Annotated in this window: 59 protein-coding genes, 1 tRNA gene, 2 pseudogenes and 1 other annotated feature (1 of these 63 running past the window's edge); of the genes and pseudogenes, 4 read left to right on the top strand and 58 right to left on the bottom strand. The window is 31.4% G+C overall.

Going from position 1 to position 57,671, the window contains the following annotated elements:
* The 18 genes and pseudogenes from RIN63_RS14515 to RIN63_RS14600 all read right to left on the bottom strand — a co-directional run.
* Positions 1-368, bottom strand: a 368-nt coding sequence (locus RIN63_RS14515) for a GTP-binding protein (RefSeq protein WP_310445469.1), incomplete at its 3' end; no start/stop codon positions are given.
* A gap of 110 nt (positions 369-478) precedes the next feature.
* A tRNA-Thr gene (locus RIN63_RS14520) sits at positions 479-554 on the bottom strand.
* 54 nt (positions 555-608) lie between these two features.
* Entirely contained in the window at positions 609-1,256 is a 648-nt protein-coding gene (gene sigH / locus RIN63_RS14525; RefSeq protein WP_310445470.1) for an RNA polymerase sporulation sigma factor SigH, read from the bottom strand.
* 70 nt (positions 1,257-1,326) lie between these two features.
* Positions 1,327-1,860, bottom strand: a complete 534-nt coding sequence (locus RIN63_RS14530) for an NYN domain-containing protein (protein WP_310445471.1) — start codon at positions 1,858-1,860, stop codon at positions 1,327-1,329.
* On the bottom strand, positions 1,850-2,590 hold the full coding sequence (gene rlmB, locus RIN63_RS14535) for a 23S rRNA (guanosine(2251)-2'-O)-methyltransferase RlmB (protein WP_310445472.1): 741 nt from the start codon (positions 2,588-2,590) through the stop codon (positions 1,850-1,852). Before rlmB ends, RIN63_RS14530 begins: the two co-directional genes overlap by 11 nt.
* Positions 2,591-2,643: 53 nt before the next feature.
* Positions 2,644-3,171 (bottom strand): annotated as a pseudogene (gene thyX, locus RIN63_RS14540) (FAD-dependent thymidylate synthase); the annotation flags it as partial.
* 25 nt (positions 3,172-3,196) lie between these two features.
* Positions 3,197-5,677, bottom strand: coding sequence for a phosphomethylpyrimidine synthase ThiC (locus tag RIN63_RS14545; RefSeq protein WP_310445473.1), 2,481 nt, complete (start codon positions 5,675-5,677; stop codon positions 3,197-3,199).
* Positions 5,678-5,699: 22 nt separating this feature from the next.
* A complete protein-coding gene (locus tag RIN63_RS14550) occupies positions 5,700-6,188 on the bottom strand; it encodes a dihydrofolate reductase (RefSeq protein ID WP_310445474.1) in 489 nt (162 codons plus the stop codon).
* 10 nt (positions 6,189-6,198) lie between these two features.
* Positions 6,199-7,029 carry a thymidylate synthase gene (gene thyA, locus RIN63_RS14555; protein ID WP_310445475.1) on the bottom strand — a complete coding sequence of 277 codons (831 nt, stop codon included), beginning with the start codon at positions 7,027-7,029 and terminating at the stop codon, positions 6,199-6,201.
* A 457-nt stretch (positions 7,030-7,486) separates the two neighbouring features.
* Positions 7,487-7,909: a ribonuclease III domain-containing protein gene (locus RIN63_RS14560; protein WP_310445476.1), complete on the bottom strand. Its 423-nt coding sequence runs from the start codon at positions 7,907-7,909 to the stop codon at positions 7,487-7,489.
* A gap of 3 nt (positions 7,910-7,912) precedes the next feature.
* On the bottom strand, positions 7,913-9,310 hold the full coding sequence (cysS, locus tag RIN63_RS14565; protein ID WP_310445477.1) for a cysteine--tRNA ligase: 1,398 nt from the start codon (positions 9,308-9,310) through the stop codon (positions 7,913-7,915).
* Positions 9,311-9,409: 99 nt separating this feature from the next.
* A complete protein-coding gene (gene gltX / locus RIN63_RS14570) occupies positions 9,410-10,900 on the bottom strand; it encodes a glutamate--tRNA ligase (protein WP_310445478.1) in 1,491 nt (496 codons plus the stop codon).
* A 139-nt stretch (positions 10,901-11,039) separates the two neighbouring features.
* Positions 11,040-11,201 (bottom strand): hypothetical protein, encoded by a 162-nt coding sequence (locus RIN63_RS14575; protein ID WP_310445479.1) that lies wholly within the window; start codon positions 11,199-11,201, stop codon positions 11,040-11,042.
* A gap of 381 nt (positions 11,202-11,582) precedes the next feature.
* Positions 11,583-13,307 carry a proline--tRNA ligase gene (locus RIN63_RS14580; RefSeq protein WP_310445480.1) on the bottom strand — a complete coding sequence of 575 codons (1,725 nt, stop codon included), beginning with the start codon at positions 13,305-13,307 and terminating at the stop codon, positions 11,583-11,585.
* Between the two features lie 51 nt (positions 13,308-13,358).
* Positions 13,359-13,572 (bottom strand) — a binding site (T-box leader).
* Between the two features lie 39 nt (positions 13,573-13,611).
* Entirely contained in the window at positions 13,612-14,088 is a 477-nt protein-coding gene (ispF, locus tag RIN63_RS14585) for a 2-C-methyl-D-erythritol 2,4-cyclodiphosphate synthase (RefSeq protein ID WP_310445481.1), read from the bottom strand.
* Positions 14,089-14,108: 20 nt separating this feature from the next.
* Complete coding sequence (gene ispD / locus RIN63_RS14590) at positions 14,109-14,849, bottom strand: 2-C-methyl-D-erythritol 4-phosphate cytidylyltransferase (protein WP_310445482.1); 741 nt, start codon at positions 14,847-14,849, stop codon at positions 14,109-14,111.
* A 94-nt stretch (positions 14,850-14,943) separates the two neighbouring features.
* Complete coding sequence (locus tag RIN63_RS14595; RefSeq protein ID WP_310445483.1) at positions 14,944-16,038, bottom strand: PIN/TRAM domain-containing protein; 1,095 nt, start codon at positions 16,036-16,038, stop codon at positions 14,944-14,946.
* A gap of 71 nt (positions 16,039-16,109) precedes the next feature.
* Positions 16,110-16,640: a CarD family transcriptional regulator gene (locus RIN63_RS14600; protein WP_310445484.1), complete on the bottom strand. Its 531-nt coding sequence runs from the start codon at positions 16,638-16,640 to the stop codon at positions 16,110-16,112.
* A 241-nt stretch (positions 16,641-16,881) separates the two neighbouring features.
* Between RIN63_RS14600 and RIN63_RS14605 the strand changes: the two genes are divergently transcribed.
* Entirely contained in the window at positions 16,882-17,298 is a 417-nt protein-coding gene (locus tag RIN63_RS14605) for a DUF1573 domain-containing protein (protein ID WP_310445485.1), read from the top strand.
* 84 nt (positions 17,299-17,382) lie between these two features.
* Here RIN63_RS14605 and radA read toward each other — a convergent pair whose 3' ends face one another.
* The 6 genes from radA to fusA all read right to left on the bottom strand — a co-directional run bounded on the left by radA (position 17,383) and on the right by fusA (position 25,449).
* On the bottom strand, positions 17,383-18,756 hold the full coding sequence (gene radA, locus RIN63_RS14610) for a DNA repair protein RadA (protein ID WP_310445486.1): 1,374 nt from the start codon (positions 18,754-18,756) through the stop codon (positions 17,383-17,385).
* A 41-nt stretch (positions 18,757-18,797) separates the two neighbouring features.
* Positions 18,798-21,227 carry an ATP-dependent Clp protease ATP-binding subunit gene (locus RIN63_RS14615; protein WP_310445487.1) on the bottom strand — a complete coding sequence of 810 codons (2,430 nt, stop codon included), beginning with the start codon at positions 21,225-21,227 and terminating at the stop codon, positions 18,798-18,800.
* 5 nt (positions 21,228-21,232) lie between these two features.
* Entirely contained in the window at positions 21,233-22,258 is a 1,026-nt protein-coding gene (locus tag RIN63_RS14620; RefSeq protein WP_310445488.1) for a protein arginine kinase, read from the bottom strand.
* Entirely contained in the window at positions 22,251-22,760 is a 510-nt protein-coding gene (locus RIN63_RS14625) for a UvrB/UvrC motif-containing protein (protein WP_310445489.1), read from the bottom strand. Before RIN63_RS14625 ends, RIN63_RS14620 begins: the two co-directional genes overlap by 8 nt.
* A gap of 11 nt (positions 22,761-22,771) precedes the next feature.
* Positions 22,772-23,233: a CtsR family transcriptional regulator gene (locus RIN63_RS14630; RefSeq protein ID WP_310445490.1), complete on the bottom strand. Its 462-nt coding sequence runs from the start codon at positions 23,231-23,233 to the stop codon at positions 22,772-22,774.
* Positions 23,234-23,385: 152 nt separating this feature from the next.
* Entirely contained in the window at positions 23,386-25,449 is a 2,064-nt protein-coding gene (gene fusA / locus RIN63_RS14635) for an elongation factor G (RefSeq protein ID WP_310445491.1), read from the bottom strand.
* 233 nt (positions 25,450-25,682) lie between these two features.
* On the opposite strand from fusA, the gene hisC reads away from it, so the two are divergent.
* On the top strand, positions 25,683-26,765 hold the full coding sequence (gene hisC / locus RIN63_RS14640) for a histidinol-phosphate transaminase (RefSeq protein WP_310445492.1): 1,083 nt from the start codon (positions 25,683-25,685) through the stop codon (positions 26,763-26,765).
* A gap of 36 nt (positions 26,766-26,801) precedes the next feature.
* Here the strand turns inward: hisC and dapG are convergent, their stop codons facing one another.
* The 20 genes from dapG to RIN63_RS14740 form a co-directional block, all read right to left on the bottom strand.
* A complete protein-coding gene (gene dapG, locus RIN63_RS14645) occupies positions 26,802-28,016 on the bottom strand; it encodes an aspartate kinase (RefSeq protein WP_310445493.1) in 1,215 nt (404 codons plus the stop codon).
* Positions 28,017-28,173: 157 nt separating this feature from the next.
* Positions 28,174-28,572 carry a nucleoside-diphosphate kinase gene (gene ndk, locus RIN63_RS14650; RefSeq protein ID WP_310445494.1) on the bottom strand — a complete coding sequence of 133 codons (399 nt, stop codon included), beginning with the start codon at positions 28,570-28,572 and terminating at the stop codon, positions 28,174-28,176.
* Positions 28,573-28,663: 91 nt separating this feature from the next.
* Entirely contained in the window at positions 28,664-29,290 is a 627-nt protein-coding gene (locus RIN63_RS14655) for a DNA-3-methyladenine glycosylase (RefSeq protein WP_310445495.1), read from the bottom strand.
* A gap of 18 nt (positions 29,291-29,308) precedes the next feature.
* Complete coding sequence (locus RIN63_RS14660; protein WP_310445496.1) at positions 29,309-29,686, bottom strand: DUF2500 domain-containing protein; 378 nt, start codon at positions 29,684-29,686, stop codon at positions 29,309-29,311.
* A 21-nt stretch (positions 29,687-29,707) separates the two neighbouring features.
* Positions 29,708-30,883, bottom strand: coding sequence for an SAM-dependent methyltransferase (locus RIN63_RS14665; protein WP_310445497.1), 1,176 nt, complete (start codon positions 30,881-30,883; stop codon positions 29,708-29,710).
* A gap of 26 nt (positions 30,884-30,909) precedes the next feature.
* Positions 30,910-31,980: an FAD-binding protein gene (locus tag RIN63_RS14670; protein WP_310445498.1), complete on the bottom strand. Its 1,071-nt coding sequence runs from the start codon at positions 31,978-31,980 to the stop codon at positions 30,910-30,912.
* 49 nt (positions 31,981-32,029) lie between these two features.
* Positions 32,030-32,839, bottom strand: coding sequence for an ABC transporter permease (locus RIN63_RS14675; RefSeq protein WP_310445499.1), 810 nt, complete (start codon positions 32,837-32,839; stop codon positions 32,030-32,032).
* A complete protein-coding gene (locus RIN63_RS14680; protein ID WP_310445500.1) occupies positions 32,836-33,729 on the bottom strand; it encodes an ABC transporter ATP-binding protein in 894 nt (297 codons plus the stop codon). Before RIN63_RS14680 ends, RIN63_RS14675 begins: the two co-directional genes overlap by 4 nt.
* A gap of 40 nt (positions 33,730-33,769) precedes the next feature.
* The gene (locus tag RIN63_RS14685) at positions 33,770-34,492 is read right to left on the bottom strand and encodes an NAD-dependent protein deacylase (RefSeq protein WP_310445501.1); all 723 of its coding nucleotides are present in this window, start codon (positions 34,490-34,492) and stop codon (positions 33,770-33,772) included.
* Positions 34,493-34,577: 85 nt separating this feature from the next.
* Entirely contained in the window at positions 34,578-35,402 is an 825-nt protein-coding gene (locus RIN63_RS14690; protein WP_310445502.1) for an ABC-2 family transporter protein, read from the bottom strand.
* 4 nt (positions 35,403-35,406) lie between these two features.
* Positions 35,407-36,195, bottom strand: coding sequence for an ABC-2 family transporter protein (locus tag RIN63_RS14695; RefSeq protein WP_310445503.1), 789 nt, complete (start codon positions 36,193-36,195; stop codon positions 35,407-35,409).
* A complete protein-coding gene (locus RIN63_RS14700; RefSeq protein ID WP_310445504.1) occupies positions 36,192-37,181 on the bottom strand; it encodes an ATP-binding cassette domain-containing protein in 990 nt (329 codons plus the stop codon). Before RIN63_RS14700 ends, RIN63_RS14695 begins: the two co-directional genes overlap by 4 nt.
* A gap of 77 nt (positions 37,182-37,258) precedes the next feature.
* Positions 37,259-37,873 carry a hypothetical protein gene (locus RIN63_RS14705; protein WP_310445505.1) on the bottom strand — a complete coding sequence of 205 codons (615 nt, stop codon included), beginning with the start codon at positions 37,871-37,873 and terminating at the stop codon, positions 37,259-37,261.
* 56 nt (positions 37,874-37,929) lie between these two features.
* Positions 37,930-38,526 carry an AAA family ATPase gene (locus tag RIN63_RS14710; RefSeq protein WP_310445506.1) on the bottom strand — a complete coding sequence of 199 codons (597 nt, stop codon included), beginning with the start codon at positions 38,524-38,526 and terminating at the stop codon, positions 37,930-37,932.
* Between the two features lie 35 nt (positions 38,527-38,561).
* Complete coding sequence (locus RIN63_RS14715) at positions 38,562-39,341, bottom strand: GNAT family N-acetyltransferase (RefSeq protein WP_310445507.1); 780 nt, start codon at positions 39,339-39,341, stop codon at positions 38,562-38,564.
* Positions 39,342-39,362: 21 nt separating this feature from the next.
* Positions 39,363-39,968 (bottom strand): histidine phosphatase family protein, encoded by a 606-nt coding sequence (locus RIN63_RS14720; protein WP_310445508.1) that lies wholly within the window; start codon positions 39,966-39,968, stop codon positions 39,363-39,365.
* Between the two features lie 14 nt (positions 39,969-39,982).
* Positions 39,983-40,669: a 5'-methylthioadenosine/adenosylhomocysteine nucleosidase gene (locus RIN63_RS14725; RefSeq protein ID WP_310445509.1), complete on the bottom strand. Its 687-nt coding sequence runs from the start codon at positions 40,667-40,669 to the stop codon at positions 39,983-39,985.
* Positions 40,670-40,707: 38 nt separating this feature from the next.
* Positions 40,708-42,255 carry a hypothetical protein gene (locus RIN63_RS14730; protein WP_310445510.1) on the bottom strand — a complete coding sequence of 516 codons (1,548 nt, stop codon included), beginning with the start codon at positions 42,253-42,255 and terminating at the stop codon, positions 40,708-40,710.
* Positions 42,256-42,344: 89 nt separating this feature from the next.
* A complete protein-coding gene (locus RIN63_RS14735) occupies positions 42,345-43,085 on the bottom strand; it encodes a SagB/ThcOx family dehydrogenase (RefSeq protein ID WP_310445511.1) in 741 nt (246 codons plus the stop codon).
* Positions 43,086-43,118: 33 nt separating this feature from the next.
* Positions 43,119-44,627, bottom strand: a complete 1,509-nt coding sequence (locus RIN63_RS14740) for a hypothetical protein (protein WP_310445512.1) — start codon at positions 44,625-44,627, stop codon at positions 43,119-43,121.
* Positions 44,628-44,831: 204 nt separating this feature from the next.
* On the opposite strand from RIN63_RS14740, the gene sfsA reads away from it, so the two are divergent.
* Positions 44,832-45,530: a DNA/RNA nuclease SfsA gene (gene sfsA / locus RIN63_RS14745; protein WP_310445513.1), complete on the top strand. Its 699-nt coding sequence runs from the start codon at positions 44,832-44,834 to the stop codon at positions 45,528-45,530.
* A 13-nt stretch (positions 45,531-45,543) separates the two neighbouring features.
* Here the strand turns inward: sfsA and RIN63_RS14750 are convergent, their stop codons facing one another.
* Positions 45,544-45,717: a hypothetical protein gene (locus RIN63_RS14750; RefSeq protein ID WP_310445514.1), complete on the bottom strand. Its 174-nt coding sequence runs from the start codon at positions 45,715-45,717 to the stop codon at positions 45,544-45,546.
* Positions 45,718-45,894: 177 nt separating this feature from the next.
* Between RIN63_RS14750 and RIN63_RS14755 the strand changes: the two genes are divergently transcribed.
* Positions 45,895-46,335, top strand: coding sequence for a DUF188 domain-containing protein (locus RIN63_RS14755; RefSeq protein WP_310445515.1), 441 nt, complete (start codon positions 45,895-45,897; stop codon positions 46,333-46,335).
* A 98-nt stretch (positions 46,336-46,433) separates the two neighbouring features.
* Here the strand turns inward: RIN63_RS14755 and ytvI are convergent, their stop codons facing one another.
* The 13 genes and pseudogenes from ytvI to RIN63_RS14820 form a co-directional block, all read right to left on the bottom strand.
* A complete protein-coding gene (ytvI, locus tag RIN63_RS14760) occupies positions 46,434-47,477 on the bottom strand; it encodes a sporulation integral membrane protein YtvI (RefSeq protein WP_310445516.1) in 1,044 nt (347 codons plus the stop codon).
* A gap of 247 nt (positions 47,478-47,724) precedes the next feature.
* The gene (locus tag RIN63_RS14765) at positions 47,725-49,194 is read right to left on the bottom strand and encodes a sodium:alanine symporter family protein (protein WP_310445517.1); all 1,470 of its coding nucleotides are present in this window, start codon (positions 49,192-49,194) and stop codon (positions 47,725-47,727) included.
* Positions 49,195-49,393: 199 nt separating this feature from the next.
* Entirely contained in the window at positions 49,394-50,236 is an 843-nt protein-coding gene (locus RIN63_RS14770; protein WP_310445518.1) for a response regulator, read from the bottom strand.
* A gap of 1 nt (position 50,237) precedes the next feature.
* Complete coding sequence (locus RIN63_RS14775; protein WP_310445519.1) at positions 50,238-51,509, bottom strand: ATP-binding protein; 1,272 nt, start codon at positions 51,507-51,509, stop codon at positions 50,238-50,240.
* An 89-nt stretch (positions 51,510-51,598) separates the two neighbouring features.
* A complete protein-coding gene (locus tag RIN63_RS14780) occupies positions 51,599-51,898 on the bottom strand; it encodes a hypothetical protein (protein WP_310445520.1) in 300 nt (99 codons plus the stop codon).
* Between the two features lie 87 nt (positions 51,899-51,985).
* Complete coding sequence (locus tag RIN63_RS14785; protein WP_310445521.1) at positions 51,986-53,461, bottom strand: GNAT family N-acetyltransferase; 1,476 nt, start codon at positions 53,459-53,461, stop codon at positions 51,986-51,988.
* 79 nt (positions 53,462-53,540) lie between these two features.
* Positions 53,541-54,416: pseudogene (locus RIN63_RS14790) on the bottom strand (damage-control phosphatase ARMT1 family protein).
* Between the two features lie 26 nt (positions 54,417-54,442).
* A complete protein-coding gene (locus RIN63_RS14795; protein ID WP_310445523.1) occupies positions 54,443-54,958 on the bottom strand; it encodes a CHAP domain-containing protein in 516 nt (171 codons plus the stop codon).
* Positions 54,959-55,131: 173 nt separating this feature from the next.
* Entirely contained in the window at positions 55,132-55,950 is an 819-nt protein-coding gene (locus tag RIN63_RS14800; RefSeq protein ID WP_310445524.1) for a GNAT family N-acetyltransferase, read from the bottom strand.
* A 46-nt stretch (positions 55,951-55,996) separates the two neighbouring features.
* Positions 55,997-56,290: a hypothetical protein gene (locus RIN63_RS14805; protein ID WP_310445525.1), complete on the bottom strand. Its 294-nt coding sequence runs from the start codon at positions 56,288-56,290 to the stop codon at positions 55,997-55,999.
* 38 nt (positions 56,291-56,328) lie between these two features.
* Positions 56,329-56,595: a hypothetical protein gene (locus tag RIN63_RS14810; protein WP_310445527.1), complete on the bottom strand. Its 267-nt coding sequence runs from the start codon at positions 56,593-56,595 to the stop codon at positions 56,329-56,331.
* Positions 56,596-56,774: 179 nt separating this feature from the next.
* Entirely contained in the window at positions 56,775-57,296 is a 522-nt protein-coding gene (locus tag RIN63_RS14815) for a GNAT family N-acetyltransferase (protein WP_310445528.1), read from the bottom strand.
* Between the two features lie 45 nt (positions 57,297-57,341).
* A protein-coding gene (locus RIN63_RS14820; RefSeq protein WP_310445529.1) for a hypothetical protein crosses the window boundary here: on the bottom strand, positions 57,342-57,671 show its 3' portion. It continues 42 nt past the right edge of the window; the window shows 330 of its 372 coding nt (coding positions 43-372); its start codon lies off the right edge, out of view; its stop codon occupies positions 57,342-57,344.

A 57,671-nucleotide genomic window follows, 5' to 3' on the forward strand; every position in this document is an offset into this window, starting at 1 on the left:
AATAGGATATGTTCTCTTGTTTGTGGCATTGGACCATCAGCTGCTGATACTACTAAGATTGCTCCGTCCATTTGTGCTGCTCCTGTGATCATGTTCTTTACATAGTCAGCATGGCCTGGGCAGTCCACGTGTGCATAGTGACGGTTTGCTGTTTCGTATTCTACGTGAGATGTGGATATTGTGATTCCTCTTTCTCTTTCTTCAGGTGCTTTGTCTATATGTGCATAGTCTATGAATTCACCTGTTCCAAATCTTTTGTTTAATACCATTGTTATAGCTGCTGTTAATGTTGTTTTACCATGGTCTACGTGGCCTATTGTCCCTATGTTTACGTGTGGTTTGGTTCTTTCAAATTTTGCTTTTCCCATTTCTTATTCCTCCTTAATTATAGATTATATAAATTAATTTGCTCTTATAGAGTCTCCCCTAGGAAGATTAACAAGGAAACTCATCCAAGTGTTCCTTGATTTTTGAATTATGGAGCCCACGACCGGACTCGAACCGGAGACCTCTTGCTTACCAAGCAAGTACTCTACCACCTGAGCTACGTGGGCATTTACTCACTGCTAGATATTTTACTATTTACTATATAAAATGTCAAGCATAGTTTATTCTTTGATTTCAAAACTTTTTTCCAGCTTCTTTTTCACTCTCTGCAAAGCATTGTCAATGGATTTAACATGCCTGTCCAATTCCTTTGCGATTTCTTGGTAAGACATTCCATCTACATATGACATCAATACTTCTAACTCCAATTCTGACAAAATTTCTGCGATTTTCCTCTCCATAAGACCTAAATTTTCCCTACCAATCATCAATTCTTCTGGATCACAAATAGCTATACCTGAAACAATATCTAATAATGTTCTATCTGATTCACCGTCATATATAGGCTTGTTTAGAGATATGTAAGAGTTTAGAGGAATATGTTTTTGCCTGGTAGCTGTCTTTATTGCGGTAATAATTTGTCTAGTAATACAAATCTCTGCAAAGGCTCGGAATGATGCAAGTTTTTCCTTATCATAATCTCGAATAGCCTTGTACAGCCCAATCATACCCTCTTGGATAATATCTTCTTTATCTGCCCCAATTAGGTAGTAAGAGCGCGCCTTGCATTTTACATAACTCTTGTATTTGTAAATCAAGTATTCCAATGCAAAATAATCATCCGTCTTTGCAATTTCCACTATTTCTTCATCTCGCATCATTTCTAATGCTGTTAATTCATTCTCCTTTTGCAATAACTGTAGTTGCATTAATCATCCCCCCAGTTTGGATATAATCCAATCAATTAAATTATAATTAATACAATAATATTAGTCAAGGTTATTCATCTTTGCTAATTAATTCGTTTAGTTTCTTTATTGTATTTTCATCTAATCTCCCTAATAATAAATCATTTCTTTTATTTTCTGTAATTCTCTTGCGTCTAATAACCTTTTTTTCATTAAATATCTCAATCTCCAATTCTCTGGCAGAAATTCTGGTTCCACCTCTTCCAAGAATTATTTGTTGTTCCATCCAATCTGATGTAGCTACCCTTACCCTTTTAAATTTCCCTATTTCGTCTAAGACCCTTTCTATAAAATGATCCGCCGTCTCATTTTCTTTAGTATAAATAACCCTTATTCCCTTATGATTTTGCTCAGTACCACTATTGCCTTTTACTAAATGGGCATCAAAAACAATTATTATTTCTATTCCTGAATAATGTTTGTATTCTAGCATTATATCTATTAATGCATCCCTAGCTTCTTCTAGGTTATCTTCCCTTGACTTTTTGAAGCGATCCCAAGAATTGATAATATTATACCCATCAACAAAAAGGTATTCTTTCATTCTTTTGTTCTTAGTGGCCATGGTTTTGCCTAAACACTTCATAAATCAATATAGCTGCAGCATTTGAAGCATTAAGAGATGATATTTTCCCTTCCATTGGAATCTTAACTAATACATCACATTTCTCCTTTATAAGCCTAGATATTCCCTTTCCTTCATTACCTATGACTAAAGCAATAGGTCCCTTTAAGGATGTATTAAAATGGTAATCTGTTCCATCTATATCAGCACCATAAACCCATAGCCCTTTATCTTTTAATTCTCCAATTGTATTTACAATATTATTTATCTTTGCTACAAGCATATGCTCAACAGCTCCAGCAGAACTCTTATATACAGTTTGATTTACTTGTGCAGCTCTTCTCTTAGGAATAATTACACCATGTGCGCCTGCGCATTCAGCAGTTCTAATTATTGCTCCTAAGTTATGAGGGTCTTCTATTTCGTCTAAAATTATTACAAAGGGAGGTTGGTTTCTTTCCTTTGCTCTTTCTAAGATATCATCTACTGTGGCATAATTATATGATGTGATCAAAGCTACTACTCCTTGATGTGCATTGCCCTCAGACATAGAATCTAATTTAGCTCTATCTACCTGCTGTATAATAATCTTTCTATCCTTAGCTATCCCAATTATTTTATTTATTGAACCTTGTAACTCGCCCTTTAATATATATAGTTTTTCTACTTCCTTATCTGTCTTCAATATTTCCAAGACAGGATTTCTTCCAACAACATATTGCTCGCTCACTTACTCACACCTTTCTATAATACAGTGAATAGCAAAAAACTATTCACTTTTCACTATTTTTTAAATTGCTCTCTTACTTCTTTAATTTTTCCACAGGTCATTTTTCCCTCGGGACATGGACCTTCTATACAGCCTGGTCCTGCATTTTTAAACAATGTTGGATAAACCGCCTTTACTTCTTTTAACATCATAATTGCAAGTTCTCTTATTTCCCATTGAGCCCTATTACAAGTTCTAAGTCTAAAGAAATTAATTAAAGTTCTGGCATTCATTGTAAATACTATTTTTGTCTCACAGGCATTTGGAAAAATATATCTTGCGTCTTCTATAGATTCCTTTTCAGACTTGGCTCTGGCGTCCTTATCATCAAGTCCATTTTCTATATGTTTTTTATAATGGTCTTTGAATAAAAGACTTACTAGTTCATCATAGTACTTTTGATCTTCTTCCATAGCTTTTACAAACAATTCCTTTGCTTTCTTATTGTTTTCAATAGCAGGCGGAATTATATATTCAAATTGATCTAGTTTTACATATCTTTGTGATTGTTGAGAGTAACTGGCTATTCTATGCCTTACTAGCTAATATATAATTACAAAATAAACACTATGTTATAGATAAAGGACATAAATCATTGCATCTAGTACAATATTTACTCATTTTACCATATACACAAGTATAATTTTGGGCTCTGTTTAGAGCTATTTTTTTATCTTCTTCTAAATCACCTGTTTTATCTATATCTATTATATGGGCTGCAATTCTGGCACTTTCTATAGCTTCTATTACAGATTCAATCGACGGAATATTTCCAGTATGTTCTTCTCTTGTTACAGTAGAAATAATATTAGTACATCCTTCTAATCCCATAATAGTGGCTCCAATGGTAGCAGAAACATGATCCATTCCTATTGACATTTCTGTAGGAATAGGCCCCAATGGCATAATAGGATATCCAGTTTTTTTTAAAATACATGATAGTTCTTTTATATGTTTTGGTTTTGCGTGCCCAGGAGACTCCAAAATGACACCAACTCCGTTACTATGAATTTCATCTGCTATTTTTATTTGCTCTTCAATCTCAAGCAATTGAGCCCTATCACATGAATCAAGTATATTGCTCGATCTAAAGGTTGCACCAATACTTAAAACAACGCTATTCTTTTTGGAATGTTTTATTATCTCAGGCAATAACTTAATATAAATATTCTCTTCTTTAAAGTTTCTTGATATAAGGTCTTTTAAAACCATTCCTCCGCCTCTAGATGTAATTGGAACTATCCTATTTTTTGATAAATCATAAATTTTTTTGTTTGCTGTTGGATGTATAGTTATCATTCCAACACCATTTTCAATTTGCTCAATTATAATATCAAGAAGTTCCTTCTCATCTAATTTATCATTTTTTTTACTCACAATATATATTGGCAGAGTTGCAGATATAAACGGAGTTTCATTAGCAATTTTATACCATAGGCTATCTTTAAAAGATCTTTTGACAATACTCAAATCTGTTAATATATCAGGTCCATTACTCATAGATTTAATTCTATCTATTTTTTCTAACTCTAATTCATAAGATTTTAAATCATTAGCTCCTATTAATGCATTTACTAATGTCTTAGTGCTTCTTCCAACTTCTACGAATCCTGTCTTTTTCTTTAATTTAACATCTTTCTTATTGTTATTAATTTCTATATTAAATCTTTCATCATCTAAAGTTATTTTGTTGCTAAATAAGTCTTTTATACATTTATCTACATCTATCATATTAGTAATATAGTTCTCATCCATTAACTTTTTATAATAATTATTTGCTTTTATTTCTAAGATCTCCATATTATCTTTATTATACAATATTTTTTTTATTGCATTATTTTCTCTATCTTCTTTCTTTAAAATTACCGGAATTAGATAGCAATTTTGATTAATAGCTAAATCAATTTCTGCCTCAGTTCCAATTCCACCTTTAAATACTACTACAATCTGAGCAGAATTTAGTAATTTTATCCTACATCTTTTTAAATCAGGAATAAGTGCAGGATCATTTGAATATTTTTCATTTGCTGAATATGGATTAGGAAAAATTCTAATTTTACTCATAATATCATTTTTACTATTTATATATTCTTCAGTAAAAGCTGCAATTACATTAGACCCTACCCCAGAAGATTGTCCACTTAATAATATAACTTCAGAATTTTTAGCTAGCAATTGTCCAAGTTCTCTATAATTTTCATCATTTGACTCGTGAGATCCTGTTACAAATACTGTTTTCCCTCTGGATTTTCCACTTATCTCCATAAGTATTTTTTCAAGTTCATTATAATCTCTTATTAATAAAGTAGAAATTCCAAATCTTTTTAAATCATTACACCATAACTCTTGCCTTTTTCTTTCTTCTTTATTTTTATAATTCTCCATTGTTATAAGAAAATGTTCTCTTGTGTGTTTTTTTATTAATCTTCTAGCACTTATTAATATATTATTTATATCTGGGTCTCTGAAGCTATAGCCAATAAATAAAAAAGACTTATTGGTTAAGTCCTCACTTAATCGTTGTGCCATGGCTGGTCGATTTAACAAAAAATCATCATAATCTTCTTGTGTTATTACTATTTCATCATATTTTGAACTTTGGATACATCCATGCATCTTTATTATTTCAATATCAGACTCTGCGATATTTCTACTAATAGAATCATCATTTGATTTTACAGATACATTAAAATCAGAAAATGCAGTCTCTAACAAAGTATCGTAATTGGTAGTCCATATTGTAGACACATTAGTCGTAGATAAATATTTATGATAATTGTTTATTTGAAATTTTTTATTAAAGGTTTTATAAATATCATGTAACAATGGACCTCTATTACCAGAATAACTATTAACTATAAATTGAGCAATCAAAGGAAAATCATCAGCACTTTCTAAATCAATTCCTAGTTGACTTGTCAATGGCAATAAAAGGTCAAACCAATTAGCCTTTGTAGAACTAGCAGATATTCCACTCCCTACAAATATTGCACCTTCACCTTTCTCTAATCTCTTAGACATTCTATCTATAAGTATTCCTCTATTCATTTTTTCCCCCTATAAACTAAATTTATAATTTAATGTAAGTGTTAAAATTATAATTAATATGTTTGTATTTTTTGATCTCACTCTTTTCTTTTAATATCCAATTTTTATCTTTATCTATATTAGGTAAAAACTTATTTGCTTTATACTCTTTATAAATCTTCGTTATAAAGATTTCATCACAATATGGCAAAAATTGATTATATATAGACTCACCTCCTATTATAAAAATATTATTACTATCATATTTTTTTAATTTCATTAATGTGTCTTCTACAGAATTGCAGACAGTTAATTCTGTATTATCAATAAATTTTTCTCTAGTTAAAATAAGATTTACTCTATTTTTTAAAGGTTTCTTTTCTGGTAAGGATTCAAAAGTTTCTCTTCCCATAACTACTACATTACCAATAGTTTTTTGCCTAAAAAATTTCATATCATCTGGTATTACTTCAAGTAGTTTTCCATCAAAACCGATTCCCCAATTTAAATCTACTGCAACTATAGCCTTCATATAACTCCTCCTAAATTGCTACGGGTATTTTTTTTACGCTCTCTCCATATCTATAATTTTCTAATTTAAAGTCTTCTATCTTAAATTCATAAAAATTCTTTACATCTTTATTTATAGTTAACTTTGGTGCTTCAAAAGCTTCTCTTTCTAGCAGTTCTTCTATAATAGGAATATGTCTATCATAAATATGAGCATCAGCTATTACATGGATTAGTTCTCCAACTTCTAAATTTGACACTTGAGCAAACATATGCATTAATATTGAATATTGAACTACATTCCAATTGTTTGCAACTAAAACATCTTGTGATCTTTGATTTAGTATCGCATTTAATTTATTCTCTATGACATTAAATGTCATACTATATGCACAAGGATATAGATTCATCTCAGATAAATCATTATGATTGTAAATATTAGTAATAATCCTTCTACTATATGGATTGTTTTTTAAATCAAATAAAACTCTATCTACTTGATCAAATTTGCCTTCTCTGTATTTATGTTTTATCCCTAATTGATATCCATATGCTTTACCAATAGTATCATTTTCATCAGCCCAACTATCCCAAATTCGACTATTTAAATCTTTTGTATTATTAGATTTTTTTTGCCAAATCCAAAGAATTTCATCTATTGCTGCTTTAAAATTTGTAGATCTTAAAGTTAAAATAGGAAATTCTTTAGATAAATCGTATCTATTAATAACTCCAAACCTTTTTATTGTATGTGCTTCTTTCCCATCTTCCCATTTAGCTCGTATAGTTTGTCCATACGAAGAAACTCCCTCACTAAGTATACTTTTACAGGTTTCTTTAAACACTTGATCTGCGTAACTCATTTGAACCCTCCAAATCTTTTAATAAATTTAGTTGTATTTAATAGATTATCTTTAAAATCCCTAACCAAAATATAATACAATAGGTCAATTTAGCTTTCATAATTTGGTTATTATATAAAATAATATATCCATTGAATATCTATATAATATATAATTATATTATATTTACCATAACATGATTACATGTAAATATCCCTAAGCATGTTCATTATATTGGTATATACAAATATAAAATTAATTATTATACATAGTATAATAATTTTGACTGTACCATATAATTTTTTACTCTATTTAGTAAAAAGCTTTCTATTATATATCTATTAAATTTGAGTAATGTTCATTAATTACTTTACTTATAAAATAAAATATTAATATTCAATTGCTGCTGCAATGATCTTTTCTCCATCAGGAGTATATCTTAGAAGTTCTACCTTTGCCATTTATATTCCCCTTTTCTTTAGTTAATTTTTATCTTTGATACTTCTTCAAATAATTCTGATATCCTCTTGTCTTGATTTGTCAAATAAAGGTATCCGAATAAAGCTTCTAGACCTGTAGCATATTTGTAGTCAATCATATCAGCGTTTTTAGGCATAGTATTAGTCTTAGCATTTCTACCCTTTTTTACAACAGTTTGCTCTTCTTCAGTTAGTATATCTTCTAATTCATGAATAATATATGCTTGAGACTTTGCTTTCACATACTTAATGGTTGCTCTATGCAAGTCTTTTACGGATAAACCCTTTTTAAGCAAATAGGTTCTGATTAGTAATTCATATACTGCATCTCCTATATATGCTAGTTGCAGAGGAGATAGCATAACTATGTCCTCTGCACTTAGTATTGTGTTCATATCTCTAAATAAATTATTATTTTCCATAGGCTATATATGTTTCCATTTCACTCCTTCTTGGGTATCTTCCAAGACTATGCCCTTTGCCTTTAGAGTATCTCTTATCTCGTCAGATAGCTTGAAGTCCTTATTTTTTCTTGCCTCAGTTCTTTTTTTAATAAGCTCTAATATTTCGTCCTCAAGAATTTCATCTTTTTTATTCAATATGCCTAGGACATGAGATAATTCTAATAATAAATCATAGGCTTTTTGCACTAATTTTTTAGATGATTTTTCGTCAAGATTCGTGTTTGAGAACTTCACTAATTCAAAGAGACTTGCAATTGCATCTGCTGTATTTAAATCATCTTCCATACTTTCAATAAAATCATTTTTAAAGCCTTCTATAACTGCTAGCCCACTGTTTCCAGCTTCATCTAATTCTTTGTCTTCAACCTTACCAAGTAAATATTCTAGATTTTTCTTTCCATTATACAATCTTTCAAGACCATTTTCTATTTGCTTCATTACATCTCTAGTAAAGTTTATTTGAGATCTATAATGAGCTGAAAGCAAGAAAAATCTCAGGATTTCCAAATCAAATTCTTGCGCAATATCCTTTACAGTAAAGAAATTACCTAACGATTTCGACATTTTTTGATTATCGACATTTAGCATTGCATTATGCATCCAATAATTAGCAAATGGTTTCTCCGTTAATGTTTCTGACTGAGCGATTTCATTTTCATGATGTGGAAATTGAAGATCCTCTCCTCCAGCATGAATATCGATTGTATCTCCTAGTAATGACCTTGACATAACAGAACATTCAATATGCCATCCCGGTCTTCCGTCTCCCCAAGGACTTTCCCAAGAAGGCTCCCCAGGTTTAGCTTTTTTCCACAGTGCAAAATCTATGGGATTATTCTTTTCTTCACTAATCTCTACTCTTGCGCCAGATATTAAATCATCAATATTTTTCTTAGACAATTTACCATAGTCTTTTGCCATATCTACATTAAAATAAACATTACCATCTACATTATAAGCTGCACCTTTTTCTATTAACCCTTCTATAAAACTTATCATAGGTTGGATAAAATCTGTAGCCTTAGGATGAATTGTTCCTTCTTCATATAAGTTTAAACCCTTGGCATCTTCCATAAATGCCTCAATATATCTATCAGCGATGACCTTTATTGATGTATTTTCTTCATTAGCTTTATTGATCATTTTATCATCAATATCTGTAAAGTTTACAATATATTTCACATTATATCCTCTATACACAAAAAACCTTCTTAGTGTGTCAAATATTACCATAGGTCTTGCATTTCCAACATGTATATAGTTGTAAACTGTTGGTCCGCAGGTATACATACTAACCTGACCTTCTACTATAGGTACAAATTCTTCCTTTTTCCTTGTTAGAGTATTATAAAGTTTCATTCTATCCCTCCTTCTTTATGCTGAATAACTAATAGTAAATAGCTAAAGACTGAAGCATAAAATCTTCTTATCTTTTAACTATTGGTTATTCACTATTTACTATTCACTGCCTTTGTAATTTTCCATTACATAATTTATTCTCTTCAATATATTTTCCTTGCCAAGTAATATTAGAATATTCACAAACTCTGGTCCGTGTGCTGTGCCTGTTAGTGCCACTCTGGCTGGCATAAACAAGTTCTTTCCTTTGACTCCTGTTGATTTTTGGATTAGCTTCATAAATCCTTTAGCATATTCTTCATCTATTACCTCTATATTATTTAACTCTTCTTTGATAGCGGTTAGAACAGTACCAACCTGTTCACCTTTAATAATCTCCAATGCATCTTCTTCTATGATTTCTACATGATCCTTCAATATAAATTCTACTTTTTCAACTATCTCAGATACTGTGTCTAAGGATTCTTGTACCGTATGAACCAATAGTTTGATCCAATCATAGTTATTTTCTACAAAGCTATCATCTATAAGATTTGCTTCAATCAAATAAGGAATAGCCATCTCTGTAATTTTTTCAACTGATGAAGATCTTATATAATGACCGTTTACCCAGTTTAACTTATCTTTATCAAATATTCCACCAGTTTTTGAAACTCTTTCAAAAGAAAATTTATCAATTAATTCATCCATTGATAGAATCTCTTGATTATCGTCGGGACTCCAACCTACTAGTGCTAAGTAATTGATTAGCCCTTCAGCTAAATATCCTTTATCTCTAAAATCTTCTACAGAAACATCCCCTTGTCGCTTGCTTAACTTCTTTCGATCCTTGTTTAACACAGTAGGAAGATGAACATATACAGGTTTTTCCCATCCAAAGACTTCATATAAATATATGTGTTTTGGTGTAGATGGCAACCATTCTTCTCCTCTAACTATATGAGTTATTTCCATTAAATAATCATCTACTACTACTGCCATGTGATAAGTTGGGTATCCATCGGATTTCAGAAGTACTTGATCATCTATGTCATCTGTATTTATTACAATATCCCCTCTAACTAAATCATGAAATTTCACATCATAGTTTTTAGGTAGTTTTAGTCTGACTACATATTCCTCACCCTTAGCAATTCTTCCTCTTGCTTCTTCTAAAGGTATATTTCTACAAAAACCATCATATTTTGGAACTAATCCATTAACTTTCTGTTCTTCACGTACAGCTTCTAATCTTTCTTTAGAGCAGAAACAATAATAAGCATGGCCCTTGCCAATAAGCTCATCTACATATTTCTTGTAGATATCCAATCTCTCCGATTGAATATATGGTCCGTGACTGCCTTTTTGTACAATCTTACCATCTTCAATAAATACACCCTCATCGTATTCTACCCCTGCCCAATGCAAGGACTCTATTAAATTTTCTATAGCTCCTTCTACAAGTCTCGTTTGATCAGTATCCTCTATCCTCAAAATAAACTTGCCATTATTTCGTTTAGCAAATAGATAATTGTATAGAGCTGTCCTAATAGATCCTATATGTATGAAACCCGTTGGACTTGGGGCGAATCTTAATCTAAATTCTTTCAAAACTGACACCTCCTAAATTAGTTACCTTATATTATATATCACAAAAAAGAAAGTGTAAACCATCCCCCAAAAATAAGTAAAAATACTATATCAAAATTTGAAATATTTCAGATTTTGATATAGTATTCCATAAAAATTATTATTGCAGTTTTTCCTTTTTCTTATAAAATTCGATAAAATTATTTTTTTGTTCCAAATGTGTTATATAGTCATTTTCAGATATTAATGATTTATCCTTTAATATTGATAATATTCCGATAAATTCATCACATAATTCCAACAGCGAAATTTCTAGTTCCATAAACCGATTCACCCTCCATATTTTCTCTGATTTTTATTATTTTAAATCATGCGGACATTCTCCTCTCAGATTTCTCCTACAACTTCTACCTAAAACAACCTAAAGAACAAATAAATAAGCTTTGCATCTAAAAATGATACTACAATAAACACTTAATTGAACAATTAATATTTTGCTAATAAATTATTATATATAGTATTCGATATTTGTTAGAAAATTCCTTCTTTTTTTCAAATATTTATATTTTTATTTGTTATATATTCATAATTTCCTATATTTATGATTAATATATGTAAATTCATTGCATTTGCTTTACATAAAATTGATATAAATACACAAATAGTCCTTTTGGGCTATTTGCATATTTATATACTTGTATATTTATATTTTTAACTTTTCTTTTTCAAATTCACCTTTTATTAAAGGAATTAATTCAGCAGTGTTAACCTCAAGCTTTTCCTCACTACCTCTAATCGAGTATTCTACGATGGATTCTGTTGCTCTCTTTCCTACTGTTATTCTAATTGGTATTCCTATTAAATCTCTATCTTTAAATTTAACCCCTGCTCGTTCATTTCTATCGTCTAAAAGTACTTCTACACCTAATGATTCCAGTTCTTTATATATCTTTTCTCCTAGATCCATCTGTTCCTCATTCTTTATATTTATTACGGTTACTATCACATGATAAGGTGCTATAACTAAAGGCCATATTATCCCTTCATCATCGTGATATTGCTCCACTACAGCTGCAACGGATCTAGAAACTCCAATACCGTAACAACCCATTACAAAAGATTTCTCCTTACCATTTTCATCTAAGAACTTTGCATCTAGGTCATCTGAGTATTTAGTGCCTAATTGGAATATATTTCCTACTTCTATCCCTCTATCCATATCCAATTTTTCACTGCATTTAGGACATATGTCTCCTTCTCTAACTAAAAGCAAATCTTCTACTACTTCACCTGCAAAGTCTCTTCCATAATTTACATTCTTCAAATGGTAATCTGTTTCATTCCCACCTACTATTAGATTTTTCATCTTAGAAATTCTAGAGTCTACTAACAATTTTACTTCCTTTTTTAATCCTACAGGCCCAGTAAATCCTTTGTTAGCCCCAGTAATATCGATTATTATATCTTCTGTAGCCATTTCTAGGTCATGCTCACCAATTCCAAGATGATTACATAGCTTAGTTTCATTTAACTCCCTATCGCCTGGGATAATAGCTATGACAGGTTTTCCTGCTGCATTAAATACTAAAGCTTTTGCAAAATTACTATGCTCAATTTTAAATAATTCTACTAAATCTTCAATAGTTGTAGCACCTGGAGTATATACCTTCTCTAGCTGAAGTTCTTCTGTATCATTATTGTTTATTTCATATTTTACTTCTGCTTTTTCATCAGTAGCTGCATAGTCACAATGATTACAATATGCCACTAGGCTTTCACCAACATCTGACATAGCCATAAATTCATGAGATACTTTTCCACCCATGGCACCAGTATCACCTTGCACTACTTTATATTTTAATTTAAGCCTCTTAAATACTTCATCATAAGCTTCCCACATTACTTGATAAGCTTTTTTCATATTTTCTTCGTCTACATCAAAGCTATAAGCATCTTTCATAATAAATTCTCTACATCTCATTAAACCAAATCTTGGTCTTTTTTCATCCCTGTACTTTGTTTGAATCTGATATAAATTTAAAGGAAGTTGCTTATATGATTTTATTTCATCCTTTATAAGATTTGTGAAATACTCTTCATGAGTAGGTCCAAGGCAAAATTCTCTATCATTTCTGTCTCTTAGCCTAAACATCTCAGGTCCAAAATTTTCCCATCTACCTGTTGCTTCCCATATCTCTTTTGGCTGAATAGCTGACATTAACAATTCTTGAGAGCCAGCTTTGTTCATTTCCTCCCTAACAATTCCCTCTACCTTCCTTATTACCTTGTATCCCATTGGAAGATAAGAATACACTCCACTAACTAGTTTCCTCATCATACCTGATCTAAGAAGCAATTTATGACTTGCTATTTCTGCCTCTGCTGGCATTTCTCTTAAAGTAGGTATATAAAGTTTTGACATTTTCATAATAAAATCACTCTCCTTATATTTTTCAACACAAATAAACCTCTCGTCTCTGCTAGAGACGAAAGGTTAGTTCCGTGGTACCACTCTAATAAATCCTACAAATATATCAAAAGGATTCACTCAATAGTTATAACGCACTACCGTTTAAGCTTTATCGCTTAAAGACTCTGGGGTAGGTTCAATATCAGTGAGGACAGAAGTCTTCCACCATTCAACTTCCTCTCTAGGACCTATAATATTTACTATTTCCCATCTTTGTCTATCTATTATAACACATTATACTAATAGAATTTTACTCTGTCAATTATTTTCTTTTTTCAAGCAAACAAACGCTATATGAAGAGATTCCCTCTTCTCTTCCTTCAAAACCTAACCATTCAGTAGTAGTAGCTTTAATGTTGATGTTCTCTATGGCTGTATTTAGTGTTTCTCCAATTATATTCCTCATGTCTTCTATATGTGGAGCCATCTTTGGTCTTTGGGCAACAATGGTTGCATCAATATTACCAATATTATATCCCATTTCATTCATCAATATGTTCACTTGAGATAAAAGATAAATACTAGATATGTCTTTGTACTTATTATCTGTATCTGGAAAATGCTTTCCTATATCTCCTAGTCCTAAGGCTCCTAAAATACTGTCCATTATTGCATGTACAAGTACATCTGCATCAGAATGACCTAGTAAGCCTTTCTCAAAGGGAATATCTATACCACCTATTATTAACTTTCTATCATCTACAAGTTGATGAACATCATATCCTAATCCAATCCTCATATTATCACCTAATTTGTATTTTATCTGCTTTGAAACAAAAATTCTCTCCTACTATAAAGCATATCTTTATCTTTAAATAATGATTCAGCAAGAATAATATCTTCTGGAGTAGTTATCTTTATATTATCATAAGAACCCATAATCATCTTTACATCATATCCTATTCTCTCTACTATAGAACTGTCATCAGTACCAAAATATTTATCATTTATTGCATTTTCATACCCTTTAATTAAGATATGTTTTTTAAAACATTGGGGTGTCTGAGCGGCCCATAGTAAAGATCTTTGTGGAGTCGATTGGATTTTGTCCTCTCCACTTACTACTTTAATGGTATCTGTTACAGGTACTCCTATAACACATGACCCATGTTCAACTACACCTTCAATTCCATCTTCAATATTTTCATTTTTTATAAAAGGCCTAGCTCCATCATGAGTCAATACTATGTCAGTCTTTTCATTTAATGCTAATATACCATTATATATAGAATCCTGTCTTTCCTTTCCACCTCTAATTATATTGGAAACTTTATTGAATTTATACTTTTTCACTATTTCTTTTCTACAATAATCAATTTCTTCTTCTTTAGATACTAATATTATTTCGTCAATGTATCTGCATTTCTCAAATTTCTCTATTGTATGTGCAAGTATTGGCTTCCCATCAATTGCAATAAATTGTTTGTTAATTCTACTACCCATTCTGTTACTCATTCCTGCAGCAGCAATAATTACAGATACAAAGTAATTTTTATACATCTTATCACCTCTTAGACATTATAGCATAGACTTTTCAAACATTAAACAGCTATTTATAGTTTACCCAAAAAGAAAAAAAAGACCCAATTGGGTCTTAGACAGCTCTATCTATCATTGATTTTGGTTTAGCAAATATCATCCTACCTGCGGATGTCTGAAGTACAGATGTAACTACAACATCTATTGTTTCTCCAATAAATTTTCTACCACTTTCAACTACTATCATAGTCCCATCATCTAAATACGCAAGTCCTTGCCCCAGTTCCTTGCCGTCTCTTACCACTTGAACCAACATCTCTTCTCCTGGTAATACTACTGGCTTCACTGCATTTGCTAACTCATTTATATTAAGCACAGCAATGCCTTGGACTTCTGCCACCTTATTTAGATTGTAGTCATTAGTTATTATCTTTCCCTTAAGTAGTTGAGTTAATTTCAATAGTTTAGAGTCTACTTCCTGAACATCATCAAATTTTTTGTCATTAATTATGACTTCAACATCTAATTCTTTTTGTATTTTATTTAAAATATCCAACCCTCTTCTTCCCCTATTTCGTTTTAATGAATCAGAAGAATCTGCAATATGTTGCAACTCTTCCAATACAAATACTGGTATAATAAGGGGTCCTTCAATAAATCCTGTCTTACAAATATCAGCTATCCTACCATCAATAATAACCGATGTATCTAATATTTTCGGAATGTATCTATTTTGAGTCTTTGCTTTATCCCTAGGATTCTTTCTAATATTACCTAATGAGGACGATATATCTTCCCTTTTCCTATGGGGAATAGTTAATCCTAAATATCCAAACATGCTATACAACAAAATTGATGCAATTAAACCAACATAAGGTATGCCTAAGTTATTCAAAGGTTGAGTTAATAAAAAAGCAATTATTAATCCAACAATTAATCCAACAGAGGATATAGTAATATCATAAGCAGAAAATTTCTCCAATTCCTTCTCAATAATACTGATTAATTTTCTGCCTCTACTAATAAACCTTGACGATAAAGCAAAAAATATAATTCCAAATAAAATTGAAACCCCAAGATTTAATGCTAATGTAAGCCATCCATCTCTGGGCATTGTTATAATTCCCAAATTTACAAATAGAGATAATATACTATATCCTAATAGCATCCCCAGTAGCCCAATCACTACCTTCAAAATCTTTCCAATCATCAATTCACCTCCTATTACTCTATTTATTTCCAATAATAATTATTATAAACCTATTTTATAAAATTTACACATTAATTTTCTTCTATTTCTATTTCTACTTCTATTAATTCATCTTCATCTCCTTCATGGCTTACAGCTTCTATAATTAATTGTTCTATATGTTCTAGATCTTTATCTGAAACTAAAACCATTTCTGAAAGAAGCATCTGTTTAGCAGAGCTTAGCATTTTTCTTTCCCCTGTAGATAAACCTTTTTCCATATCCAGCATCAATAGGTTTCGTACTACAGCTGCAATCTCAAAAATATCTCCTGATTTTATCCTATCCATATTGATTCTATATCTTCTGTTCCAATTCTGAGGCATTGATGATTTATTACCTTTAAGTATAGAAATAACTTTTTCCAGTTCAGCATTGTTGATTATCTCTCTTACTCCTACATCATCAACATTATCAACTGGAACCATAACCTTCATATCTCCAATAGGCATTCTCATTATAAAGTATTTTCTTTTTTCACCTAGAATTTCTTTTTCTTCTATGGATTCAATTACTCCAGCCCCGTGCATAGGATATACAACTTTATCTCCAATATTAAACATTCAAAAACCTCCTATTTTACCTTCTTACTCTATTATACATTAATTTGAGCTGAAAGTAAAGTTTATATTTTATCATAGTCTTATTTCTGTTGTCAATGCTTTTTACTAATATTATGAAAGTAATTATTATCAAATTTTTAAAAATTATTTTTATAAATAATTTATAGAAATATTTGACAACTCCTTGTCCTCATAAGTATAATGAAAATATAGCAAATAACTTTTGACAGGAGTGGACAATGTGAATGACAATATTATAATCACAGATACAGAGTCAACATGTGTAAATTTCCAGGCCGAAGTCTCTCAAGTTCTTATTAGACATAAAAGCATTTTAGATGTAACAACTAAACTTGATGAGTATAATGCCCGTATTAATAGAGCTGTAGCCAAATCTGTAACTTCTTGTGGATGTATTTCTATTCATGCTACTAAGCAAGACTATAGCAATGATTCTTTTGAAGAAATGCTAAATACAGTTAAAACTCATATTGAAGGGAAGATTTGCGACAGTTGTAAAGATGTTCTTTACGAGGAAATAGGTTCTTATATCTTTTACCTAGCCGCTCTTTGCAATACATTAGATCTAAGCTTAGATGATATTATTAAAAAAGAATATGATACAATTAAAACATTAGGAGTATTCAGTTTAAAATAGTAAAAGACGCATATTGTAGATTTACAAATGTGAATTGTAACTTAAAAAACAGTCTAGAAAAAATTCTAGACTGTTTTTAAGTTATTATATAAAAACACTTTTGATCACATCTCTTAATGTTTCCAATTCTATGATCTTTAACTTATTTGTTTTTATTCCCTTCCCACTATTTGGAGCAACATATACCTTAGAAAATCCCATTCTATCAAGTTCTCTTATCCTAGATTCAAGAGATGGAACTCTCTTCAATTCTCCAGTTAAGCCAACATCTGCTATGAAAACTGTGTCATTTGGTATTCCTATATGCTTTACTGAGGATACTATGCTCATAAGTACTGCTAGATTTGAAGCTTGCTCTTTTAACTTTATTCCTCCTGTAGTCTTGATTACTACATTTTTATCATAAAACTTTATTCCACCTCTTTGCTCTATGATAGATACTAAAGTGTTTAATTGCTCTCTTTTAAGACATTCTCCTATCCTTGAAGGGTAAGGTGTAAAAGAATCTGAAACAAGGCTCTCAATCTCAAGTATAATTGGTCTAGTTCCTTCCCTCACAACAGTTATAGAACTACCTGGCATTATATTATTTTGCTCCCGACTTGTCATAAAATACTCTGATGGATTATCTATGGAAATCATCCCTTTATCAGTGATGTAGAAAAATCCCATTTCGCCAGTTGATCCATATCTATTTTTTGTAGTTACTAAAGTCCTTAATTCTTCTCCACTTTCTCCTTCTATAAGGAGAACAGCATCTACTAAATGTTCTAATGCCCTAACTCCTGCAATTTCATCTTCTTTTGTCATTTGTCCAACCATAATAACAGCCCTTGGTCTATTATTATTCTTTGCAATTCCAACTAATTCATTTGCTCCTTCCATAGTTTGTGTAGGAGAACCAGCTCTAGAACTAGAAAATTCTGCAAGAGTAAATGTCTGTATACTATCGATTACTATAAGATCAGGATCTATTTCTTCAATAGTTTGAAGTACATTGTCCATACTGTTATCAGACATTACCCAAACATTAGAATTAATTTTCTCTATGATTCTATCTGCTCTGCTTTTTATTTGAGATTCACTTTCTTCCCCAGAGGCATATAGTACTTTATATCCCATCTTAGCTAAATCATTAGTTACTTGCAATAATAAAGTTGATTTCCCAGCTCCAGGCTTTGCTGCTAATATAGTGATAGAATCTCTAACTATTCCTCCACCCATGACTCTATTGAACTCATTGATACTAGTTACTATCCTATCACTATTGGTAGCTACAACATCTTGCAATCTCTTTATAGTTTTTCTTTCTGTTTTCTTATTACCAGCAAACTCCTTTTTTTCTTGTATCACAGTTTCTTTTAGGCTACCCCAAGAATCACATTCTGGACATTTCCCTAAATTACCTACACTATTATATCCACATTTATCACATATATATATGGTCCTTCTCTTCATTTTATCCCCCATAATATTCGGAAGAACATTTTAGTCCTTCTCTACATTGTTTTAAATACAAGCTCATCATTTTCATAATCAATTAGTATTTTGTCTTCCTTAGAAACATTTCCTCTTAATATCTCCTCTGCAAGCTTATCTTCTATCATTTTCCTTATGGTTCTCTCTAGAGGTCTAGCTCCATATACAGGATCAAAGCCCTTACTTGCAATATTTGATTTTGTATTATCAGAAATGACTACAGATACATCCATTTTTGAAAGACGCTTTTCTAAGTCCTTTATCATTATTTCAATAATTTGATTAACATGTTTTTCATCTAAACTATGGAAAACTATTATCTCATCAAGTCTATTTAGAAATTCAGGTCTAAATGTTCTCTTCAATTCCTCAGATATTGTTTCTTTCATTTTTTCATACTCTTCTTTTGTTTCTTCTTTTCCTGTAGAAAAGCCTAAAACATTTTGCTTTTTAATAGAGGTAGCTCCTACATTGGATGTCATAATAATTACTGCATTTTTAAAATCAACGGTTTTTCCCTTTGAATCTGTCAATCGTCCATCGTCTAATATCTGCAATAGCATATTAAATACATCAGGATGAGCCTTTTCAATCTCATCAAAGAGAATTACAGCATATGGTTTTCTCCTTACAGCTTCAGTTAGTTGGCCGCCTTCATCATATCCAACATATCCTGGAGGTGATCCAATTAGTCTTGAAACTGAATGTTTTTCCATATATTCAGACATATCTATTCTTATCATAGCATCCTCGTCACCAAATAGAGCATCCGCCAATGCCTTAGCTAAATATGTCTTACCTACTCCTGTAGGTCCAACAAAAATAAAGCTGCCTACAGGTTTCTTTGGATCCTTAAGACCTACCCTAGACCTTCTTACTGCATTTGCCACAGCTTCTACAGCTTGCTCTTGACCTATTACTCTTTTATGCAAAATATCTTCTAAGTTTAATAGTCTTTCAGATTCTTCTGATGTCATTTTTGTAACAGGTACTCCTGTCCAATTTGATACTACCTTAGCTATTTCTTCATAATTAACTACCATACTTGATGTCTGTTTTTCTTGCTCCCATTTGGTCTTATTGCTACTTAGTTCTTCTTTGACTTGTCTTTCCATATCCCTTATTTTTGCTGCCTTTTCATAGTTTTGAGTATTTATAGCTTCCTCTTTTTCTTGAGATAAATCTTCTAGTTTTTCCTCCAAACTCTTTAATTCTACAGGTGCAACATAAGAACTTATCCTAATCATTGAAGCAGCTTCATCTATTAAGTCAATAGCCTTATCAGGCAAAAATCTATCAGTAATATATCTACTGGATAATTCTGCTGCAGCTTTTATTGCCTCATCAGTTATTTTTACCCTATGATGAGCTTCATATTTATCCCTTAGACCTTCCAATATTTTAATAGTATCCTCAACACTAGGTTCTTCTACCATAATAGGTTGTAATCTTCTTTCTAATGCTGAATCTTTTTCAATATACTTTCTATACTCATCTATAGTCGTTGCACCTACTACTTGTAATTCACCCCTAGCAAGTACAGGTTTTAATATGTTTGAAGCATCTATAGCACCCTCAGCTGCCCCCGCACCAACTATGGTATGGAGTTCATCAATAAAAAGTATAACATCTCCTGCTTCTTTCAATTCCTTCATAACAGATTTTAATCTTTCTTCAAATTCACCTCTATATTTTGCTCCAGCAATCATCCCTGGTAGATCAAGAGTAACTACTCTCTTATCTTTTATAATCTCAGGCACTGTTCCCTCAATTATTTTTTGTGCCAGTCCCTCAGCAATAGCTGTTTTCCCAACACCAGGTTCACCTATTAAAACTGGATTATTTTTCGTTCTTCTACTTAAGATTTGGATTACTCGCTCTATCTCTTTCATCCTTCCGATAACTGGATCTATCTCTCCAGCTTCAGCCATCTTATTTAGATCAATACTATATTTGGATAAATTAGGTGTATTTGGATTAGATACTTCTGTATTTGGATTTTGCTTAGCGCCTGTATCAGTTATCATACTCAATACAAATTCGCCTAGCTTACTAATATCTACTCCTAATTTTTTCAAGACAACTATTGCTACACCTTCGCCTTCTTCCAATAATCCTAAAAGTAAATGTTCTGTGCCAACATAATTGTGTCCTAGATTTCTTGCTTCAATAAATCCTAACTCAAATATTCTCTTTGTCCTAGGAGTAAACCCTAGGATATCTGATCCATAGTCACCTTGCCCTATAGCTGCAATAATTTCTGCTCTTGCTTTATCTAATGTCACTCCAAATTCCACAAGAGCCTTAGCCCCTACACCTTCTCCCTCAGCTATCAAACCTAGTAATAGATGTTCTGTGCCGACATAGTTGTGTTTTAGACCCTTAGCTTCTTCTTGAGATAAGAGTATTGCCTTCTGTGCTTTTTCTGTAAATCTTCCAAACATTGCCATATCAATTATACCTCCAAACCTATTAAGTTATTTCTTAGAATTTGAGCCCTATACATATCTCTCTCTTCTTTTATCATATCTTTGTGTGAACTTATTTGTATACTAGCTGGTTGAATTTCTACCATTAGTTTTACAATATCCTTAGAATTTATGTTTTTAATTAATCCCATATCACATCCAAGCTTAACATTTGATAAATGAGTCATGGATTCTTCAGATGAAATAATCCTACTATAATTCAATATACCCAATGACCTAAATATTTTATCTTCAAGTTCAATACTTTTTTTGTCCATCATATATTTTCGTGTACTTCTTTCCCTAGATACTATTTGAAATATGACCTTATTTAATTTCTTAATTATATCTTCCTCTTTCTCACCTAAAGTTGTTTGATTTGATATTTGAAAAAGATTACCTAAGACTTTGGATCCTTCTCCATAGAGTCCCCTTACAGTTAACCCTATTTTTCTCAATGCCTCTATAATAGAGTTTAGATGGCCTGTCATGGCTACACAAGGAAGATGAACCATTACGGAAGCCCTAAGACCTGTACCCACATTAGTAGGACATGATGTTAAATATCCAAATCTCTCATGGAAAGCATAATCTATTTTTGCCTCTAAATAATCATCTATTTCTGAACAAGTTTTCCATCCTTCTTCAATATCTAATCCAGATAATAGTACTTGTATCCTAATATGATCTTCCTCATTTATCATTATAGTTGCCTTTTCATCTTCCCTTAAAAGAAAACTACTATTTTTTGTTAATTGCGTTAGCCCAGGGCTTATTAAATGTTCTTCAACGAATAAAGTTCTCTCTAGTTCATTTAAATCATTAATTCTATAAAATTTATATAAATCAGAACTGTTTTTCATAGCATTTAAAACTTCTTCAACTACTGACTCTGATTCACCCATACTCATAAAACCTGGGAATCTGTAATTTACCATGTTTCGGGCAACCCTTATTCTAGTGCTTACTACCACATCTTCATCATTACCTGAACTATTCAGCCATTTAGTCAATCCCCTCACCACCAATTTTATCAATTTCTTCTTGAATCTTTTTAATTTCATCTCTCAATAAAGCTGCCTTTTCAAAATCTTCATTTTCAATTGATTCTTCCATTTCAGATCTCAATGTTCCAATTGCTCTTCTTTGAAGGATTCTATTGCTTGCTCTTTTAGGAACTTTTCCATTATGGTTAATATGCCCATGTATACCTTTTAATAAGGACTCCACATCATCTTGAAAAACCTCAAAACAACTAGCACAACCAAACTTCCCATTTTCCATAAACTTTCCATAGGTTAATCCACAATTACAAGAAATATCCTTTACATTTTGCTTTTGTTTGGCATCGATGAAACCTGTAAATATTTTTTGAAATGAAAATGGCATTTCAAAATCGAAATCACTATTTTTTTTAGCACATGACTCACATATATGTTTTTCCTCTACATTTCCATTAATAATCTTAGTAAAATGAATAGTAGCATTGTTTTTTTCGCATACTTGACATAACAAATCAACACCCCCTATTTAATAAGAATTAACATCATGTTTTTTAGGATATCTGCCCTCAATTTATTTCTATTATTCATATTTTCATTATATAAAGCTCTATCACCAATGGCTGCTTTCATAATCTCTCCTTCTCTTTTGCTTATTATGTCTTCTTCTATTAATCCATCAATTACATGATATGCTTTGCTCTTAGTAATTGATTCCCCTATGGCTTCTAATACAATGTCATTAATTTCTTCATATTCATTTATACCCACTTTTATAATCTTAATATACCCACCTCCGCCTCTTCTACTCTCAATATAATAACCTTTATAGGGAGTAAATCGAGTGGTAAGCACATAGTTTATCTGAGAAGGGGCACATTCGAATTGTTCAGCCAACTCATTTCTCTGTATCTCAATAGTTTTATCATCGGAAACTTCTATTAATGATTCAATAAATCTTTCTATCATATTACTTAGACCTGGCATCTAATTCCTCCTTTGACTTTGACTTTCTTTGCCCTTCAATGTAAAAAAATATTTGCACAATTAATTTATAATAATATTTTACATTATTTTTAATAAAATTACAACATTAAAGCTCAACCAAAGTGGTTGAGCTTTAATAAATTATTGTTTTCTTATTCTTTTTCTAGTTTTGATTCTGCAATTATTTTTTCAGCAATATTACTTGGAACCTCATCATATCTTAAGAATTCCATTGTAAAGCTACCTCTTGCTTGAGTCATAGCTCTTAAATCAATTGCATACTGGAACATCTCTGAATGTGGAGCCTCAGCACTAACCTTTTGAGTACCATCTTCTTGTTGCTCCATACCCAATATTCTACCTCTACGCTTATTCATATCTCCCATTACATCACCCATATAATGGTCAGGAATTACAATTTCAACCTTTACTACTGGTTCAAGTAATATTGGTTTTGCTGCTTCCATACCTTTTTTGAATGCTAATGATGCTGCAATCTTAAATGCCATTTCATTAGAGTCTACAGCATGGTAAGATCCATCAAATAATGTAGCCTTAATATTAACTACTGGGTATCCTGCTAATGCACCATGTTCTAGGGAGTCCCTTATACCCTTTTCTACTGCAGGATAATAGTTTCTAGGGACCGAACCACCAAATACTTCTTCAGCAAAAACAAATCCCTCTTCACATGGCTCAAATCTTACATGAACATCTCCATATTGACCTGCCCCACCTGATTGCTTTTTATGTTTTCCTTGTACAGATGACTTCCCTTTAATTGTTTCTCTATATGCAATCTTTGGATTAACTAAATTAACCTCTACTCCAAAGGTGTTTTTTAATTTGTCAACTATAACAGTTAATTGCATATTTCCCTGTCCACCAATTAGAAGCTGCTTAGTTTCTGTATTTCTTTGGACAATAAAGGTTGGATCTTCATCAGTTAATTTATATAATGATGCTCCAATCTTTTCCTCATCACCTTTAGCCTTTGGCTCTACTGCCAAGAATAGTGTTGGCTGAGGATATTTTATACTATCATAAAGTGTATGATTACTTCTTTCACATAAGGTATCACCAGTTTGAGTAAAATTCAATTTTGCAGTTGCCCCAATATCTCCTGCTTGTATTTCATTGACTTCAAGTTGATTTTTTCCTCTAAGTATAAATAGTCCACCAAGCTTCTCTGATTTATCTTTTGTAGAATTATATAATTCCATATCTTTACTAATCTTACCTGACACTACCTTAAATAAGGTTAATTTTCCTACAAAAGGATCTATTATTGTCTTAAATACTACTGCTGAGAATGGTTCACTTGGATCAACTTTTCTTTCAACCTCTTCATCGTCATGCAATCCCTTAACTACTCCAACATCCTTTGGAGATGGAATGTATTTTTCAATGACTTCTAATAAAAAGTCAACTCCTATAGCTTTATCTGCTGCACCTACTACTAAAGGAACTAAATCTCCACTAGCAACTGCAATTCTTAGGCCCTTAGAAATTTCTTCAGGTGTAAATGCTTCCCCTTCGAAATATTTCTCCATTAATTCTTCGTCTGATTCTGCAATTTTCTCCATTAAACTTTCTTTTATATAGTCTATCTCATCTTTCTGATCACTATTAAGTTCAACTTCTTTTCTTTGTGTTCCGTTATATTCATAAGCCTTTTCATCCAGTACAGATACAAAGCCTTTAAAACTATCTGATACACCAATAGGTAAAGCAAATGGTATAATCTTATCACCAAAGGTTTCCTTTAACTCAGAAACTGTCTTTTGAAAATCTACTTCTTCTTTATTCATCTTGTTAAGGAATATAATCCTTGGTGTTGCATACTTCTCTAGATTTTTCCAGGATTTTTCTGTACCTACTTCAATTCCTGAAGAGGCATCAACTAATAATATTGAGCCCTCTGAAGCTCTTTTAGCACCATACATTTCACCGATAAAATCGAAATATCCTGGTGTATCTAACAAGTTGAATTTTGTATCTTTCCATTCTACAGGAATAACTGCTGTACCAATTGATACCTGGCGTGATATTTCTTCCTTATCAAAATCTGATACAGTGTTTCCATCCTCTACTCTACCTTGTCTTTTTGTTATACCTGTTGCAAATAGTACCGCCTCAGTTAAAGTTGTTTTACCACAGCTACTATGTCCTAGCAAAGCTACATTTCTGATTTTATCAGTTGAATATGTCTTCATTATACATTGCCCCCTTAACCAGCATATTTATTTAAAAGATTTTATTAAAAAACCTATTTAAACTATTCTTCACATTTCACAAAATTTTTAGTCAATTAGAAATAAAAAAAACGGAAAATTCATTACATTTCGATTATATCACAAGGGAAATTATTATCATAGTCTTTTTTATTGCCCTATTTGATTTTCATTGATATACTAATTATAGTAATTAAAGGAAGGAGTTGTTTGTATTGTCAGTTAGTTTTAGAAAAGAAATAGCAAATTTACAACCCTATAAGCCTGGGAAGCCAGTAGAAGATGTAAAAAGGGAATATTCCCTTGATAATGTAATCAAGCTTGCATCCAACGAAAACCCAATAGGCTACTCTCCAAAGGTAAAAGAAGCAATAATCAACACATTAGATAATTTATCAGTATATCCAGACGGAAACTCCACTGAGTTAAAGGAAGTATTAGCTACTGAACTTGGAATAGGTGTAAACGAAGTACTACCAAGTGGTGGTTCTGATGAAATGATTGATTTAATTGCAAAGGCATATATCAGCAAAGATGATGAAGTTATAATGGCAGATATTACCTTTCCAAGATACATACAAACCACTGAGATGATGGGTGGAACCCCTGTTATTGTGCCATTAAAGGATTTTACTTTTGATTTAGATGAGATGTTAAATAAAATTACCACTAAAACCAAAATCATTTGGATATGTAATCCAAACAATCCTACTGGTACAATGGTTACTGAAAAACAATTTGTAGACTTCTTAGATAAAGTTCCTTCTAATGTATTAGTAGTATCTGATGAAGCATATAGAGAATATGTAACTAGAGAAGATTACCCTCATGATACTATAAAACTACTAAAAGATTATCCTAATCTACTAATTATGAGGACTTTCTCAAAGGCTTATGGTCTAGCTGGTATTAGAGTAGCTTATACTATAGGAAAAGAAGATATCCTAGAAAACATAAATAAAGTTAGAGCACCTTTTAATGTAAATATTCTTGCACAAGCTGCTGCAATTGCAGCTATTAAAGATACTGAATTTCTTCAAAGATCTTATGATGTAAATTTAGAAGGAAAGAACTATTTATATAGTGAATTTGACAAATTGGGATTCTATTATGCTCCATCAGAGACAAACCATATATTTGTTAATGTCGGTAGAAATGGACAAGAGGTATTTGTTGAGATGCAAAAAAAGGGAGTTATTATAAGACCTAATATCGCTGACTTTATTAGGGTATCCATAGGAACTATGGAAGAGAATAAAATATTTATAGAGAAATTAAAAGAAGTACTAAGTAAATAAAACAAGGGCTTAGCCCTTGTTTTATTTATTTCAAAATTATTTTCCTAATTCAAAATTTTTATGAAGTGCATTGACTGCTTTGTTTGTAAACTCACTTTCAATTAAACAGGAAATTGTAGTATGAGAGTCAGAAGTCTGAAGTATCTCAATATTTTCCTTAGATAATGCTGATACTGCTTTTGCCATTACCCCTGGTATGCCACGCATTTTATTCCCTATAATAGTCACTTTAGTACAATTGTGAAGTAGTTCGTATTTAAAATCTAGCTTTTTTAAAACTTCTTCTAGTTTATTTGATTGCTTCTCATCTATAATAAAAAATATTTGTCTCGGATAAATATTAATCATATCAATACTAACACCTGAATTTGCAATATTTTCAAATAGGACCTCTTGCTTCTCATATGATAAATCAGAAGGTATTATCTTCACTTGAGTTCTATTATTGATTTGAGCAACAGAAGTAATTACTTTCCCATGATCTTCTCTATAAGATCTTTCCCTGTCATAGTTTGTAACTAGTGTACCACAATAATCAGAAATCGTACTCCTTATAACAATAGGTATATTGGATCTCATGGCAATTTCTACAGCCCTTGGGTGGAGTACCTTGGCCCCATATTCTGCCATCTGAAATATTTCATTATAAAATATTGTATCCAATACACGAGCATCAGGTACAATCTTAGGATCTGCAGTCATTACCCCATCAACATCAGTATATATCTCTACCTTTTCTGCTTTTAACGCTTCACCCATAATAGATGCTGTAACATCACTACCTCCTCTACCAAGAGTAGTTATATCCCCATCTTCTGTTATTCCCTGAAATCCAGCAACTATTGGAATGATTCCTTTTTCTAAACTCTTAAGTATATTTATAGGATTAACATTTAATATCTTTGCATCTGAGAAATTATCATCAGTAATAATACCTGCCTGCCCACCAGTGAATACTGCAGCATCTACCCCTCTAGCCTTTAAGGTATTTGCAAATATTACAGCAGAAATAATCTCTCCACAAGACATAAGAATATCCAGTTCCCTTAGTTCCGGTTCATTTACAGTAGTTTTTGCAAAGTTAATTAAGGTATCTGTTGCATATGGATCTCCTACTCTTCCAATAGCAGAAACTACTATAACTGGACTATAGCCATTTTCTATGGCTGCCTTAATTTTATCTATAGCTTGATTTCTTGTTTCATCATTGATTACAGAAGTCCCTCCAAATTTTTGAATTATTATTTTCATTTTAGTCATCTCCACTGAATTTATATTAAATACTATTTTTGTTTCATACACAATTACCGCCTTTATATATTATAGTTTAAATTTAACCTCTTGTGAATGTTTTTTATTAGCTATAATAACTTCAACCCATAAAGAAACAGTCTACAAAGACTGTTTCTTATGCAAACCATATATTTAATTCTCTCTCCGCACTTACCACAGAATCTGATCCATGTATTATATTTTGTGTAATTGAATTAGCAAAATCCCCCCTTATGGTGCCTGGTGCAGCTATTTTAGGGTCTTTATTCCCTATCATCAGACGAAGTGCTTCTACAACTGACTCTCCTTCTAGCTCCATGGCCATTACAGGACCTTCTAGGATATATTCTATTAGTTCATTAAAAAAGACTTTTTCCTTATGCTCTACATAATGCTCTTCAATGAGTTCTCTGCTAGGTTGAAATAATTTTGCTCTTGTAATTTTATATCCTTTTTTTTCAATCTTTCCTATGATTTCTCCCATAAGACCTCTTCTTACACCATCAGGTTTAATCATAATAAAAGTTTTTTCCATGAAATCACCCCTGTTTTTTTCTTGAGTTAGATATATATTATTATTACCCAATAATAGCAGCTATCTTCATGGAATAAAATAATTGATAATTCTAGCCCTTTGATACAAAAGGATTATCCTTGATGTTAAATCTTAGTAAATAGTCTTTCCCATTCTCCGCATAATCTATATTTATTCTTTTACTTCTTATTATTTGATCTTGTGATACTTTTGCTGCATCTTCTACCCAAATCCTAGGGTCAGTGACTAAATCAAGTCCATAAACTTCCTTGGTCATACCATAAGCCATAACAAATTTGCCTGGTCCATTGCTTAAGTTAATTACTTCTCTCTTTGGTGGACTTTCATATGATCTTTTATATCTATTTTCATACATCTTTTCTATGCCTTCAAGAGGCTCTACAGCACGAATAAGCACAGCACCATGGACTCCCTTTTTCTCTGTTACTATATTAAACAAAAGGTACATGCCATAAATGATATAGATATAAATATGTCCTCCAGCTTCATCTATTATTCTTGTCCTATCAGTCAAACCTTTGTTAAAGTGAGCTCCTTCATCTTTAGCATTGATATAAGCTTCTGTTTCAACTATTTTCCCTCTATATATAGTTTCACCATCTTTATATACAAGAGTCTTGCCAAGCAAATCCCTTGCAACTAATATGGTGTTTCTTTCATAAAACTCTCTAATTAGCCTCATAAAAAATCCTTTCAATTAGCAAATATTTAAGAATTACTCCTCATCATTTATTCCTACTCTCTCAAAGCTTTGATACCTTGTTCCTTGAAATGTTAGCTTACCTATATCACCTTCAACCAACATACCATATTCTTTCCCAGAAATACGAAATTCCATTCTATCTCCTGATTCAACTTCAAAAGTAACATAATATGAGGTGTCAGTTGATGAATGCATGTGATTGTCATGATTATGATTATGGTTTGATGTATTGCTTCTTTTAGTAACTAAATTAGCTGCAACTGTTAATACTGGCTGTTTATTATTTGAGTTCCATTGTCCAACACCTTTTACAACAGTAAAGCTTATTATGCCAAATACAAACAAGAAAAATATTGGAAATATTATACCTATAAAAGAAAACATCAACATTATTCCCTCCTAATCTATCTTTCATTGTACATACTGATTTAACTTTTCTCCAAATTCCTTTTCAATATATAAATCATCTAAGCTCCAAAACTCCTTAAATTTATTATATCTATCTATAGCTTCCTTATTATTCTTATCCTCAGTTTTAATTGCCCTTATTAAGATATTTTTTGGAGTATGCTCCATATCTATAAATTCAAGGAGTTGTACTTGATAGCCTAATATTTCTAGGACATTAGCTCTTAGACTATCAGTCACCAAAGATGCTAATTTTTCTTTTATTATCCCATGGCCTAACATTGGCTCCAATACTGGGTTATCAATCTTATTATAGAATTCATGCTGACAGCAAGGCACTGAAAGTATAGCTTGAGCTCCCCAGTTTACTGCCTTAACCAATGCAGCATCAGTAGCGGTGTCACAGGCGTGCAAAGTTACCACCATATCTACATTATCAAGACCCTTATAATCTTTAATATCTCCATGGATAAATTTTAATTTCTTATAGTCCAGATCTATAGCTACTTCGTTACAAAATTGTATTACATCTGTTTTCAAATCAAGTCCAATAATATTTACATCTAGATTTAATATCTCTACTAAATAATGGTATAGTGCAAAGGTCAAATAAGACTTTCCACATCCAAAGTCAAGGATATTTAATGTTTTGTCCTTCTTTATCTTTGGAATAACATCAGCTACCATTTCTAAAAATCTATTTATTTGTCTAAACTTATCATATCTCTTTGATACAACCTTGCCCTTCTCATTCATTACCCCAAGCCTAATTAGAAAATCGCAAGGTTCTCCATCTTCAATTATATAAGACTTTTTTCTGTTATGAGATAAATCAAGGCTTTCTTTTGAAGCTTTCTTTTTCAATATAGAAACTTTTCCCTTCTTAGATATGAGCAATTGATAGTCGGCCTTCTTTGCAAAAATCATAGCTTGTTTAAATATTTCAGCCAATAGCTTTTTCGTCTCCTCAACAGCATCAGAAGGTGTTAAGTTCTCATGTAATACCTTGTTTTTATACTCATAAGTAAATTGCAATTTTATCTCATCTTTTATTAAGACTGGTTTAATAGTTACTTTATAAAAGTTTTCTTCATCCTTCTTTCTAGGATTACTCAATACTGAATAAATCATCTCTTCATTTAAAATGACTTCCTCTAATAGTTTAAAAATATCATCCATTAAAACTTCTCCTCGATTTAATTAAATTAAAGCTTCTCTACTTTAAGACTTAATAATCCTGTTTTCATAATAAAATTTCTCAAATTTTTATTATACATAGCAGGTACCTTCAGGTTTTTCATTCTTATATTCCACCTTAATGATTTAGTATAGGAACTATATAGTCTATGATACCCCAAAAAGTCTTCTCTTAGTGCCTTTGCCAATGCTAAGGCAGATCTAAATCCGTAGCTTAATCCTTCAGCAGAGCTAGGACTTATAAATCCAGCAGCTTCTCCGATCAATGCAATTTTGTCATTTCCAATACATATTTGATTGGAATTCTTAGGTCTATATAAATGTATACCCTCTATCTTAACACTATTTTCTAATTTAAAACCTTTATCTTTCAATTTCTCCTTTAATAGTTGAAACTTTTCATGCACATTATCATTAGGCTTTAATGCAGAGCCTACAATTAAATGATCTTCCTTTGGAATTGTCCAAGAGTAAAAATCAGTTATCTCTCTATCAAAGATTGCACCATGATAATCTAAGTTGAAATCAGTTTTAAACCATTCTTGTATAGTAATATAAAGATTAGGCTCTGGATAGTTGCTAAATCCTTGTTTCCTAACTTTTGAAAATGCACCATCTGCTCCTACTATTATCTTTGCTCTTTCCTCATATTCTTTTCCATTGTGTATAAACTTTACTGTCATCCCATCTTTAGTATGATCATAGGACTTGTACATACAGTTATAAACAACTTTTACCTCTGAAGGTATTAAGCTAGCCAGCCACCTGTCAAAGGCTTCCCTATCTATATTAATATAGTTTCTTTGATAGTATCTTTCATTGGAATTGTCAAAGTCTAGTACTCGAACTGCAAATAATTGAGGAGTAACTAAGACTGACTTAGGTATGCCTAATCCAAACTTTGCCAACATGAGTTGAGCATCAGGGGCTACTAGTCCACCACATGCTTTTCCTATGTTGTATTCATGATTCTCTTGAAAATCTCTTTTTTCTAAGATTAATACTTTATAGTCTTTTCCAATTAATCTTGCTAGTGTAGCTCCTGCTGGTCCGCCCCCTATGATTATAACATCATACATAAGCATACCCCCTTTACCTAAAATTTAAAAATAATTATTTTATAAATTCTTACAGAAATATTGCTGCCAAAACAAAAGGTATTAATGAGCCTATAGCCCATATCTTTCCTTTGGATTTTGACGTATTATTGTTATCCAGTCTAAACAAATACCAGGATATGAAAAAACTTATTATACCTGATGATATTAATACAAGTAAAGAGATTACTGGATTAATAGAAGTATCTATATTCTCTGCTAAAGCTTGATATGCATCCATGGCATAAGTAGTAGGAAGCAGTTTACCAAATGCTGATACGGATTCAGGCAGAAGGCTAGATGGGAACATCAATCCTCCTATTAACATAGATGGTAAGAACAATGCCTGTGCGAAAATTACAGTTACTGATGTACTATCAGCTATTACCCCTATTAAATTAGCAAATCCTGCAAATGTTATAGTAGATGCTATAAATACTAAAATCAATCCGAAAATACTTGTAGGTAATTCCGCCTTATATAGAATTGGAGCAGATATAAGTATAATTGTTGTAACTATTATTGTATGCATAATAGTTGAAACAGTTGGTATAGCAATCATTGATAATTTAGATACTCCATTGATTTTATAGGATCTAAATATACCACTGTTTCTTGAAGTTACAAAACTATTTGGCATCCCTAGTACAGTACTGACTAATATACTAAATATCATCATAGATGGTATCAAAATATCACCATATTGTGGATTTAGTTTCGGCATAATAGCTCCTATTACAAAATAAAATCCTAGAGGAAATAGATAATTCATTAGTAACAATTCCTTGTCCCTCAAACCTGACTTTAAACCAAATAAAAGATGCATTGAAAATGCTTTCATCGTATCCCTCCTATTGAGGTTATCTCTAAAAATCTCTCTTCTAAGGATGGTCTTTCTACTCTAAGATCAATGAGACTATCCTCTTTTTCTTCAATAAAATTCATTAATTCCATAACTTTTGCACCAGCATTATCTGAATAAAAAACATAGTATTCTTCAACAATTATATCTGTGAGTCCTGCTAGAGCATTCCCAACTGTACGAACTGAAATCTTAGTCTTGGATGATCCAGAGGCCACTATTTTTTTAGGCGTATCTATAACGGCTATTTTCCCTTTCAGTAGAATTGCAATTCTATCTGCCATCTTCTCTGCTTCTGCCATGTCGTGAGTTGCCATAAGTATTGTAGTTCCCTGGTCCTTTAATTCTTTAATCAAACTATGTAGTTCAACCCTAGATTCCACATCTAATGCCGCTGTAGGCTCATCTAAGATTAGAATTTGTGGATTATGACAGACTGCTAAGGCTATGGTTAGTCTTTTCTGCTGTCCTCCAGATAACTCTTTGTACTGGGTATCTAATTTATCAGAAAGTTTCATTCTGTCTAGCAAATCATATCTTGGACTTGTATTATGATAGGCTGAGAATAGTTGCATTGCTTCCTTTACAGTTATTGTTTCCGGTAATCCTGATGATTGAAGTTGAACTCCTATTATATCTTTTAGTTTTCCTGGATTTTTTGATGGATTTACTCCCATAATGTTAATTGTTCCACCATCTGGAGTCCGTAAACCCTCAAGACATTCTAATGTGCTAGTCTTACCAGCACCATTTGGTCCTAAAATACCAAAAATCTCCCCCTTATTTACTTCAAAGCTTATGCCATCTACTGCTATAAATCTTCCATAGGACTTTGTGAAATTATTCACTTTTATTGCTACCCCACTCATGTTATCCCCCCCAGTAATATTTATTTCATTGATTTTATTATTATATCACCTTTCCTAATACTTCACCAATACTATCATTAATAGTAACTAATGCTCTACTAGTATATTGTGTTTCTGATTTGTTTATTAGTACTAATTTGTTACCCCTATAATATTCAACTAAACTAGCAGCTGGATAGACCGTTAGAGAAGTGCCTCCTACAATTAACACATCAGCATTTTTAATATATTCTATTGCCCTGTTTACTATATCCATATCTAAATTTTCTTCATAAAGAACTACATCTGGTTTTATAATTCCATGACATTCATCACATATTGGTATAGATGATCCCTTAAGTACATTGTCTAAAGGGAAATATTTATTGCATTTAGTACAGTAATTTCGATGTACTGATCCATGAAGCTCCAATACATTTTTTGAACCAGCCAATTGATGAAGTCCATCAATATTTTGGGTAATTACTGCTTTAATCTTACCTCTTTTTTCTAACTCAGCTAAAGCAATATGGGCTTTATTGGGTTTTGCATCTGGGTAAATCATTTTAGTCTTGTAGAATTCAAAGAAATCTTTTGTATCTTTTTTAAAACAGCTATGGCTTAGCATATACTCCGGTGGATACTTGGAATTGTTAGATGCAGTATATAAGCCTGCTGCAGATCTAAAATCAGGGATATTACTTTCTGTAGATACCCCTGCCCCTCCAAAGAATACGATATTGCTACTATTTTCAATTATAGATTTTAGTTTTTCAATACTCATATTTTTCACTCCTCAAGATGTGCATTATTTTTAAATCCTTTATCCTTTGATAAAGTACCCTATTTACACATATTGTACTCAAATACTAATTACCCGTACTAGAATATCTCTTAATACTGTAATTCCAGAATAAATACGAAATCAAAAACAAGCCTATTCCTATTGTTGGAGTAAGATACATTAGCCCTCTCCAATACGAATCCAAATCTTGTTTTTGCAAAAAGTATTGTGTTGGGAAATAATTTACAAATGCAAAGGGAACTACATAAATTAAGAAACTCTGAATTATTTTTGGATAGATGCTAATAGGATATTGTGCTAATTTTCTTCCGTTATAATAAAATAATTCCTTTACACTTCTATTTTTTATTGAATAAAAACTAATACATGCTAATATTAAAAATATAGCTCCTTGGATGAGAACCCCACCAATAATAGTTGATATGCAATATAGGACATTCATAAAATTCCATGTGATACCAACCTTGCTTGCAGTAATGATAAAAAGAAGTATCCCCAGCGTTCCATGGCCTATTGCTGCAAAATAATCTGCATCCCATAGGATAACTTGAAATAATAGACCCCTTGGTCTTAGCATAAATCTGTCAAACTCGCCAGTATGGATTAAATGCTCAAAATCCCGAAGCCCTGTAAATAATAAAATTAAAATACCATAACTTAAAAATATAAAACTAAATAAAAATAACATCTCATTTAAATTCCATCCGTTAATATTTGTAAATTTTTGAAATGTAAAGAATATAACTATGATTCCTGTTGATTCTCTTAAAAATACTGCAAATGATCTCAAAACAGCATCCACCTTATATTGAAACCATATTTTTATGACAATCCTGATATACCTAGTAATAAGAAAATACTCTTCTTTAATTGTTTTTGCAATGTTCACTTATTTATCCCCCTTGAATTACTAGCTTTTTAATTGCCTTCTTCCATAATACTGCACCAAAGGTATATAGAATAAGAATCCATACAAATTGCTTGACAAAACATCTTATTATTTCTAATGAATTAACTTGCCCTAAGTAAATTTTAATTGGAATAAAATAAATTGAATCAAATGGTGTAAATCTTATAATATCCAATGCCCACTGAGGCATAAACCATAAAGGAATCATTGTTCCAGATAATACTGATATAAACACATTTTTAATAGTAGAAATACTCCATATATTAATAACCCAAAATGATGTTATTGAGACGATATAGCTAATTCCATATAGGACAAGAAATCCTAGAATCACACTAATAATGAAAGATATAAAGTTAATTATAGAAACTGGTGGCAAAATTTTAATGAACAAAGATGCTATAATTACTGCTGGAAGTAAATTAACAAGAAGTTTAAATAAAACATTCCCTATATTTTCAGCCATCAAGAGACCACTAAAACTAACAGGTTTTAGTAATTCATTTGTTATCTCTCCTTTATTTATCTTTCTATAGACTATGAAATCATCTAAGTAAAAGGCATTTGAAATAGCTAAACTTATAATAAAGCTAGTAATAACCATTTGAAGGGTAATTCCATATAATTCTTCTTGCCCTTGATATAGGGATTTCCAAATTGATATATAAATAAATATTTGCATCAAAGTACTTATAACTCCCATTATGTAATCAAATCTATAAACCATGTTTTTCTGAAAGCACTTTTTTGCATATTGATAGTAAACATTCATGATAAGACTATTCCCCCCTCATAGATTTCTCTAATTATACTTTCTATATCAGGTTCTTTAATTGTTAAATCTTTTATATCATATTTTTCTGTTAATTGAGATATCAAATGCTGGACTTGAACAATATCTTTGTTAAATTGAAATCTTTTTGTATTTAAATCTTCGTATACTATTGTAGTTTTGGGAATGTTTATGTTTGCATATTCTTTTACAAACTCTACCTCAAGCTGCCTGTCTTTACCATATCTGCTTTTTATTTCACTAACCAAACCATCATATATTTTTTCCCCTTTGTCTATGATAATCATCCTATCACATGTTTTCTCAATATCTTGCATATCATGAGTTGTAAATAACATGGTGACATTTGTTTCTTTGTTAATTTTATTTAAGAAATTTCTTACATTTTCTTTTGCAACTACATCTAGCCCTATGGTTGGCTCATCTAAGAATAATACTTCTGGTTCATGTAGTAATGAAGCACCTATATCAGCCCTCACTCTTTGTCCTAAACTTAATTGTCTAACGGGTTGCTCTATAAATTCATTGACGCCCAGTATCTCATTAACCATATCCAAATTCTTCTTAAATGTACTATCCGATATTTTATATATATATTTAAACATTTCATAACTTTCAATAACGGGTAGATCCCACCATAGTTGGGATTTTTGTCCGAATACTACCCCAATCTTCTTCACATATTCTTTTCTATTTTTATAAGGTATCATATCATAAACTTTAATATCACCACTTGTTGGATGCAATATTCCTGAGAGCATCTTAACTGTAGTTGATTTACCTGCTCCATTTGGTCCTATAAATCCTACCATTTCACCTTTTTCAATTGTAAAATTAATATCTTTTACAGCCTCTTTTATTTCATACTTAGGAATAAACAAATTGCCAATAGTACCAATAAATCCTCTACTCCTCTTGCTTATGTTATATTCTTTGCTTATGCTTTTAACCTCTATTAAAGACATGAAAACCACCCCTGAATTATCTATTTTCTAAACTCACCTAAATATATGCCTTTTCCCCTCTCATTTTTATAATTTTACTACTTCAATGTTACTTCTGGATCATCTTCATAGGCTGACCCCATTAAGCAAAGTTTATTTAATATCAATGCAAACAACATGTACAGACTCTTAAGTCTTTCAACATCCTTAATTACGCCTACAGTTTGAAAATAAAGCTCATCAGCTCCATCTGGAAAATCCGTACCAAACCAACCTTCATCATCTTTTACTTCAAGATATATATTCTCCTGAGAATTTATAAGCTCACGGATTTTTTCACTTGAAAATAATTCTTTCAATTTCACCTCATCATTTCCCTTTATAATAAACTTATCATCAAACTCTGGATATCCTATCTCCACATCTTGCATACCAAAGCTTTTCCCTATATCACTAAACCAGCCGCTCTTATAGATTTTAAAGTTAAAGCCATCCTTATTTAAATATGGTGCTCTTATTCTTGTATATGTCGTACTTGTTTTTCCTGTAGATTGTGTATAAGTGTCCAATGTAACTACCCAATTTTCAAACCTAGCAACTACTTTTTTCCCTTTCCAAAAACCTTCATTTACAAAATCCGCTCCGATTTCGCCTGCAAATTGATTCCATATTTCTTCTTGATTAGGTCCAAAAATACCTCTTAACAAACTCATTACATCTCCCCCTCATTACTAAAAAAATATATAGACATGATATCTTCTATGAATCTTTATTTCAATAGTCTAATATGCCTAAGCCATATTTTGAATTTATCTAGTTTTTTTCTTCCCCAGCCTCTATTATCAGTTAACAAATCAATACCACTTGATTTGCCTATATAAGCTACTACCTCATACACCGTCATTTTATTGGTGTAAATGTGTTCTTTAAAGGTCGGATTAGATAAAGCTTCTATACATCTATTGATCTGCTTAGCAGGCCAAGAATTTTTACCATCTCCTCTTTTTCTTAGCCTTTTAATTAATGTTTCTTTATCAGCCATCAAAGTAAAATGTTTAATATCAATACCCTTTTCCCGCAATTTTCCAAGTATTTCATTATGATATAGCTCACTTGTTATTGTCATGGGTACTATAATTGTTCCCTCATAATGTATACTCATATATTCAAGCATTCGGTAGTTAAATTCTCTCCAAACTGAGAAGTCTTGAAAATCGTTGAGTTTCATTTCCTTAGGTATATTACTTCGAATAAAATATCCTACTTCCTCTGGATCATATACATATGAATTCTCTATTCGCCTATTTAATTCATATGCTGTATTTGTTTTTCCACTTCCAAATGCTCCATTAATCCAAATAATCATAAATGCCTCCAAATATATAATTATTTAAAATTATATTATTTCCTTAAAACATGCCAGACATCATTCCCAACAAATCCACAACTTCTATATAATCTTTCTGGATTTGTTAGATTATCCACTTCTCCAGAAACAGTAGTGAAGTTAGTGTATGGATTCAATCGTTTCAATAACTCTACTACCAATACCTTACCTAATTTCTTACCATGATAGTCTGGAAGTACTTGAATCCACTCCAAGGCTCCCTCCTTAATATTCAGATCCAATTCAGCCATTCCTAGGGCAACAGGTCTATCTGTTTTTTTCTCTATTATCCATATCCATAAATTATTATTAAATACGGGATGTTTAGTCCATTGAATTACTTCATTTATATCTGGCTTGATATCGTCATAACAACTACATATTAAATCCGAAACCATTTGCAATTCATTATTAACATTAACTTCTCTAATATAGTATTCTTCTGGAATATTAATGTCTATAATGTCTCTATTATTATGCAATAGCTTGAAATATGATTTTTTATTGGTGAACTGCTCTTTCATATTATCATTCAGTTGGGATTGATGAACTAAAAGCATGTTAAATTGCTTTAACTCTTCCTTACTTATATCTATATAATCTCTGTCCCAAAATGTATGTAACATAGTCTCATTCCAAATCTTCAAACTTTTAACCTGGTCCTTTTCCATTGAAAAATTACTATGAAAATTATCAATTTGCCCAAGTGTCTTCCACAATGCGGTGGCTTGTACCCTACATGGATTATCAATATATGCTTTTGTCAATGCTTGTGAAAATGATTGTATTTCCATTGTCTTTCCTCCATAAATCAATTATTCTAAGTGAGAAGTATCAGCTTCTAATATAATGCTAGCTTCTTTATCATTGATTTCAATTATGGTAAGAGAAGTTCCTTGTAAAAATGGTGGATTCCATAGTTCTTCTAGTGGGAGGTTTTTAATAATAGCATATATTGCTTTAATGACAACTGCATGAGATACTATCAGTACATTTTCCCCTTTAGAGTTATTGATAATGTCGTCCAGTACAGATTTAACTCTTGTAAATAAATCTTCAAAACTCTCCCCCTCAATTGGCTTATATAAGTGAGGCTTATTCCAGAAATTAAAATGCTCTGTTGGATACAATTCTTTTATATCATCATGCATCATGCCTTCCCATTTTCCAAATCCCATTTCCTTAAGAGAATCAATTAAAAGAATTTCAGTATCTTTGTCTTGTCTAATATGTTTTGCAGTATCTATAGTTCTACCTAAAGGGCTAGAATATACATAGTCAAAATCAATATCTCGCAATCTATATCCAAGTTTTTTTGCAGCTTCAATACCATTGTCAGCTAAGCCAGAATTCTTCCACCCCTGCATTCTACCCTCTTTATTCCATTCAGTTTCTCCATGTCTAGTTAAATATATTTTCAATTATGCTCCTCCATTCAAATACTTTCGATCATGCTAAAAACTATCTCTGCTGATTTATTAGCTGCTATTGCTTCAAATTCCCTATAGGTCATTGTAGCGTCATCATCGGCATTATCTGAAATACTTCTAATGATTATAAAAGGTATATTGTTTATATGGGCAACATGTCCTATTGCAGAACCTTCCATTTCTACGCAATGGGGTGAATAGTCTCTAATTAGTTTTTTCTTTATTTCACTATCTTCTATAAAACTTTCTCCACTAACTATTCTTCCAATATGATAATTCCATTCTGGACTATGATATAATTCGCATGCCTTAACAGCAGCTTCAATTAATTCTTCATCAGCTTGAAAATACTCCTTATAAGGAAAGCAGCTTTCCATTTGTCTTTTTCTTACATCATGATGTGTAACATTATTAGATATTACTATATCGCAGATTTTAACTGATTCATGCAATCCACCAGCAATCCCAGTATTTATAATGCCATCTACATGGAATCTATCGATTAGAATCTGTGTACATGCAGCTGCATTTACCTTTCCTCCTCCACAAGATGTTATGATGATACTTTTGTCGTCAATAGATCCTAAGAAGAAGTCAAATCCAGCAATAGTTTCTTTTGTATTTATATCAAACTTACTTTTCAATAACTCAATTTCTACATCCATAGCTCCTATAATACCAATTTTTTTCATAGTTAACTCCTCCTATAAGTATATCCCTGATATATTTCCTATAACATTGCATATTCTTCTTTAGTATAAAATGTATTAGATCTTAAGTATTTAGGAATACTTTGTTCTTCACCATTTATTATAATGTTAGCATATTTTCTTGCTATTTCTAGACAATAGATATGATTGTTTCCTAATACTTTATCAATGCATCTTAACCTTATTTTCAAATTATTATCTAAGTTGAAAATATCAAAGAGAGTCAAGAACTTTTTACATCTACCTTTAAATGCGAACTCAGGATCAAGATTCTCAAGGTCTCCATTATCAAATATAAAATCAACTTGGAACCATCCATCAACAAACGACAGGTCAGTTTTACAAAATTCTTCTACATACTGTCTACTTTGGTTAGCTCTTGATATCCTTGAGAACTCTTCAAGTTCGTCAATGAAAGCTAAGAATTCACTTGTGTCACTTATGCTTTTTATTTGAAATCTAGAACATGTATGATTTGTTATAGCATTAAGTATGTCGTGCATAGAAATGAACTTAGTGACATCAATCTCATCCTTAATAATGTTTTTATAATCGTTATATTTAAACTTGAATGTACTAAAAGAATAAATTGTTTTCATTAATAAAAATGCACTCATAATACCATGCTCATAGTGTTCAAAGTCATTGGAAAAACTTAAATGTCTCGTAAAATCAACTTTTATTGCAATGCCTACTCCTTCATTCATATATTGTTGAAGTTTTTTACACTCCATTTCGCTTAATTTATCAAGTTCATTATCATTAATAGTTAATTTCCCATCTTCCTCAACAAAAACCTTATCAACTATTTTTCCTGCCTCACTTCCTTCATTAGTGTCAATAGCAAAATGTATATCCATTCCATAGCACATAAACTTGATAAAATCATTAATATAACTTTGCTGAACATCAGTATAGTTAAAATTAAATTCATCATAATTATTCACATGAAAGTAAGGTAGAATTTTTTGAATAGATTTATTAATCTTGCCTACCTTTTTTATAGGATATCCAAGATCATGTGTCAATGAAGTTACACACCATATTGCTTCTTCATTGCTTGCTAAATTACTTACAATGTCTGATACATAAAGAAAATCTTTAAAAAGAACATTGTGTTTAGAAGCTCGGAATTGACTATCATAGCCTGCAATCATTTCTTGTATTTGTTTGTATTCATTAGCTACAATATCTTTATAATCATCATTTTTCTTAATATATTCACCAAGAAAATAAACCCAAAGACTGTGCATAGTATGATCCCTATAAAATGAGTCAGACGCAAATATTAGCTCTTCAAAATTCACATACTCATCAAAATATGAAAAGATATCATCATAGCCGCGTTTATCAGGATCTATAAAGCTCATAGCTGCTTCAAAAAGAAGTTTCCACAAGTTCTTAGATATGCTAATTTTATTGTGCATATTTTCTTCTTTTATCAATAAATTAATTTCTTCTGAAATCCTATTTTTAAAAGTATCTTTGCCTTTCAAAAATCTTACATTATCATTTTTTATCTGTTCTAAATAAAAGCGTAGAACAATTTTCTCATCCACATGTGCCATTTTTCATTCCCCCAGTATCTTAAATATTCACCAATTTACATAAAGTCTAACCTACCCCCCAGATATTCTCTGGAGGCTAGGAACAGACATTAAAGTTTACCTACTGGAGCCATATATACTACAAACTCATCTTCTCCGTCTACTTTTACAATTTCATCCATAAGACCTTGATCATACGCAGCTATAGCACAAGTCCCTAATCCTAATGCCTCACAGGCAATATATAAAGCATGACATATGTGTCCAGCATCTATAAGCATTACCTTATGGGAAAGCTTGTCGTATCTCCATTCTCCTCTATAGGGTATGCAGCTCCAAATAAAGTTTACTGCTGCTGTACTAGCAAATTTCTGCCCCAAGGTTCCATCTGTTATCTTTTCCTCTATTGCTTCCTCTTCATATAAAAATAAAAGTTTATGCTCTAGGGCAAGATATCTATACATACCTTTTTTAAGTCCCTTTATATTTTTCACAGCCAAATATGTTTCATATGGATGCCTTGCTCCAGCTGATGCTACAGGTCTAACAGCTGCATAATTATCTCCCCTAATTTCTTTTACACCTTGGGTTGCCCATAAAAGATAAGATAGCTCCTCTATTGTCAAAGATTCCTTGGAATATTCACGATTGCTCTTTCTATCTAATATACAGTTATGTATATCTTTTTTTACTATAATATCCCTATCTACTTTAGGCAACTCAATTATTTCAGCATTGTCTTCATATGGTTTTTGAAGTGGAGGCTGAGGTAATTGCTTATTCTGATCTGATAAGATATCCTCCATAAAATTTGATTTCATAAAATTTCGGTTGTCTCTATATCTTTCCATTGTAATCTCCTTTGTAATAAATTTTTCTATTAACTATTCCAAATACCATTTCAAAGAAAACTTTTCCCCGCTTATTTTTTCGAATAATTCTTCGTATTTATATAATCCTGATTGCTCTATTACTTCACTAATTAGAAATTCACCAAATTCCTTTGCTTTGTCTGTTATAGAATTTACTTCATATTTTTTGCAGAAGACTTTTCTAAGCATTTCACATGTTACATCTCCCATGAAATAGTTGTGCATATAGATTGGGTGAGTTGTATAGTGGATTCTATAAGCAAATGGTGGTGCCTCATCAAATGGTTTATCTCCGAACAAGTCACCAAACACCTTGAAATATAAATTGTGTATATCATCTATTGATTCAATATCATTTCTATATAATTCATGATCAAAGAATATATTTCCAATAAATCTTAGATAGTTTAATTTTTTGTATTCCCCTAGCTCCTTAAACTCTAGCTCAACAGATTTATCAAAGAAACTCTTGTAAAATATTTCATCATATAGAAAACTGCCGAATAAATTAGCAATTCCTTCTGTTACAATTCCATTTCCTCCAGCATTCAATAATATTTCTTCTGGTTCAAGCAAAAATGAATGTACGCCATGTCCAGTTTCATGGAGTAATACCCCGTATTCATGATATTTGTTCTTCACATTTGCAAGTATTCTAGAATCTACTCCATGTTTTATAGGGAAATTATATCCCCATTCAGATTTATTTTTTCTCGAAAAAATATCATAAGTAATATTAAATTTATCTAAATCTAAGCCAAAATTCAAGAAAAACTCCCTTAGAATTTCATAGTAATTAGACATATCTACTGTAGATTTTTGAGCTGGAGCAATCTTGCCCAATATATAATCTTCATCCCATGGCATCATTTCATCCGAATTTAAAAATTTCTTAGCATATTCTCTTCTTTTACTATTTAATTTTTCTATATAGGATTTTAGTTCATCCTTCCATCCATCAAATATTCTTGAACTCAATTCATTCTCTTTTAAACTATGTTCAACAAAGTCCTTGTCTCCGCAGGCTAAAGCATATTCTTTCCTCATATTAATTAAATCTATAAATCCACCATCAATTAAAGGTTTATTTATTTGATTTCTTGCAAAATAAGCTTTCTTTCTTAATTCTCTATTTTCTTCATTAGATAATATTTGAGTTAGTTCAACACTTGATACTTCTTTACCATCTAATTTAAATCTAAATGTGTTAAGTATCATGGATAATTCATTAGTTTTATTTTGAATCTTGAGATTTAATTCATTTAGTTCATCACTTAAATGATATGGCTTGATTATATTATAAGCAATTTCTACCTTTCTCTTATCCACATGATTTAATTCTTTATTTTTATATTCTAGTACTAAATTATAATTATCTTTGTTTTCAAGAAAATCATTCATTTCTTTATAGGCCTTTTCAATACCGAAATCATAGCCTGCAGTATATTGAACCCACATTAGCTTAGATAAGTTTGTTTGCATTTCATTAAGTTCTTCTGCCATTCTTAATAGTTTTTCCAAGTTTACTTCCCCCTTATTATTTAAACTGTTCTATTTATCATAATCACTTGTAGAAGATTCATATATATTAACTATTCTACATTTATTGCTAAATTCCTTCTTTTTGCAAATAATATTTCTGTTCCTTGAGAATATTGATATAGCTAAGCCATAATGATACAATAACATCAAATAAACTACAAGTCTAATAGATAAGGAGAACCCATGATATATAAAAAAATTGTAAAAGGTATATTTTTAAAGAGACCTAATCGTTTTATTGCCCATGTATTAATAGATGGAAAAGAAGAAATTGTACATGTGAAAAATACAGGAAGATGCAAAGAGCTACTTTTGCCAAACACTAAGGTTATTTTAGAAGACTGTTCTCATAATCTAAATAGAAAAACAAAGTACTCCCTTATAGCTGTTTGGAAGGATGATATGTTAGTGAATATGGATTCTCAAGTGCCTAATGCAGTAGTCTTTCATGCCCTTAGTGAAAATAAAATTAATGGTATTGAAGATTTAACAAAATTAAAAAGAGAAGTTACTTTTGGTAATTCTAGGTTTGATATTTACTTTGAAACTAAAGATACAAAAGGCTTCATTGAAGTAAAAGGTGTGACTTTAGAAAATAATCATATTGCCATGTTTCCAGATGCCCCAACGGAGCGTGGCACTAAGCATGTACTAGAAATGATAGAAGCTGTACACCAAGGATATAAGGGAATCATATTCTTTCTAATACAAATGAAAGGTCCAAAACAGTTTAGGCCTAATTGGGAGATGGACAGGAATTTTTCTGAGGCCGTAAAGTTAGCTAGTGAAAATGGAGTAGAGGTATTAGCCTATGATGCAATTGTGAATAATAATAGTATAGAAATAGGTAGTCCAGTAGAAATAGATATTATTTCAATCTAATGTAGACTTTCTCTTAGTCCTTCTCTCTTTCCAAATAGGTAACTACTGCTAAGTATAAGTTCCCCTGCTGACTATAGTCTATATCTATTAATTCTAAGATTGATTCTTCATTTTTACATATCCAATCCTCTACTTTTTCTTTAAGAATAGCTCCATCATCATAGTCAATTATATACATGTGCTTCATTTCATCACTCCTAATATAGTATTATAATTATTATATTAACTATATTAGAAAAAGTTTCCTTGACTATTGGTGAATTTCTTTATTGTTTGAAATATTGATTGAAGCTATTTATAGTGATACAATTAAATCATGGAAAAAATCAAAATAGACTTTTTTCATGACTTGTGAGGTGATGTAATGAAAATTTATGTAGATGCTGATGGATGTCCTGTTGTAGATATTGCAATTAACCTTGCTAAAGAATATAATCTTGAAATAATCGTAGTCAAAAATTATGCCCATATAATTCATGATGACTATGCTAGCATTGTAACTGTAGATATATCTCGTGATAGTGCAGACTATTATATAGTAAACAAGGCACAAAAAGGTGATATAGTAATTTCTCAAGACTATGGATTTGCCGCTATGGCTCTTTCTAAAGGAGCTATCTGTATTACTCAAAATGGTCTAGTTATATCATCAGAAAACATAGATGCTATACTAAATAGTCGGCATTTTAATCAAAAGTTGAGGCGTGAACAGAAAATTTATACCAAAATGAAAAAACGCTCACCTATGGCAAATATTCAATTTGAAAACAACCTAAGGGATTTAATCAACTCTCTACTGAAATAGTACTTTTTTAAAAATCTATAGAATAATAAAAGAATCCCTAGTAAAATCATCTTTTACTAGGGATATTTTTTATTAAAATTTTCCATTGGCTCTATATATTATAAAACCTTTACCTTAGCTAAAACCTTATATCCTACTAACAGAGCTATAAAATAAATCATACCTACAAATCCGCTAACCTTTAATCCGATAAATATAGCTGCCAGTATCATCAATGGATGTATGTCTAATGTTTGAGAAACTATTTTAGGTTCAATTATTTGTCTTACAACAGTAACAACTAAAAATAATACTATCAATCCAATAGCAACAAAGGACTTGCCTATGACAAAATTATATATAATAAGTGGAATAAATATGAGTATCATGCCTATTACTGGAAGTATATCAAAGAGTGCGCAGATAATACTTAAAATAACTGCAAAATCAATCTTTAGTAAACTAAAACCTACTAAAACCTGTACAAAAGTAATAAAGACTACCAATGAATAAGCCTTTGCATATCCTATGGTCATAGATATTCCTTCTTTAATAATGTTTTCCATCTTTGATTTTCCATCTGAAGAGAAAACAGAATAAAATCTACCACTAAATACTTTAAGATCCTTAGAGAATAAATAAGTGGCTATAAATGTAATAACTGCAATCAATAAAACTGAAGGAAGGCTTAATACTGCTGATAAAACCGTATTAAGAGCTTTTATAGTAATATTCACTAATTGTGATAATAAGGTTTGCAGATATCCGTATATCTTAGATACCACTACAGGGTCAATTTGACCTACAATTTCTGTAATCTCAACGAATAGTTTGTCAATGTATACCACCATACTATCAATACTTGGTATCTTTGCTAATAATAATATGGATTCGCTTGTTACCTTGTAAATAACCAAAGTCACAATGAAACTCAATATAACAAATATAATGGTCGTTGTAATAATAGCAGAAATTCCACTTGAAATCTTAAGTCTTTTCTGTAGAAAAAAGTTAAATCGTTTCGTAGTTAATGCTATGAAAAAACCTAAGACAAAGGGCAGCGTATATCTTAGAGTATAAAAAAATAAAACGAACAACAATGTGAAAACTAGTATAAAAATCCCAGTTCTCTTTAATTTTGTAATAAATACGGTATCTAACATTTCTTGCCCCCTTATATAGTAATCAGATATCTATCTTGATAATAAAATAACATCAAGAATCTTTCCTATTACCAACTACTTATTTATAGTAAATTTCTTTTTTACTCTACAATACATATTATAACACTAATTTCCCTGATATACCTTCTTTTTTGAAACTAATTTATGGAGTAAAGTTAAAAAATGAAACAAGGTAGATAGGAAATCTATCACCTTGTTTCATCTAGTATAATATATTTAATTGTAATTATTTTATGATTGTAGTAGTTAGACCCTTTCTTAGAACAGCTTTTTTCTTGTTCTTCTTTTCTTCAAGGTCTTGATACTCATATTTCCAACTTAGTTTTCCACTAAGTACCTTTGAATCATAATCATCCAGTATAAATTTAACTTCTTTAGCTAGCAAGAATAGAGCGAGTATATTTGGTATAGCCATTATACCCATAGACATATCTGCTAATTGCCATACAAAAGTAGGATCTATCATTGTTCCTACTACTAATGCTGCAATTACTATTCCTTTAAATACTTTTATAGTTAACTTGTTACAACCAAAAACATATTTTACATTGGATTCAGCAAAGAAATACCAGCCTACTATTGTAGTCAGAGAGAAGAATGATAAACATATTGATAAGAACATTCCTCCGAAGCTGCCAAACCCTGTTGCAAAGCCAGTTTGAGTCATTACAGTTGCTGATTCAACCATTTGTGCAGCTGGGATACCCGCGTCATATGAACCAGATGCAAGGTTTACCATAACTGTTGATAAACATATCAAGAAAGTTGATATAAATACTCCTATCATAGCAGTAAATCCCTGTTCTGCAGGATGCTTAGCATCAGCTACTGCATGTGAATGTGGTGTTGAACCCATTCCTGCTTCATTTGAGAAAAGTCCTCTAGCTAAACCAAATCTAATAGTCTGTTGAAGAGTAATACCTAATACCCCTCCACCTATTGCTCCTGGTGTAAATGCACCAACAAAAATACTCTTTAATGCAGGGCCAAAGCTTCCAAGATTCATAATTATAATTACTAAACTACCTAATATATAAGCACCTGCCATGACTGGTACTACAGTTTCTGCAAAGGAAGCTATTCTTCCCATTCCACCCATTAAGATTAGGGCAACTATTATAGATAATCCTACTGTAACCGCTACTACTGGTACATTGAAAGCAGTACTAACTGATCCTGCCACTGAATTTGATTGTACCATTATACCAACAATTCCTAATGCTAAAATTGCAGTTATGGAGAAAAACAAAGCCATTCCTTTGGATTTCAAACCATTCTTTATATAATAGGCAGGTCCACCTACTAATTCTCCATCTTTTGTTTCTCTATACTTTTGTGCTAGAACTGATTCACTGAAAATTGTTGCCATTCCAAAGAATGCAGATACTAACATCCAAAATGCAGCTCCTGGACCACCTGCTGCAATTGCGGTAGCTACCCCTACGATATTTCCTGTACCAACTTGAGCTGCTACAGCTGTTGATAAAGCTTGAAAAGGTGACATCTTTCCTTCTTCCACTTCTTCCTTATTAACTATCCCTGCTACCATCCTCTTCAATGCAGGAAACAATCTGGTAAATTGTGGAAATTTAAGCTTTATGGTAGTATATATACCAACACCTATAAGTGCAAATATCAATACATAATCCCATAAAATGGTGTTTACGAAACTTACAATCTCTTTAAATAATTCCATTATACATCCTCCTCTTTTAAGTTCGGTAAGTACTTTTACTTTCTTGCTTTAACTAAGTAGATGATAATGAGATTATAAATGACGACCTTCAAATACCTATGGAAAGTTTCAATTTGAAATAGAATATTATAAAATTTGTCTATAATAATTATTGTGTAGATAAAAAAAATAGATAAGAGTTTAGTTCTTATCTAGCTTTTTATTGCTCTATTTTGCTATAATAAATTATTCCATCTATAAATTTTTTAATATTTACCTTCCCTCTTTTCTTACTTTTACCTCTAATGAAATCCATCTCTGTTTTAAGCTGTTCAAAATTATATAATCCATTGGAGTATTCTGTGAATATTTCATTCATATAGTCTTCTATTCCAATATTTGCCAGGTTTATCATCCCCACAGTGGCAGTTCTTCGAATTCTTTGTTCCATTGTTTTAGGATTATCATTAAAAAGACTGCAAAGTTCTTTTACAGTAAAGTCTGACATATCTTGATTGGTATCAATTAAATATTTAGCTAATTCAATAATATCTTGGCTTCCAGACTCTCCAATAATCCCAATCCTCTGCATTACCCTCTTAATGCCTAGTGTATTATCGACTGTTTGTTTTTCTACTTTTTCGAAACTATTATCATTAGAAAACAAGCTTTCTATCTTTGCTAGTTTTTTATTCATACTGACCTTTTCTATAACCTTTTTAATCACAGTTTCCACTTCTATGGCATCGATAGGTTTAGATATATAATATTCTATTCCACTTTGATAGGCCTTTGATATTAAATCTTTGGAAGAAACCTGAGATATCATTATATATTGAATATCAGGAAGGACACTTTTAGCTTCTCTTACCAGGGTTATACCGTCTTTTCCAGGCATAAGTAGATCAACTAGAACTATGTCAGGTCTCAATACTTCTATATCTTTTAAAGCAGTTATGCCATCATTGGCAGTCCCAATCACTTCGCCTAATCTTTTGTCCATAATTATCATTTCTAATATTCTTATAATATTTACACTATCTTCAACTATATATATATTCATTTTAACTTTCCTCCAGTGAATTTCTAGGAATCAATATATAAAAACTAGTACCACTTCCTACTACAGAGCTAACACTTACCTTCCCATCTAACTGTTCTTCTACTATATCTTTGACTATACTAAGACCAAGACCCCTATTAACTTCTCCTGTGCTATAATTAATCTTAGTGGAAAATCCAGGTGAGAAAATATTCTTTATGCCCTCTTCATCTATGCCTGTTCCTGTATCATATACTATAAAGCGGTGTTGATCCTTATCTATCTCATGGCTTACACTGATCTTAGCCTTCTTTTGTGATTCTGGAATAGCATCCATGCTATTCATTATTAGATTCCGAAGGACAGACATTAAATAATAGTGCTTTGAAGTATAAAAATTCTGTCCAATATTAAACTCAAGGGTAATATCTCGTCCTAATAATCTTATCTCTCTTTCCATAGTACCAGAAAGTATGCCAATTATATCAGCAAAATTCATTCCTTTATCATTAAGCTCATTCTCCATGATTTCTCTCATGCCACGGATTACTAATCCATTTTCCTTCTTTATCTCATGCACATCTCTAGCAATATTTAATGCACTATTTCCCCAGTTTTCTTTATCCTCATCAAGATTTATCTTTTCAAATAAAGAATATGACTCAGACATTACTTTTTCAATGTTATCCATGTTTTTTTCAATCCAATACATCTCTGTTTTCAGTTGAGATGTGAGCCATAAAAGTCTTTTATATCTATCCTCATGTTCTTCTTTTAATAAAAGCATTTTATAGTATTTAAATCCATTTAATACTAGCCATACTATAATAGAACGGATTAGACTAACAATCATTAATGTTGGTACAAGACTCCATTGAAAAGCAGAAATATCTACTATATTCCTTGCAAAAACTTCTAAAAGATTAGCAACAAAATCGCTTACCACCATAATAATTAGGGCAAGATTGATGTTGGTCTTATTAGTCTTCCTCATTAGTATGGAATAAATAATAGAATAAAAAACATAGAATAATATTTCATAAAGATATGAGACTACTACAAGATCTAGGTTTCCATTTGATATGTAATAAACTATCAGCCGTGATAAATATACCATTATACCTGATAAAACACCTGTTGAAATTGGTTTTAAATCTACATAGTAAAAAAGAAATACTACAAAAAATATTATTCCCGTTGAAACCTTAAAATCGCTATTTATTAATCCAATACTTACTTGTGAAGCTATTGCAACTATTAAAGAAACAAAAAACATCCTAGTATAACGTTTCAAATGAAACCACCTCATAATTATTATACAAAATTAGGATAAAGATTACCATTATATTATTATTCATTTACTCAAAATCTATTATACTCATCCTAATCTAATTCTGCATAGTAGTCATATTTACAAAAAGGGCATTTTGGGTAATCTATATCATGAGTTTTACCACAACTAGGGCATTCCATTTTTGCAATCTGGTCTTCAACTTGTTCTTCTATTTGAAAAAATTCAATCTTACCGCATTGATTGCATGTATATATAGCAACTTCTAATGCTCCCGCTATAAGATTAGAAATATCACCCCATATTAATCCATGTTCCCCAAGCTGTATTTTCTCATCCCTAGTATGTTCCATAGAGCTCCCACATCTTAAACAATCTAACTTTCTACTCATAAAAACACCTCCCGTTATATATACTATTCTACAAAACCTTCCAAAGCCCTTCTTTTCTTATTTTAATATTTTACCTCTCCTTTACTTTCACAGATATGTTTCCATTTCAATAAAGTCTTCATATACAGTCTTTTCCTTAAAGCCCACAGATTTGTACAGCTTTTGAGCCTGAACATTAAAGCGGTTAACTCCCATTGTGAGATATTTACAACCTTGGGACTTTAAGTATTCAAGCCCATTTGTCATCATAATTTTGCCAAAACCACGGTTCTGATATTTTTTGTCTATTAGAACACTTTCTATATAGTACTTTTCATTCTTATTGTCGATACTAAATGCTACCAAGCCAATAGAACGCTTGCCTTCCATGAGTATAAACAGCTTGTGTTTATATGCATAAGCTATGCATATAGCCTCCTGTGCATTGCTCATATATTCCAGTTGTCCATCTTCTATTGATAATTGAATTGCATCCCACACATTTGCTTTACCATAAGGCACCAATTTCGTATTCTTTGGATAGACAAATGCTGCAGCTGCCTCTGAACGAAACTCTTTACGAAACTGGCTTACTCCTCCATTTGTGGAGCGTACAATAAGTTCACTGTTCGTTAAGTGAAGCAGCCCTAACTCAGATTCCCAATCCAGATATAGGTAACAAGCCCAGCCAAGATTACCATAAGAAAAATCACGGGCACTGAGCCATCCAGACACAGAATTGAATGCTATACTCTGCTCAAAAGTAGCAGTGGTAGTAATGGCCTTCCATGCTTTTTCAGATAGTAGTTGCTTTTTTAAAACAGCTACAAGTAACTTTTCAGCCTCAGCATAATTTATTGCAAATGTATACTTCGTATCCTCTTCATATTCACTATTCATGTAAGTAGTCATGTGATATACTGCATAGGGCTTGGTATTTACTTTTAAATATTCACCATAAATACCCAGTGGCCCCAAAATTGCAGTTCTAATATAATCTGGCAGATTTTGACCAGATGCCCGCTCAATAACTTCACGGATGAACACTGTTTCTGTCATGTTGTCAAGATCGTCTGTTGGCTCAGTTCCTGGAGCACAAGTCAGCTCTTTTCCATTTGCAAAATCAATTGCATCTTTAAATGTCCATGGATGGGTAAAAATCTTACGATCTACAAGATTACATTCTTCATCACTTAATCCTTGATAGCTAGCATCTGTCTGTTGCAATTTCATGATTCCACCGTTAAAGAAATCTGGAATACCACTCTGCTTTAAGCAAAGCTGATTGAATGTAATTTCAGATGCGTGAGTATATTCTGGAATATACTTGTCCAGCTTATCCACAAGTTTTAACTTCTTTTCATCAATCAACTTCCCTATGCACAATCCCATTAAAAATCGGCTGTTAAAGGATAACAGATAAGTACTTTCTTCTGTAATTGGTAACTCTTTTTCTCTATGAGCAAGACCATAGAAGTTCTTATGATAACATTTCCCCTCTTTATAAACAGCCACTGCTCCAGCTGCTCCCCATATACTAGCGCATTCATCTATTCTTTCACTTAATTCTATTTTATTAACCATCAGAAATAACCACCTCTCAGAATTTCATTTTTGTTATTCAACCCTGTATCAACCTGTTTTCTTATAATATAATCATTTACTAGTAATTTGTAAGCACATAATCCATTCTGTTACACCCTATAGTATGAGCAACTGAACTGCATTTTGCTCTTAATAGAAAAAATATAGTCTTGTCTTTAATACTACTCAATGTTTCAAAATTAGCCTGTCCCTTGCTTATAACGAGATCAGCTTTATGAAATTCATCCATAAATGCACTTGAGCAATCTTTTAATATTGTTCCCTGTGCAGAATGTCCATTGTCAATGACTTTAACCAAATCTATAAGACCTGTACTTATTGCATCTTCCATAGTAGCATCATTAACTATTGGACCTCCCTTGACAACATATGTGACTTTATTTAAGGGAAGAATCTCCAATAGGAATTTATCAAATATTATTTCACCTGAATTGTCAGCAATATACATTATTTTATTTGCCCTCTATACTGCATTTCGCAGAGCTGCTGTTCCTGTTCCAAAAATATCATATTCAATACTATCTTCAACGGACTTTATAATATCTGTATAATCTAGATTTAATCCCACTGAAAAGTCTATAATATTCCCTGCAATAGCTAATCTACATGCCATATCAAAGGGATCATCTGCCTCTTCTAGCCACTTTTCTCTAATAATTCTATCATATATTTCCTGAGCAATTTCATTGTACTTTTTCTTCAATTTTGCATATGGATCATTGATACCTGTAATATTCTTAGCATGTTGATGCATCCTAAAAGCTATTTCAGCCGCTGTTTCATTAAAATCCATCTCTCCTAATTCCTTCAAAGATCTTTTTATTATTTCTTCTTGCATTGTGACATCATTGCTTGCTTCTTCTGCTATTTCTACTGCTTGCCTAGCAAGGCAATGGATGCATTCATATTGTATTTTCATAAATTTCTCCTTCATACCTCATTTTCAATTCTTTATTATAATTATCTTATAAAGGTATAATCATTAGGTATTCTAATATAACCCCTAATATTCTTATTCTTTTTTCTTATTACAATACCGGATACATTCCCGATGTTACCTTCTGCAGCAATTATATAGTCATCAAAATCTTCCAAAACTATACCTATATGATCATGAGGTTCATTTACAAAGACATTGTTATATATTACAATATCTCCTTTTCCTGGGAAAAAATTATTATCAACCATATAGTAAAATTGATTCTCAGGTAAACTTGCCCAAGATTCCCATGCAGAACAACCTGCAAAATTACATTTTACATTTTCATTAGGAAATCTTACAGGAATATTAAACCCAGCTTTGATGCAGCAATAATAAACAAATGCAGCACACCATTTCCCATCCCAGTTCTCTAATGACCATTTAGGAAATAAATTAATTATTGGCTCTATATTTGACTCCAGACCCATAACATTACCATGAAAACACTTCTGCGCTTCTAACTTCGCAATTCTAGCTATCTTGTCTCTTTTCATGAAAACCTCCTATATATTAAGAGTAAATCCTTGAATTAATACTATATAAAAGTATTACACATACAATAGTACAATCTATTTTCAGATGACCTTCAACATCACCAATACAAATAAATATATAAATTCTTTGTTTAATATTGATTCTTCTGTATTTATAAGTAAGAGAAATTTACTTATATATCAAACCAATATACTTTATTCTCCCTTAAAAATTCAAATTCCGCTTTTTCTGCTAATCTCTTAGAAATGGGATTGGATTCTACACAATCCCATTGGGGAATTAGCCCTTTATTTATACATTCATTCACAAATTCAACTGTCAAATAATAACCAAATCCTCTATGTGTAAAATCATCATCAGTTTCAATATCAATTGGAATAATATTTCTAAATCTCCCAGTTCCTAATATAACAGAAACAATACTTTCTGAATATACAATACAGAATGCAATACTTTTGGCAATGAAATTATCAAAGCTCCCCCAAGATTCCAACAATCTTGTAGTTATAAGGTCTGCATTTTTATAATGACCTCTGTTTATTTCCTCCCAAAATTCATAATCAACCTTTTGAATGTGAAATCCATCTGGTAAAGAATAATTTATACTGATCCCTTCTGTTTTCCTAAACGAATATTCTGTTTCACTCTCAATTATCTTATCCTCAAACATCTTTAGAATATATGGTTTTAAATTATCACTTTCTATAGAGAATTCAAAACAACTAACTTCTTTTTGTTTAAGAAAATTGAAAATATCATTTCTTGTGTAATTATATAGTTTCATATATTCATCATCATTAATAATATTGCCTAAGAATGCGAAACTACCTACAGCATATGAATTTACAATTGCTATATGGGGGTCCTCAATATCATCAACCCATAAATCCCCCTTGCATTCACCCTCTACAATCCCTGAAAAGCTTGGGCATTCCTCATATGTAATAACATTATAATTATTTATTGTATTTGAATTATCTACTTTTAACATTGCTATCTCCTAAAAATCAAAATTTTTGTCTTCTTGAAAACGCTCGTTAGCCTGGGTATGCTGAGTCAAAATATACCCTTATTGGGAACCAACGATAATAGACTCCTATATTTCGAGTTTCTGCATTCGAATCGTTTTCATTCTGATAATATGCAAAATAACAATCATGTGCTGGCGAGTACTCAACATCTATAAGTTTGTATTTTATGCTATCTTCCTGCTTAGAAATATAGTTGCCAGCAACAATCTTAACTAGCTGTTTAGGTAAAAATTCGGAGAACCATAATGTTAAAAATGCAACTGCTATAATAGTTATTGTAGCTACATGTCTCTTTTTCATTTTGACCTCCCTATTCATGCTATACAAATTTTCTTTAATTATAGTTCATTATATAAGGCAAATCCACTTAGTAATAATCCAAAGCCTCCAACCAAGGATAATACCAAGCCAACAGTTTGAAAATTAGATGTATTAGTATCAATAACCCTTTCATATTGACTAGTATCCATAACACCGCCATTTCTCTGCATAGCATTATGTCCCATACGATTTCCTATTGAAGTAGAAGAAAGAACTAATGTTAATCCAATAACAAATACAGCTACCATAACACATAATGCCCTTTTTGCGATTATCTTCTTCATGATTATACTCCCCCTTGATTAATTCATCTTACTAGTTAAGCCACATAATAAAAAGATGGGTCTTAATGCTTATTGTCCTGATCATCTATTCAGTAATACTTCCTCACCTAGTCCTATTCCCTTAAAATCAGTTTTAAATATCTTAATTGTATTTCTATACTTATTTTAATTTTTTAATCCTATATTTGTTTTATATATCTTAATTCAATTGGCTTATTAGAAAAATGACTATGCTTTTTTGTTCCATCAAATATGAATCCACAATTTTCATAAAAATGTCTTGCTCTCAAATTAGCCTCATAGACCCATAGTGAAACTTGCTTGCAGCCTTTAGATCTCAATATATTTATAACTTCTACCATAAGCTTAGTAGATAATCCTTTACCCCAATAATCCTCAAGAAAATACATAGAATAAATAGATCCACACTCTATTAATTGTTCATCATTATCTTTATTTGCAAATACTAATCCACATGGTGTCCCTTCGCATATGCAAATAAGAATTACTTCTTCATCTGTGATAAATCTCTCAAATTGCTCTTGTCTTCGTTGTTTATCCAAATATTTAACTATTTCATCCTCTGGTATCATATCAGTATAAGCTGATTTCCAACTCTCAACAATGATATTAGCTAAAGACGAAGCATCGTCTAATACAGCTCTTCTAATCTCGTATTTCAATCCAATCACCTGTTTCATATTTTTTTAGTATCAATGCTATAAAGTTAATTCTCCTCTTCCTTTTTATTTGCTAATTCTTTTTCCTAAAGCGAAAATAGCTAATTGAATTAAAAATAAAACAAAAGCAACTATACTTATTATTAGCATCTTGTCTGTCCAAAGCGCGCTATGTTTATCAGAAATATCGGCTATAACTCCATGAAAATAAAGACCCATAAATAATCCAAATCCTGATAACACACTTGTCAAAATATCAAAAATACTACTATTAATCTTTGATATCTTTCCATTTTTGATATTGTAATAACCAAAAATTGCTTTTATACAGTTTACTAAAACTATAGACATTAAAATAAGATATGCATAAAAATTCAAATTATAATAAGACATTAG

Origin of the sequence: Tissierella sp. (genome assembly GCF_031460495.1) — a bacterium.
Taxonomy (GTDB): domain Bacteria; phylum Bacillota; class Clostridia; order Tissierellales; family Tissierellaceae; genus JAVKTS01.

Excerpts from the sequence above, each read along its gene's own strand:
- sigH (WP_310445470.1), bottom strand. The coding sequence starts at position 1,256 with ATGCAACTACAGTTATTGCAAAAGGAGAATGAATTAACAGCATTAGAA.
- RIN63_RS14530 (WP_310445471.1), bottom strand. The coding sequence starts at position 1,860 with ATGGCCACTAAGAACAAAAGAATGAAAGAATACCTTTTTGTTGATGGG.
- RIN63_RS14545 (WP_310445473.1), bottom strand. The coding sequence starts at position 5,677 with ATGAATAGAGGAATACTTATAGATAGAATGTCTAAGAGATTAGAGAAA.
- RIN63_RS14550 (WP_310445474.1), bottom strand. The coding sequence starts at position 6,188 with ATGAAGGCTATAGTTGCAGTAGATTTAAATTGGGGAATCGGTTTTGAT.
- thyA (WP_310445475.1), bottom strand. The coding sequence starts at position 7,029 with ATGAGTTACGCAGATCAAGTGTTTAAAGAAACCTGTAAAAGTATACTT.
- RIN63_RS14560 (WP_310445476.1), bottom strand. The coding sequence starts at position 7,909 with ATGGAAAATAATAATTTATTTAGAGATATGAACACAATACTAAGTGCA.
- cysS (WP_310445477.1), bottom strand. The coding sequence starts at position 9,310 with ATGAAACTTTATAATACTCTAACAAGGAAAAAGGAAGAATTTGTACCT.
- RIN63_RS14575 (WP_310445479.1), bottom strand. The coding sequence starts at position 11,201 with ATGGAACTAGAAATTTCGCTGTTGGAATTATGTGATGAATTTATCGGA.
- RIN63_RS14580 (WP_310445480.1), bottom strand. The coding sequence starts at position 13,307 with ATGAAAATGTCAAAACTTTATATACCTACTTTAAGAGAAATGCCAGCA.
- ispF (WP_310445481.1), bottom strand. The coding sequence starts at position 14,088 with ATGAGGATTGGATTAGGATATGATGTTCATCAACTTGTAGATGATAGA.
- ispD (WP_310445482.1), bottom strand. The coding sequence starts at position 14,849 with ATGTATAAAAATTACTTTGTATCTGTAATTATTGCTGCTGCAGGAATG.
- RIN63_RS14595 (WP_310445483.1), bottom strand. The coding sequence starts at position 16,038 with ATGATTGGAAAGATTTTGAAGGTAGTGATTGGGCTACTGGGGATGCTA.
- RIN63_RS14600 (WP_310445484.1), bottom strand. The coding sequence starts at position 16,640 with ATGTTTAATATTGGAGATAAAGTTGTATATCCTATGCACGGGGCTGGA.
- radA (WP_310445486.1), bottom strand. The coding sequence starts at position 18,756 with ATGAAGAGAAGGACCATATATATATGTGATAAATGTGGATATAATAGT.
- RIN63_RS14615 (WP_310445487.1), bottom strand. The coding sequence starts at position 21,227 with ATGGCAATGTTTGGAAGATTTACAGAAAAAGCACAGAAGGCAATACTC.
- RIN63_RS14630 (WP_310445490.1), bottom strand. The coding sequence starts at position 23,233 with ATGCCAGGTCTAAGTAATATGATAGAAAGATTTATTGAATCATTAATA.
- fusA (WP_310445491.1), bottom strand. The coding sequence starts at position 25,449 with ATGAAGACATATTCAACTGATAAAATCAGAAATGTAGCTTTGCTAGGA.
- dapG (WP_310445493.1), bottom strand. The coding sequence starts at position 28,016 with ATGAAAATAATAATTCAAAAATTTGGAGGGACTTCTGTAATCAATGAT.
- ndk (WP_310445494.1), bottom strand. The coding sequence starts at position 28,572 with ATGGAAAAAACTTTTATTATGATTAAACCTGATGGTGTAAGAAGAGGT.
- RIN63_RS14660 (WP_310445496.1), bottom strand. The coding sequence starts at position 29,686 with ATGTTGATGTTTTCTTTTATAGGTATAATATTTCCAATATTTTTCTTG.
- RIN63_RS14665 (WP_310445497.1), bottom strand. The coding sequence starts at position 30,883 with ATGGATGATATTTTTAAACTATTAGAGGAAGTCATTTTAAATGAAGAG.
- RIN63_RS14670 (WP_310445498.1), bottom strand. The coding sequence starts at position 31,980 with ATGTATGATGTTATAATCATAGGGGGCGGACCAGCAGGAGCTACACTA.
- RIN63_RS14675 (WP_310445499.1), bottom strand. The coding sequence starts at position 32,839 with ATGAAAGCATTTTCAATGCATCTTTTATTTGGTTTAAAGTCAGGTTTG.
- RIN63_RS14680 (WP_310445500.1), bottom strand. The coding sequence starts at position 33,729 with ATGAGTGGGGTAGCAATAAAAGTGAATAATTTCACAAAGTCCTATGGA.
- RIN63_RS14685 (WP_310445501.1), bottom strand. The coding sequence starts at position 34,492 with ATGAGTATTGAAAAACTAAAATCTATAATTGAAAATAGTAGCAATATC.
- RIN63_RS14695 (WP_310445503.1), bottom strand. The coding sequence starts at position 36,195 with ATGAATGTTTACTATCAATATGCAAAAAAGTGCTTTCAGAAAAACATG.
- RIN63_RS14700 (WP_310445504.1), bottom strand. The coding sequence starts at position 37,181 with ATGTCTTTAATAGAGGTTAAAAGCATAAGCAAAGAATATAACATAAGC.
- RIN63_RS14705 (WP_310445505.1), bottom strand. The coding sequence starts at position 37,873 with ATGAGTTTGTTAAGAGGTATTTTTGGACCTAATCAAGAAGAAATATGG.
- RIN63_RS14710 (WP_310445506.1), bottom strand. The coding sequence starts at position 38,526 with ATGATTATTTGGATTAATGGAGCATTTGGAAGTGGAAAAACAAATACA.
- RIN63_RS14715 (WP_310445507.1), bottom strand. The coding sequence starts at position 39,341 with ATGGAAATACAATCATTTTCACAAGCATTGACAAAAGCATATATTGAT.
- RIN63_RS14725 (WP_310445509.1), bottom strand. The coding sequence starts at position 40,669 with ATGAAAAAAATTGGTATTATAGGAGCTATGGATGTAGAAATTGAGTTA.
- RIN63_RS14730 (WP_310445510.1), bottom strand. The coding sequence starts at position 42,255 with ATGGCACATGTGGATGAGAAAATTGTTCTACGCTTTTATTTAGAACAG.
- RIN63_RS14735 (WP_310445511.1), bottom strand. The coding sequence starts at position 43,085 with ATGGAAAGATATAGAGACAACCGAAATTTTATGAAATCAAATTTTATG.
- sfsA (WP_310445513.1), top strand. The coding sequence starts at position 44,832 with ATGATATATAAAAAAATTGTAAAAGGTATATTTTTAAAGAGACCTAAT.
- RIN63_RS14750 (WP_310445514.1), bottom strand. The coding sequence starts at position 45,717 with ATGAAGCACATGTATATAATTGACTATGATGATGGAGCTATTCTTAAA.
- RIN63_RS14755 (WP_310445515.1), top strand. The coding sequence starts at position 45,895 with ATGAAAATTTATGTAGATGCTGATGGATGTCCTGTTGTAGATATTGCA.
- ytvI (WP_310445516.1), bottom strand. The coding sequence starts at position 47,477 with ATGTTAGATACCGTATTTATTACAAAATTAAAGAGAACTGGGATTTTT.
- RIN63_RS14765 (WP_310445517.1), bottom strand. The coding sequence starts at position 49,194 with ATGGAATTATTTAAAGAGATTGTAAGTTTCGTAAACACCATTTTATGG.
- RIN63_RS14770 (WP_310445518.1), bottom strand. The coding sequence starts at position 50,236 with ATGAATATATATATAGTTGAAGATAGTGTAAATATTATAAGAATATTA.
- RIN63_RS14780 (WP_310445520.1), bottom strand. The coding sequence starts at position 51,898 with ATGAGTAGAAAGTTAGATTGTTTAAGATGTGGGAGCTCTATGGAACAT.
- RIN63_RS14785 (WP_310445521.1), bottom strand. The coding sequence starts at position 53,461 with ATGGTTAATAAAATAGAATTAAGTGAAAGAATAGATGAATGCGCTAGT.
- RIN63_RS14795 (WP_310445523.1), bottom strand. The coding sequence starts at position 54,958 with ATGAAAAGAGACAAGATAGCTAGAATTGCGAAGTTAGAAGCGCAGAAG.
- RIN63_RS14800 (WP_310445524.1), bottom strand. The coding sequence starts at position 55,950 with ATGTTAAAAGTAGATAATTCAAATACAATAAATAATTATAATGTTATT.
- RIN63_RS14805 (WP_310445525.1), bottom strand. The coding sequence starts at position 56,290 with ATGAAAAAGAGACATGTAGCTACAATAACTATTATAGCAGTTGCATTT.
- RIN63_RS14810 (WP_310445527.1), bottom strand. The coding sequence starts at position 56,595 with ATGAAGAAGATAATCGCAAAAAGGGCATTATGTGTTATGGTAGCTGTA.
- RIN63_RS14815 (WP_310445528.1), bottom strand. The coding sequence starts at position 57,296 with ATGAAACAGGTGATTGGATTGAAATACGAGATTAGAAGAGCTGTATTA.